This is a genomic window from Amycolatopsis orientalis DSM 43388 (assembly GCF_000411975.1).
Classification (GTDB): domain Bacteria; phylum Actinomycetota; class Actinomycetes; order Mycobacteriales; family Pseudonocardiaceae; genus Amycolatopsis; species Amycolatopsis orientalis_D.
The window spans coordinates 1-56,493 of the sequence record NZ_ASXG01000015.1 but is presented as its reverse complement, the minus strand read 5'-3'; the positions used below and the strand labels follow the sequence as shown (position 1 = coordinate 56,493).

Genomic DNA, 56,493 nt, shown 5'->3' with positions numbered 1-56,493 from the left:
GAACACCACGCCGGGGGTGTCCAGGTTCTCCTCGGCCCACTGGGTGGTGACCAGGACGTCTTCTCGGCTCATGGAGACTGACTCTCTTTCTGGGTTAAGGGTTTTACGAGGACGCCCGTGCCGGGCTGAAACGCTTGATCAGCAGGTACATCTGGCACCCGAGGCAGTAGTTGAACGCCGCGTTGAGGAACGCGGCGAAGAGCGCGAACGCGGTCGCGACCACGCCGAGCGGGGTCACGCCCGCCGCGAATCCGATCGTGCCGACGAGCGCGAACACGAACCCGACCGCCTGTGCGAACCGCAGCGGGGCGGCGTCCTCGCGTTCGCTGGTCGGTCCGAGCCGCGGCGCGACCACGAGCCGGTACAGCACCGAGTACGGCGCGGGCTTGAGCCCGACGAACGCACCGATCGCGAAGACCACGGTCTGCAGGGCGAGCAACGGCCACCACTGCGTGATCAGCACGACGGCGAGCACCACCGTGGTCACGATCGCGGCGAACCTGGGGCCTCGCGGGTCTACGGCCGGTCCGGCGGACATGGGTTCCTCCTGCTCAGTGCGAGGGGAAACGCGTGCGGAAACACGCGGCGAAGACGGGTGCGGCTACGGGACGGCGCGAGACGTGCTTCAGCGCCGACCGGACAAAGGCAGACACAAGCTGCTGCGCACGCGGCAGAAATCGACCGCGCGGCGCTGCGTCAAGAGGGTGATGGGCAGCTCGTCCACAGGGGGGAGGGTACCCAGGCTCGCTCGCTCCCGGAACCATGTTCATTCCTTGGGACGAGGTCCGGATCCTGAGAATCAACCGCCGCCGATCGCGGGCCGGCGGCCCCGGGTCAGTGCGACGCGGCGGTGAGGTGCGGGCGGAGCGCCTCGAGCAGCTCCGGGCCCTTGGGCACGCCGCCCACGCGCAGCAGTTCCCGGCCTTCCGGGTCCAGCGCGAGCGTGGTCGGCGTGCTGAGCACCGACAGCGCCTGCGCGACCTCGGGACGATCGGTGACGTCCAGGTCGACGTGGTGCAGGCCGTCGGTCTTCTCCGCGAGCGACGACAGAATCGCCCGCGTGTGCCGGCACGGGGTGCAGAACGTGGTGGAGATCTGCACCAGGGTGACGGCGGATTCCGGATCAAGGGCCGCGGCGACCGGAGCGGGGAGCGGGCGGCCCTGCACGGCCGGTTTGGCCGCGCGGATCCGGCCGTTGCGAGCGCGCAGGACGAGGCCCGCGGCCGTCGCGACGACCAGCGTCGCCAGCAGCACCCACACTCCGGTCACCGGGATCAGCCTCCGTGGTTGGTGGACAGGTCGGCGAAGTTCACGTCCTGCGCTTCGCCCTTGATGGTCACCGAACCGCTGTCGACGCGGACCGCGGTCGGGGTGACCGACAGCGGCAGCCGGGCCGTGTTGATGCTCGCCCGGAAGTTCGGCAGCAGAGCTTTCTGCACAGCGTCCGGAACGACCGTGGTGCTCTGGTCATTCCCGAACTGCAACCGGTACGGCACGATCGAGATCGACTTCTTCTCGAGCTGGATCAGCGCGAAACAGAAGATCTCCACCTTCTGCCCGGCCACCTGCACGTCGCCGGAGATCCGCACGCCCGCGCTGGTGCCGTCGGCCGGTTCGCCCTCGGCGTTCGTCGGCGTCGGGTCCGGCTGCTTGCCCTGTTCGGTGTCGCCGTACTTCACATATGCCTGGGTCGACTGCTCGATCTTCAGGTTCTGGATCTTGTTCAGCGGCGAGACGCGGGCGAGGTCGGACGCCTTGATCGTCACCGCGCCGGTGAGCTTGCCGATCTTCACCGCCTTGGTGTTGCCGGACGTGAGGTCCGACAGCGGCGCGATGACGTTCTCCAGTTCGGCGCTCACCCGCAGGTCGCGCAGTTCGCTGCCGACCGGCACGCCGTCCGCGGAAACGGTGATGTGACTGTAGTCACCCGAGAGCGCCTGCACGGTGAACGGGAAGCCGTGGATGGTGACCGACGGATCGTCGCTCAGCCCGAGCTGTGCGCGGGCCTTCTGCGAGATCGTGTGCTCGGCGTAGGCCGCCGCTCCGAAATCCGCCCCGACCAGCAGGAGTACCAGCACTCCCAGCACGATGACCCACCGGCGCACGCGCCTGCCGCGGCGGCCGCCGCCGGGGTTGCTGGCCGGTCGGTCGTCCCGGGTCACGGGCCTGCTCGCCATCGCCTCGGTTCTCCTGTTCGGGTGGATTTCGTCGTGGTGCGGGTCACGCCCGGACGGTTCGCCCAGGTGTGATCGATCCAGCACGCGCTAGGTGCCGGGGTGTTCACCCGCTATTCTCACTTAGCACCGACCGACGCCACGTTCGAGGCGACGAATCTGAAGGCGGTGCGGAATCATGAGCTTGGACCTGCTGGTGCTGACGGGGGAACTCGACGCTACCTCCGTACTACCCGCGCTGGACCTGCTGCCGCACACCGTACGCGTACGCGAGCCGGAAGTGACGGCGCTGCTCGACGCGGGCCACCGGGACGTCATCCTGCTCGACGCGCGCAGCGATCTCGCGTCCGCGAAGAGCCTGTGCCGTCTGCTCAAGGGCGCGGAGGACGAAGCGGGCACGCCGGTCATCGCGGTCGTCGGCGAAGGCGGTCTGGTCGCCGTCAACTCGGAATGGCGTACGGACGACATCTTGCTGCCCACCGCGGGTCCCGCGGAGGTCGACGCGCGGCTGCGGCTGGCCACCACTCGCGACGGCGTCGGTCTGCAGGCAGATGCCGAGTTGCGCGTAGGCGACCTCGTCATCGACGAAGCGACGTACACGGCGAAGCTGCGCCGTCGCACGCTCGAACTGACGTACAAGGAGTTCGAGCTCCTCAAGTACCTCGCCCAGCACGCCGGTCGCGTGTTCACCCGCGCGCAGCTGCTGCAGGAAGTGTGGGGTTACGACTTCTTCGGCGGCACGCGCACGGTCGACGTCCACGTACGGCGGCTTCGCGCGAAGCTCGGCCCGGAGCACGAGCAGATGATCGGCACGGTGCGAAACGTCGGCTACAAGTTCGAGCGGCCGGCGAAGGGCGCGAAGCCGGCGGTCGCCGTTCCGGCCGACGCTGTTCCGGCCGACGCTTCGGAGCTGACCTCGCACTGACGTTCGCCGGTAAGGTCGGTTCGTGGCTATCGACCTTGGCGACTGGACGACCGAACCCGACGACGCGGTGCGTGAAGTGCTGCTCGCGGTCAAAGCGACTGACGGACGTCCCGAAGTCGACTCGACCGGGCCGCTGCCGCGTGAATTCGAGGGCGGGCTGCATCTCCTCGCCCGCGTCGACGGCGCGCCGGCCGGATACGTCCACCTTGATCCCGAAGGCGATTCCCACGGCCATCAGGTCGCGGAGCTTTTCGTGCACCCGCAGTTCCGGCGGCGGGGTGTCGGTACCGCGCTCGCGCAGGCGTTGGTCAAGCGCGCCGACGCGGGATTCCGCGTGTGGGCGCACGGCGATCACCCGGGTGCGGCGGCGATCGCGGGGAAACTCGGCCTCGGCCGGCAGCGCGAACTGCTGGTCCTGCACGCCGACGCGGCCGCGGCGGACTGGCCGGAACCGGTGCTGCACAACGGTTTCCGGCTGCGCACCTTCGTTCCGGGCCAGGACGAGGACGCGATGGTCGCGGTCAACGCGCGCGCGTTCGATTGGCATCCGGAACAGGGCGCGCTGACCGTCGCCGAGGTCCGGGCCGAAGAGCGGCAGGCCTGGTTCGACCCGGCCGGCTTCTTCCTCGCGGAGAACGGGAGCGGCGAGGTCGTCGGCTTCCACTGGACGAAGGTGCACGACCCGGTGCCCGGCCGGTTCGACGGAGACCCGGTGGGGGAGGTCTACGTTGTTGGCGTCGATCCCGCTACTCAGGGTAGTGGCCTGGGGAAGGCGCTGACGCTCGCCGGACTGCGCTACCTGCGCTCCCGGGGGCTACCGAGGGTCATCCTGTACGTCGAGGGCGACAACGCCGCGGCCTTGGCTGTGTACAACAAGCTGGGGTTCGAGCGTTTCGAGACCGACGTTCAGTACGGTGCGTGATCACCGTTGGCGCGGCCGGTGACCTGTGTTACTTTCCGCGTACTAGCAGGTCACGACCAGGCCACGGCACCCGTTCGGGGTAGTAGTCCTGCTCACAAACGGTGACTTGTTCACCTCCCGTTCACCCAACCTAGGACGAGCGTCCACCGAGGCTGCCTAGTGTCCGGTTCCGGTGCGGCTCACCCGCCGCCCGCCGATCCCGACCGGATACGAAAAGGCACATCTCCGAGTGGAGGAAATGCAGTGAAGATCATGCGGCCCCTGGGTGCCGTCGGCATCGTGGCGAGCGCCGCGCTCGTCCTCGCCGCTTGTGGCTCCGACCCTTCGGCGTCCAACAGCGGCTCGGGCTCGAACTCCGCCGCTCCCGCCGCCACCGGAACCGCCCAGGTCGACTGCGGCGGCAAGAGCCCCCTGTCCGGTGAGGGTTCGACCGCGCAGAAGAACGCGATCGACATCTTCAACCAGGCCTACGGCAAGAAGTGCGACGGTCAGAAGGTCAACTACAACGCCACCGGTTCCGGTGCCGGCGTGAAGCAGTTCAACGGCAACCAGGTCGACTTCGGCGGCTCGGACTCGCCGATCAAGGACGCCGACCTCGAGGCCGCCACCAAGCGCTGCGGCTCCCCCGCGTGGAACATCCCGCTGGTCGTCGGCCCGATCGCGGTCGGTTACCACCTCTCCGGCGTGGACAACCTGACGCTGACCCCGCAGGTCATCGCCAAGATCTTCAACGGCGGCATCAAGAACTGGAACGACCCGGCGATCAAGGCGATCAAGGGCAACGAGAGCCTGAACCTGCCGGACAAGCCGATCCAGGTCGTCTCCCGCTCCGACGAGTCGGGCACCACCGACAACTTCCAGAAGTACCTCGGCGCGGCCGCCAAGGGCGTCTGGACCCAGGGCGCGGGCAAGAAGTTCAACGGCGGCGTCGGCAACGGTGCGCAGGGCTCGAACGGCGTGGCCACGACGGTCAAGGGCGCCGACGGCGCGATCACCTACGTGGAGGGCGCGTTCGCCAAGGACGGCGTCACCGCCGCCAAGATCGACAGCGGCTCCGGCGGCGTCGCGCTGAGCGCGGAGAACGTGGCCAAGTCGCTCGACTCGGCCAAGTTCCTGAAGCCGGGCAGCAACGACCTCGCGATGGACCTCAACGGCATCTACTCCAGCAACGTGCCGGGCGCCTACCCGCTGCTGCTGACCACGTACGAGATCGTGTGCTCGAAGTACTCGAACCCGGATGTCGCGAAGGCCGTCAAGGCGTTCCTGTCGGTGGCCGCGACCGACGGCCAGAAGCCGCTGTCGGAGAAGGGCTACGTGCCGATCCCGCAGAGCCTGCAGGACAAGGTGCTGACCGCCGTCAAGGCGATTTCCTGAAGGTCTCCTTGAGCTGGTACGAAGGCTGACAGAGACTAGTCGATGAGAGAACCATCCTCGACGCGAACGCCCACCGGGGACCCCGGTGGGCGTTCGTCGTCCGCTCAAGCGTTCCCGGAGGATCCGATTACGGACAAGCCAGCCGCGCCGGCGCCGGAAGCGCCCGCGCGGAAGAAGCCTTCGAAGGTGCGGGCCGGTGACCGCTTCTTCAAGAACTTGACCACTGGGGCCGGGGCGTTCATCGTCGCCCTGATCGCCCTGATCGGGATTTTCCTGGTCGTGCAGGCCATCCCGGCGCTCAAGGCGGACAAGGCCAACTTTCTGTTCAACCACGGCTGGTCGACCGGCGATCCGGCCAACATGTCGTTCGGCATCGCCGACCTCGCCGAGGTCACGGTGGCGACGTCGGTGGTCGCGCTGATCGTCGCGATGCCGGTTTCGCTGGGCATCGCGCTGTTTCTCACCCAGTACGCGCCGCCGAAACTGGCCCGGCCGTTCGCCTACGTCGTGGATCTGCTCGCCGCGGTGCCGTCGATCATTTTCGGCCTGTGGGGCATTCTGGTGTTCGCCCCGGCGATCGAGCCGTTCTCGCAATGGGTGAACACCACCTTCTCGTGGATCCCGATCTTCGCGCCGGGCAACGTCGCGCCGAACGTGCGCGGCACGATTTTCACCGCCGGAATCGTGCTGGCGGTGATGATCCTGCCGATCATCACTTCGCTGTCGCGTGAGGTTTTCGAGCGCACGCCCACCGCGCAGATCGAGGGCGCGCTCGCGCTCGGCGCCACTCGCTGGGAAGTCATCCGCACCACGGTGCTGCCGTTCGGCAAGGCCGGCTACATCGGTGCGTCGATGCTCGGTCTCGGGCGGGCGCTGGGCGAAACCATTGCGCTGGCGGTAATCCTGCTCGTTCCGCAGGGCCGGAACTTCGACTGGAGCCTCTTCGACGGCGGCGCGACGTTCGCCTCGAAGATCGCCCAGAACTACAGCGAGTTCAACAACCCGACCTCGGCGGGCGCCTACATCGCGGCCGGGCTGGTGTTGTTCGTGCTGACCTTCCTGGTCAACTTCGCGGCCCGTTCGATCGTCGGAAAGAAGCTGAGGTGACCATGTCGACGACTCTCGAACGGCCCGCCACGACGCCGGCTTTCCAGCAGGTGAGCGCGGGGCGCAAGGCCAAGAACGCGTTCGCGACGGTGTTGGTCTGGCTGTCCTTCCTGATCGCCGTGATCCCGCTGGTGTGGGTGCTGTACACGGTGATCGCCTACGGCGTGAAGCGGATTCCGTACAGCAACTGGTGGGGCCAGGACTTCGGTTCGGTCCTGAGCGACGAGGTCGGCGGCGGCGTGCTGCACGCGATCATCGGCACCCTGCTGCAGGGCCTGGTGTGCGCGGTCATCTCGGTGCCGATCGGCCTGCTGGTCGCGATCTACCTCGTGGAGTACGGCCGCGGAAAACTGGCCAGGGCCACCACGTTCATGGTGGACATCCTCTCCGGTGTTCCGTCCATTGTGGCCGCTCTGTTCATTTACGCGCTGTGGGTCACCACGCTCGGCCTGCCGCGCAGCGGGTTCGCCGTGTCGCTCGCCTTGGTGCTGCTGATGATCCCGGTGGTCGTCCGCTCGTCCGAGGAGATGCTCCGGATCGTGCCGGACGACCTGCGCGAGGCCTCGTACGCGCTGGGCGTGCCGAAGTGGAAGACGATCATGAAGATCGTGCTTCCGACGGCGTTGTCGGGCATTCTCGGCGGCATCATGATGGCGCTCGCCCGCGTGATGGGCGAAACCGCGCCGCTGCTGGTGCTCGTCGGGTACACGTCCTACGTCAACTGGAACATCTTCAGCGGGGAGCAGGCGTCGCTGCCGTTGGTGATGAACAACGAGCGCGCCACCAACTCGATGGACCCGGGCAGCGTCGGCTTCGACCGGATCTGGGGAGCCGCGCTCACCCTGGTGCTCATCATCGCCGTGATCAACCTGCTCGCCACGGTCCTTTCCCGCATCGTCGCCCCGAAGAAGAAGTGAGTCATGGCCAAGCGAATCGACGTCAAAGACCTGGACATCTACTACGGCAAGTTCCACGCCGTGGACAGCGTCACGCTGAACGTCCCGCCGCGGAACGTGACCGCGTTCATCGGGCCGTCGGGGTGCGGCAAATCGACCGTGCTGCGCACGCTGAACCGGATGCACGAGGTCATCCCCGGCGCCCGGGTCGACGGCCAGGTGCTGCTCGACGGGGAGGACATCTACGCCTCGGCGGTGGACCCGGTGCAGGTGCGGCGCACCATCGGCATGGTGTTCCAGCGGCCGAACCCGTTCCCCACGATGTCCATTAAGGACAATGTGGTGGCCGGGCTCCGGCTCGGCGGGGTGAAAAACCGCAAGCAGCTGGACGAGGTCGCCGAGCGCGCGCTGCGCGGCGCGAACCTGTGGAACGAGGTCAAGGACCGGCTGGGCAAGCCGGGCGGCGGCCTTTCCGGCGGGCAGCAGCAGCGGCTGTGCATCGCGCGGGCGATCGCGGTGCAGCCGGACGTGCTGCTGATGGACGAGCCGTGTTCGGCGCTGGACCCGATCTCGACGCTCGCGATCGAGGACCTGATCGGCGAGCTGAAGAAGGACTACACGATCGTCATCGTGACGCACAACATGCAGCAGGCGGCGCGGGTTTCGGACCAGACCGCGTTCTTCAACCTGGCCGGCGTCGGCCAGCCCGGCCGGCTGATCGAGCTGAACGACACGGAGAAGATCTTCTCCAACCCGGACGAGAAGGCCACCGAGGACTACATCTCGGGCCGCTTCGGCTGATTCCACTGTGGACGGCCGCCCTGGGGTTCTTCGCCGGGGCGGCCGTTCTGCTTTCCGGGCAAGAAAAAACCGCCACCCGCTTGAGCTGCCGGGTGGCGGTTTTTGTCGCGGGTTGGCTCAGATGGTCAGGTCTTCGTCGTCGGTGCCGTAGCCGGGCATCCGGCCGGTGACCACGAAAATCATCCGTTTGGCGACGGACACCGCGTGGTCGGCGTAGCGCTCGTAGAAGCGGCCGAGCAGCGTGACGTCGACCGCGGAGGCGACGCCGTGCGGCCATTCGCGGTCCATCAGCACGGTGAACAGGTGCCGGTGCAGATCGTCGACCTGGTCGTCCTCGGTCTCGAGGTCCTTGGCCGCGGACACGTCCTTGGTCTTGATGACCGTCTCGACCTGACGGGCGAGCTTGACCGCGGCCCGGCCCATCTCGGCGAAGTACGGCTTGACCGCGTCCGGCAGCACCGGGTCGGGGTGGCGGCGGCGGGCGGCCTTGGCGACGTGCAGGGCGAGGTCTCCCATGCGCTCCAGGCTTTCCGCCGCGTGGATGGCGGCGAGCACGGTGCGCAGATCGGTCGCCACCGGGGCCTGCAGCGCGAGCAGCGCGTACGCCTGCTCCTCGCATTCGGCGCGCGCGTCGTCGACCTTCGCGTCGTCGCTGATCACCTGCTCGGCGAGGCCGAGGTCGACCTCCAGCAATGCTTTGGTGGCCCGCTCCATGGCGTCGGCAACCTGGACCGACATCGCGGCCAGGTTTTCGGCGAGCTGATCGAGTTCGACATGGTAGGCCTCACGCATGAGCACACCCTACGTCGTGGGCTGTCCGAATACCGCATCGCTGGGTGAACCGCATGTGAACCCCGCCTAACGAATCCGAAGTGCTCAGCCGTTGCTGGCGTTCGTCCGGGAATCCGCGTTGGCGGGCGGCGCGCTCGCGGCGGTCCCCGCTGGCTGATTGCCCGGCAGCGGGGTGTTGTCGCGCAACGCGTCGAAGAGGCTCTTGGTCTTGTCCTGGAGCAAAACTTCGTTGCCGCGTTTGTTCGGCAAGCCGACGGTGGGCACGGTCAGGAAGTTGATGTTGGCCGGGTTGAGCCCGCGCATCGATTGCGCGAGCGTCATCATTTGCTGCACGCCGAGGTTGTCGCCGAACGTGGCGTGCGCGAAAGCGGTGATGAAACCGGACAGTTTCCCTGGATCCAGCACGACATCCGAAGACATGACCTTCTTGAGCAGCGCGCCGATGAACGCCTGCTGCCGCTTGATCCGGCCGTAGTCGGAGGTCGGGTCGCCCTTGACGTGCCGCGCGCGCACGTAGCTCAGCGCTTGGTCGCCGGAAATGGTCACGTCGCCGGTTTCGGCGAGCACCTTGCCGAGCACCGTGTCATCGATGGGTTTCTCGTTGTGCACAGTCACCCCGTGCACCGCGTCGACCATTTCCTTGAACCCGTTGAAGTCGATGCCGACGAAGTGATTGATCCGCAGGCCGGTGACCTTTTGGATCACTTTCGTCATGCATTGCGGCCCGCCGACCGCGTATGCCGTGTTGAGCTTGGCGATCTTCTGCTCGGGCACGACCTCGTCAGTGGTCTGCGATTTCGCCGGATCCCACCGGTTGCAATCCGGGCGGTCGATTTCCAGGTCCCGCGGGAACGACACGACGACGACCCGCTTCCGGTCCGCGGGAACGTGCGCAACCATCACCGTGTCCGACCGCGCGCCGGGGATATTGGCCGCGTCCCCGACGTTTTCCTCGGACGAGGCACCGTCGCGGGAATCGGAGCCGACCATGAGGAAGTTTTCGTCGTTGGCCTGCGCGTCGGCGTTCTGAATGTCGGAAGAGTTCTCGTCCAACGCGGAAACCTGCGCGAACTTGGCGTCGAACCAGGTAACCGCTCCCCACGCGACGCCCGTGCCGATAAAGATGAGCGCCACGACCACGATCAACGCGATCCGGCCGATCCGGACGTTGCGTGCGATATGCCGCTGCTTCTTCTCCTGCAGCCGGGTCTGCTCCGGCTTTTCGGCGGGTTTCTCTTCTTCGTCTTTGTCGAGCAAAACCACCCGCTGCAACGCGGTCCGGGTCTGCTCGAACAACGCCATCGAACGGGTAGTGAGCCGCTCCAGCCGCTCCCGACGCTTCGCTTCTTCCGCCGCAGCGTCGTCGTGCGCGGCCGAAAACCGAGCGAGACTGTGATCGATCTTGCGACGGTACTGAGTCGCTTCGTCGATCGCCTCCATCTCGTCGGTCATCGTGAGCGGATCCATCTCCGCCCGAACCGCGGCGGCCGGCCGCGCCGGAGTACGCCGAGTCCGCTTGCCCTCGACGGCCGGGCTCAGCTGGGTCCGCTCGGCATCGGAGGCAGGCTTGGCCGCCGGGCTGAGCTGGGTCTGCTCAGGGTCGTCGGCGTTGAGCCCGACCCCCTTGACCGGCGTGAACTGCGTCCGATCCGCCGCGCTCTGGTTTCCGTCGCGGGCCGGAGCCTGCTCGGCTTCCGGAGCGCCTTGCGGGCACCCGTTCGGGCCCGGCCTGCGCCGGGGACGCCCACTGTCCAGCGCGGGGCTGAGCTGGGTGCGCCCGCCGTCGAGCGGAGGGCTGAGCTGGGTACCTTCCGGGTCCTGCCCCGGAAGCTGACTGTCGTCCAGGCCCAGCGCCGGGCTGAGCTGGGTCTGCTCGAGCCCCACCGGCACTGCGCCCGGCGGACGAACCCGCCCGCGTCCTGGCCGCCGAACGTCCTGCTTGCCCCGCACCCGGCCCGGCTCAAGCGCCTGACTCAGCTGCGTCCGCTCGAGCTCATCGTCAGTCGCTGGCCCAGACGCCGCATCCATGCCGCCCGGCCGCCGACCGGCGGGTCCTGCGGCCCGTCGATGGGGCGCGTTCGGACCCGGCACCCGGTGTCCGCCAGACTCCGGTCCCGCTGCGCGTTGCCGGTCGGCGTCTGGTCCTGCCGCGCGCTGTCCGTCGGGATCGAGTCCGCCAGGAGTTGGCAGCACAGGCTCCGGTCCAGCCATCCGCTGCGCTGCCGACTCGGGTCCGGCCATCCGCCGCGCTGCAGACTCGGGCCCCGCTGTCCGCGGTGCCGCTGAGCCAGGCGCTGGTCCGACTTCCGGCGGCTCGGCAATTCGCTCTGCTGCTGCCTCGGGACCGGCCATCCGCCGCGGCGTCGCCTCGGGTCCAGCCATCCGCTGCGCAGCTGCGTTGGGCCCCGCCATCCGCGGCGCTGCCTCGGGCCCGGCGAGCCGCTGTGCCGCGGACTCGGGTCCGGCCATCGGCGGCGTTGCTGCCTCGGCCCCCGGCGTCCGCGGTACTGCCGAACCGGGCGCGGATGGCCCTGGGCCGACTTCCGGCCCAGCCGCCTGCGGACCGGCAATTCGCTGTCCGTCCAATTCCGGACCGGGCAACCGATGCCCACCCGAATCCGGCCCGCCCGCCCGCGGCCCGGCCGTGCGGTGCGCGTCCGGACCAGGCAGCCGACGCCCACCGGAGTCTGGGCCAGGCATCCGCTGCCCAGAACCGTTCTCCGCGCCGAGCGGCCGCCGAGGCCCAGGAGGCTCCGGGGAAACCGGAACCCCGCCGCCCTGCCGAGGCCGAGGCGGAAGCCCGTCCGCGCGCCGACGCCGCGGTCGCATCCCCAGTTCCGAAGCGCCCTGCTCGACGCTCTCCGGCTGCCCACCGTCGTCCGCACGAGCCGGTCCCGGAACGTCGCCGACACCGGCGACCCCCTGGCCACGAAGCCCCCGCGGTTCCCCCGCCTCGCCTGCCAGCCGACCCCGGCGGCCCGGTGCGTCAGCCTCGTCGAGCTGCCCACCGGATCTCATCGCCCGAGCGTCAGCCGGATCCTGCCGACGGCCACCGCCGTGCCCAGCCGACCCCTCGGACAGTCCAGCCTGTTCGCTGATCTCTCCGGCAGTCGCTTCGCCGGGCTCAGCCGAATCCGGCACGACAGGCCGAGCTAGCCCTCGAAGGTCAGCTGGCTGAGTCCGCCGACCCCTCGCCGGCACCCCAGTCTCGCCGAGTCCATCACCCGGCTCGACGCGATAAGTCGCAGCATCTCGCCGCCGCGCACCCGGGACCCGATCATCTCCATTCAGGTCGCCAGGCCGATCCGGGACCGCCCCGCCAAGGAGCGCACGCCCACCCACTCGCGCAGGCCGGTCGACCTCCGCGCCAAGCCGGTTCCCATCCGTATGCGGTCCGCCCGGAAGCCCCGTGTCGTCCGAAGAACCGGTATGCGAGTTGCCGATTCCGTTGCCTAGAACCGGAACGTCGGCTACTGGTCCGCTGGCGCGCCCCTCAGCTGCCTCTCGGCTGTGCCGATTGCTGACCCCGTCGACGCTGGCATTTCCGCGACCGGCCGCCAGGCCAGCGCCCTCTTCCACCGTCTCAGCGTGTCGGTTGCCGCGCCCGTTCGCGCGCCTGCCGGAGCCGGTGTCACCGATGGCTGGCTCACCGTGTCGCCCGCCGTTCGTCCACTCGCCAGCAGGTACATCGTCTTCCGCGGTATCACTGCTGCGCTTGGCCCGCCTACCAGCACCGACGCCTTCTCCGCGCACCTCGCCGGGGCGGCTTCCGACTCCGGTTACCCGTCCACCGGCGGGTACGTCGTCATCTTCCGCAAGCTCGCGGCGACGCTTGGCTCGTCTGCCAGTTGCGCCGGTGTCCACCTCGCCAGGGCGATTGCCGGGCCTGTTCGCTTGGCTTCCGGCTGGTACGCCGTCTTCTGCGGGATCGCTGTGTCGAGCACCAAACCCGTTGACCTGCCTATTCGCGCGGTCACCGGTTGGCGCGGCGTCGTCTCCTGCGGGGCCACCGTGTCGGCCACCGGCCCCGTTCGCGCGTCTCCCGGCCGGTGCGTCGTCTTCCGCGGGTTCGCCGTGTCGGCCGCCAACCCCATTGACCCGCCCGTTCGCGTGCTCACCGGCCAGCGCGGCGTCGTCTTCCGCCGGCTCCCCATGGTGCCCGCCGTTGATCTGCCCATTCGTCAGGCTGCCGTTGAGATCCGAACTGTCACCCGGCCCAGCGTGCCGACTGCCAATCCCATTGGCATGCCCATTCGACCGCCGCCGTCTCGGCGCGACGGACCCAGCGTCCGCCCCGGGAAACCCAGCGCCCGGCTCCGCCCGGCGTCGCCCCGGCTCGGGTCGTTCGGCGTCCGCGCGGCGACGGCCCGGTTCCGCCCGGCGGGTGCCCGGTTCCGCGAGCCGGCTCGCCGGCTCCGCATGCCGCGTCCCGGGGTCGTCGGCGAAGGTGGGGCGTTCCCCGGTGTGCCGCGCGACCACGTCGGACACGCTGATGCCGCCGTGCGTGTCCATCGAACGGCGGCGCCCGCCGCGGGGGCGAGCCGTGCTGTCGGAATGGCGACCGGTGCCGGGGGTGGTGCGCTCGTCGGGCACTCGGTCTCCTCTCGCACGTCAGGCGCCAGGTTGGGGCGGCTTACCTTTGAACACCCGGCGGCTTCGCCGGGTCTCCCAGGACTCGTCGTACCGGGGGAGCTTTTCGTTATCGTACGGATACCCGCCGTTCGTGACGACACCCTCCCGCGAATTTCTTCACCATGAGTCGCCCTAAGGCACACTGAAGCGGACGAACAGGTGAAGATCGGGTTCAGCGAATGGAGTAATCGCCGACGCGCGTTACTCAGAGTGCGTAATTACCCGCGCGGTCTCGCGGTCGTGAAATGCGACCTTGTTGCGTCCCGCCCGCTTCGCGGCGTAAAGGAGATTGTCCGCCCGATGGAGCTGGCGCGGCCCGGATCCGGTGCCGTGCGCGAGGCCGACGCTGATCGTCACCCGCAGGCCCGGCTGGAGTTCTGACCAGGGATGACGCGCAACTCGAAGGCGTGCGGCGTCGGCGACCCGGACGGCGCCCCGGTGATCGATTCCCGGCAGGACGAGAGCGAATTCCTCGCCGCCGTACCGTGCGCAGAACGCATCCGCGGGCAGCCCCTCCTGGAGGAGATCGGCGACCCGGCAGAGGACGCGGTCGCCCAGAAGGTGACCGTACGTATCGTTCACCGACTTGAACCGGTCGAGGTCGACCAGGGCGACGGCCACTGCGGCCGGCAGTTCCGGAAGCCGCTGGTCGAGGTAGCGGCGGTTGTAGCTGGAGGTGAGTGGATCGCGCAGGCTGCCCGCTCGCGCGATGTCGAGCGCGGAGCGCAGGTGCCGGTAGGCCCGCCGCCAATCGCCGCGCGTCGCGAACAGGTCCGCGATGGATTCGTGCAAGGAGAGCAGGTCCGGCGGGGTCTCCCCCGTTCCGAGCTCGTCGTCCGCCGCCACTCTGACCTCCGCCACTCCATCGTTTTCGTCGTAAAGGAGCGGTGGCTTGAGTCATCGGTACGGACGAAGGTGAATTTCGCTCAAGTGGACGACGGTCTTCCGCGGATGTCACTCAGCGCAGTTCTTCGCTCAGAGCGCGGAGAAGGGCTTTTTGTCCTTGAGCTGCGCGAATTGATCACGAGCCCAGTAACTCGCGTCCGACGTCGGATCCGTGATCCACCGTGTGTAATCAGGCCAGGAAATCCATCGCCAGCCGCCGACTTCGTCAGGATTCGGCCGCGGGTCAGTGTCCGTCCAGGCGGCGAACACCGGACAGAACTCGTTCTCCACGATCCCCTGGAAGGGCGGCGTGCGGTAGCGGTACGTGGGCAGCACGCACTCGAGGTCCTCGAGCCCGGACAGCCCGAGTTCGTACGATGCCCGCCGCCGCACGGCGGTCTCCAGCGCTTCGTCGGGAGCCGGGTGACCGCACACGCTGTTGGTCCACACGCCCGGCCATACCTTTTTGTGCAGCGCGCGTTGGGTGATCAGCAGGGCGTTGTCCGAACGGCGCAGGACGTAGCAGGAGAACGCGAGGTGCAGCCGCGTCTCCGCGTGATGACTGGCGAGCTTCGGCCCGGTTTCCCCGGTGGGCACGCCGTCCTCGGTCACGAAGACAACGCGTTCGGTTTCGGCTTCAGTGCTGGTGTCCACTCCGGATACTGAACACCACGCACCTGTCGGCCGATACCGCGAGCCGGGTGGCCGGTTCGCCCGATTCGAGTGTCGGTCCTTCACTTACCGCTCGAATCCCCGGCCCGCCGAACGCCCTGCCGGACGACGCGGGCCAGGCCAGCGGTCACCGGCTTCCGAGATGCTCGACGATCAACGAGGTCAAAGCCTCCGGCGCTTCCTCCGCGACCCAGTGCGACACCTCCTCCAGCATCTCGAACCGGTACGGCCCGGTGCACCAATTCGCCGTGTCGAGCGCGGCGGTAGAACCGAAGGCGACGTCCTCGGTGGACCACACGTACATCGCCGGCACCGAAATCTTGCCGATCTTCCCGCCCGGACGCCCGGCTCGGTACCAGTTCAGCGCGGCAGTCAGCGCACCTGGTTCGGACAGCCGCTGCACGTACTCGTCGATCTTGCTCGGCGGGATGCGCCGGTCGAAGATGTCGCGCAGTGCCTTGGCATTGTCGGCCAGCATGCGGCGCTCGGTCGCGGGCGTCTGCCGCCACTCGGTCATATAGGCCGAGCGCAGGTGCTGGTCCTCGTCGGTCCGCATCGCCTCGGCGAGCGCGCCCGGATGCGGTGTGGACACCACGGTGAGGCTGCGCAGCCGCTCCGGGTGCTCGTCGGCCGTCCACCACGCGACCGCACCGCCCCAGTCGTGACCGACCAGGTCGAACTTGCTCCAGCCCAGCGTGTCGGCCATCGCCACGACGTCGGAAACCAGCGTCGCGATCCCGTATTCGGCTGGCCGCTCCGGCCGTACATCCGGCGAGTAACCGCGCTGATCCGGCGCGACCGCGCGGTAGCCGAGCACGCCGAGCGTGGCTACCTGGTGCTCCCACTCCACCGCGGCCTGGGGAAAGCCGTGCAGCAGCAGTACCGGGCGGCCGTCTTCAGGGCCGGCGGCGATGGCGTCGAAGGATCCCGCGTCGGTCGGGATGGTCAGCTGGTCGATCACGAGACGCACTCTACGGACCGGCACCGACAGTTTTGGCCGGTCTCGCGCCGGCACTGTGATCTGAGCTACTCGGGAACAAATAAGTTGAGTCGGTCGTTAGCAACTTTGCAAGGCTTGGTCAGCGCCCCAGCAGCTGGCCGCAGTTGTCCGAAAGGGGATTCGACAATGCTGATCCGCACCGACCCGTTCGCCCAGTTCGACCGCCTGACCCAGCAGTTCTTCGGTGGTCAGGGCACCGCGCCGCGCTCCGTCCCGATGGACGCCTACCGTGCCGGCGACGAGTACGTCATCCAGTTCGACCTCCCGGGGATCGCCCGCGACTCCATTGACGTGAGCGTGGAGCGCAACGTGCTCACCGTCCGCGCCGAGCGCACGCCGGTCGCGGTCGAGGACGCGCAGGTGGTGGTGTCCGAGCGGCCGCGCGGCAAGTTCTCGCGCCAGCTGTTCCTCGGCGACACGCTCGACACCGCGCGCATCGCCGCGGACTACGTCGACGGCGTCCTGACGCTGCGTATTCCGGTCGCCGAGAAGGCGCAGCCGCGCAAAATCACCGTCGGTGGCGCGCCGCAGGAGATCGACGCCTGAGGCCGTCCGCCCAAGTTGTCCCCAGGTTGTCCACAGTGGGTTGTGGGTAACCTGGGGACAACTGCTATCTGCGCAGGTCATCTGTGGTTTTCACCTCCGTAGTGGAGGTGCGATCGTGCGGTTGAGGACGGAATAACTCCGCGCAGACCGTCATCGAGCCCCACGCACTCTTCGAGTAGAGGTCGGTGAAGCTCGACGTGTGAATACGCGCTACGCCGATGCTGAGGAACCTGCGGAGTGCGACCGCGCCGAAGATCATGCTCACCACCTACATCTGGCCAAGCCCGCAGTGCAGGTTCGGCCGTCTCGCACGCAACGCTGCCGCGGTCCGATCACGCGGGCAGTGCGTGGAACACGACCGTCAAGCAGTGCAAGGCGATCGCGTGATTCATCGGGATGCTCAGACTGTGTTTGTGCGGTGAGCGTCTCGTGGTGACGGGGTCGGCCGCCTGGCTGAGAATTGCGTCGATCGCTTGGCGCGCAAGGTGGTTCGTGTGGACGATGGTTCGGCGACGACCTCGCTATCGCGTTTTCCCTTGCGGCAACGACGTTTCCAGTTGCCGGGTCGCCTTGCCGTGGACCGCAGTCCCGTTGGTTTGCGCAGGTCCTACGTGTCGGCTTCGCGCCGTCGCGGCGAAGCCAGGTGGCGATCAGCCGCCGGAGTGCATGTCTTCGGCCTCGGGGACACAGTCGTCGTCGGGGTCGTCGAGCCAGCCGTGCGGCAGCGTGACCTTGCCCGGGGAGCCCTGCCGCCCGCGCGGCCCGGTGGCGGCGGACGGGAACGGGGCGTCGTGGTCGAGCTGCGCGATCAGGTCGTCCAGCTGGTCCATGCTCGAGACCATCGCGAAGCCGCGGCGCAGCTCGGAGCCGACCGGGAAGCCCATCAGGTACCAGGCCATGTGCTTGCGGATGTCGCGCATGGCTTTGTCGTGGCCGTCGTGCTCGATGAGCAGTTCGGTGTGCCGCCGCAGAACGCGTGCGACCTCGCCGAGGTTCGGTCCCTCGGGAATCTCCCGGCCTTGGAAGGCGGCTTCCAGCTCGCCGAACAGCCACGGCCGACCGAGGCAACCCCGCCCGACGACGACGCCGTCGCAGCCGGTTTCGGCGACCATGCGGAGCGCGTCGTCGGCGCTGAAGATGTCGCCGTTGCCCAGCACCGGGATGCTGGTGACCGCCTCTTTCAGCGCCGCGATCTTCGACCAGTCAGCCTGGCCCGAGTAGCGCTGCGCGGCGGTACGAGCGTGCAAGCTGACGGCGGCCGCGCCCTCGGCTTCGGCAATGCGCCCGGCGTCGAGGAACGTGTGGTGGTCGTCGTCGATCCCGACGCGGAACTTCACGGTGAACGGAACGCCGCCCTCAGCCGCCGCCTTCGCCGACTCGCGCACGATGTCCGCGAACAGCCGCCGCTTGAACGGCAGGGCCGCACCGCCGCCCTTCCGCGTGACCTTCGCGACCGGACACCCGAAGTTGCTGTCGATGTGGTCCGCGAGCCCCTCGCCGACGATGATCCGCACGGCCTCGGCCATCGTCTTCGGGTCGACCCCGTACAGCTGCATGGACCTGGGCTTCTCGTGCTCGCCGAAGGTCATCATGTGCATCGTGCCGGGGTGCCGCTCGACGACCGCGCGGGCGGTGATCATCTCGCACACGTAGATGCCCGCGCCGTACTCCTGGCAGAGCTGCCGGAACGCGACGTTGGTGATTCCCGCCATCGGAGCGAGCACGACGGGAGGATCGACCGGGTAGGGGCCGATCTTCAACGTGGGCGCGCTCAAGGTGGCAGTCACGCTTTCCATTGTCGCCCGTGACGTACGGCACATGCATCCGGGCAGGTCGGCGACCGCGAGACCATCTCGTGTCCAGTCTTGAGTAGTGCTACGGATCCGATCATCGTGCCGTTTCGCCGACTCTGTCCGGTATGACCACGGAAGCTGCAACGCTCCACCGCCTGGCCAGCGAACTGGACGCCCTCGGCCGCCGCCTGACGCACGTAGGTGCCGAACTCCGCGCGGTGCGTCCCGAGCCCGAGTCGGCCACCGGCCAGCCCGACGAGGCATCCGTCGTGGACCCGGCGACGGTCTCCCAGCCGATCCCCGGCCCACCGGGAAGCCTCGCTGAGTCGCCTGCGTCGACCGCGGAGGCGGCGCAGGAGGCCGACCCGCGGGGCGGCGCGCAGTCTGGCAGCGCTGACCACTCGGTCGCACCGGGCTCCGCTGCCGAGGCAATCTCTTCCGCCGCGCCGGATCAGACTGCCGTGCCTGACGAGCCGTCCGCGTCAAGCCGCCCTGTCGTCGCAGGGGAGGTTGCCGCGCCCGGGCAGGTTGCCGTGCCGGGACACCCTGCCGTGCCCGGGCAGGCTGCTGGGCCGGGACACCCTGCCGCACCGGGGCACCCTGCTGAGCAGGCGCATTCGCCCGCCCCGGGCTACCCAACTACGCAAGGCGCGGGTCCGTACCTGTACCCGGCCTACGCGGCCACGCACGGGACAGCGTTCCACCCCCACCCGGGCCACTCCGCGTACAACCCTTACGTAGCTCCGTATTCCGCCCAGCCCATGGCCAGCGCGACCCACCCGTCGACGCCGCAGCCCGGGACTGAACAACCTGCCTCAGCGGACGACGTCGCAGCCGGACAGTCCGCCGCCCAATCGGACCTCGGCCAGCACGCTGCCGATCAGTCCGCCGGGCAGCCCGACCAAGAGCATCCGCACGCATCCGCCCACCAGTCGCCCTTCGCGCAGTCTCCCTACGCACAACGGCCATACGCCCAGCCGCCACATGGACAACCGCCGTACGCCCAGTCTCCCTACGGGCGGCCGCCGTACACCCAGCCGCCCTATACCCCGCCTCCGACGCTTCGGGAGCGACTCGGCCGGGAAGGTGCCGGTTCGCGGTTGCTGGCGTGGATCGGCGGTGCGGTGACCTTGCTCGGGGTTGTCCTGCTGCTGATCCTGGCCATCCAACGCGGCTGGCTCGGTCCGTTGCCACGGGTCGCCGTCGGGGCTGCGTTCGGCGGCATCCTGGTCGGCGCGGGTGCTTGGCTGCATCGCAAACCGGCTGCGCGCACGGGAGCGTTCGCCCTTGTCGCCACTGGGATCGCGACGCTTTACCTCGACACTGTCGCTGCCACCTCCTTGTACGATTTCCTGCCGGTTCCCGCCGGGCTCGCGGTCGGCTTGGCGATCGCGGTGGGCGGACTTGTGCTTGCGGTCAAATGGGATTCCTCTCTTCTGGCGAATGCCGTGGTGGGAGGATGCGGAGCGTGTGCGCCCCTGATCACGTGGGGCTTCACCGATGAACTCGTGACGTTCCTTCTCATGATCCAGATCGCGACCGTCGCTGTCCAGCTTCGACGGTCGTGGTGGCCACTTTCGTTTACTGCAGCCATTCCTCCCTTGACAACGGCACTGATCGGTGTCGGGTTGCGGACATTGCCGGTGTGGGCGGTGATCGCTGTCAGCGTGGTCAGCGCGGCGGCGGCGCTGATCATGTTGCGGCGCAAAGACAATGAGCCCTACTCGCTGGCCGTCCTGGCTGGTTCCCCGCTGCCGATCCTGGTTGCCGCGCTCGTGTCGCAGCGGCCGGAATCTGTGTTTCTGGCGGGTGGAACGGCGGTGGTGCTCATCGCGACCTGGACCATCGTGCGGGGGAATTCCGGTACTGTCGCGGGAATCGCGGGTCTCGTGGCCGCGATGCAGGCGACAGTCACGCAGTTCGATAGCGGAGCTGTCCTGCTTGGCGAAGCGGTAGTGATCGCGTTCGCGGCGAAGTTTACTCGAAACCGGTTCGCGCTAGGTGGTTCTCTCGCCTTCGCGGTGATCGGTGGGGTGTGCACACTCAGTTCGGAGGTGACTCCTGTGCTGCTGGTGCTCCCGCATTGGCATCCCCGCGATGTTCTCCTTGCCGCGCTGGCTTCGGCTGCTCTTCTCCTCGCAGCCTCGATCACGTTGGTGTGGGCGGCAATTCGGCTCAACGTGGTGAAATCGGACAGCCTCGCACCTTGGCTGCCTGCGGGACTGTGTGCGCTCTATGGTGCCGCTGGGCTCGTGCTCGCCGCGTCGATGCTCGTTGCTCCTGGTCGCGTCGGATTCCTGGTTGGCCACACGTTGGTCACGGTTTCGTGGACTGTCGTGGCGTTCGTCCTGCTCTTGCGCGGGATAGAGGTGGTCGCGTTGCGGATCGCCGGACTGGTGCTGGTGGCCGCTGCGGTGGCGAAGCTCGTGCTGTTCGACCTTGCTGCGCTGGACGGGTTGGCGCGGGTGGGCGCGTTCCTCGGCGCTGGGGTGATCCTGCTTGCGGCCGGTGCCCGGTACGCGCGGGTTGTCGCGTCGCGCTGAACTTGCGGGAAGTCCCCCGATCCGGGGAATCGCGATTGCTCTCGGATCGGGGTTTTCCCTTGTGTAGCAGTAGAAATCTGCTTTCGTTGTGGTGGTTCGAGATGGCTCACGAAGGAGGCTGCTCGGGCTGGCGGAGCAGAAATGTCGGTGGCTCGTGGTTACCTGGGAAACCTACCGAGGAGGTATCCGACCATGACCTACACCCACGACCCGAAACTCATTGAACGCGCAGGCGAATCCATCGCCTGGCTCACCACCGTGACTCCAAGCGGCCGCCCCGCGCCGAGGCCGGTCTGGTTCGTGCTCGACGGCGAAGGCATCCTGGTCTTCAGCCGGCCCGGCACGGCCAAACTCCGGCACCTCGCCGCCAACCCGGAGGTGAGTTTCCATCTGAACGGCGACGAGCACGGCGGGAGCATCCACGTCGTCAATGGGCGTGCGCACATCGACGAGGCCAAAGCGTCCGAAGCGCCCGGTTACCTGGCGAAGTACCAACGGCATTACGCCGGAATCGGGTTCGCTGATCCGGCGGCCTTCGACGCCGACTATTCCGTCCGGATCCGGATCGTGCCGGAGAAATCCTGGGGGTTCTGAGGCGGCTCCCGCTCTAGAAGCCGACGTTCAGGCAAGCCAGCCGTCCACCCGCGGTTCCGGCGTGCCCGGGGTTGGTGTGGGTGTGGGTTTCGTGGATCACCACGGACTTCGCCCGCCGCCCGTCGAATGTCCAGTCCACAAAGGAGGTTGCATGACCGATGCCTGACCGGTCGGTGGTGAAGTCGAGCCAGATCTCGTTGCGGGGGTTGGCGTAGGCCGGATCCACCGAGGGCTTCACCGGGTCCGGCACGTGCTGGAAGTGTCCGCCCGCGGCGTCACCTGTGGCGCCGCAGGAGTTGACATGCGCGTGTGCACCGTATTCGTGCTGCGGCAGGAGGCCGCTGATCACCAGCACGGTCGTGGTGCCGACGCGACTGGCGGACAGGGCGGAGACGTGCGCCCTGGCTCCGGCAGGCACGAGATCCGGACGATAAGTGACGGCTTGGCTTCCCGGTGCGTATGCCGCGAAAGTGCCGTGGGCCGCGGTGAAGTGCAGTGGGGAAGCCTTAGTCGGAGAGGCCGCGGCGGAGGCGGCCGGGAGGCTCGTGACGGAGAGACCGGCGGCGAAGGCAACGGAAAGGAACTTAGGGAGGAAACGCATGAAACTTCTCTAACCAGTCGGCGCGGGTCGTGCCATGTTCTCCACTCGAACGTGTGGAGGTCGCCCGGATCTCGGGACGGCCTTCTGCGCGGGCGTGCGGTGCGTGGGTCGCTGGGTGGTGAGTGCGCCGGGATCGGCGAGATTCAGGCACGGGCTGATCCACCTCGGACCTGGCTAGCCGGCGGGCTGGGCAGCGGTCGGGACTGGTGAGCGCAAGGCCAGGCGCGGACAACGGCTGGGTGAGGCAGGTCAGACGCGGATTGGGACTTGGCGATGGTCGAGTCGGACGGCGTCCGGGACTTGGCGATGGTCGAGTCGGACGACGGCCGGGACTTGGCGCTGGCCGAGCCAGAAGTGGGCCGGGGCTTGGCGCTGGCCGAGTCGGACGTGGGCTGGGGCTTGGCGCTGGCCGAGTCGGACGTGGACCTGGGCTGGCGTGGCCAAGTCAGATGCGAACTGGGTCTGGCGTGGTCAAGTCAGATGTGGACCGGCGCTTGGCGTGGGCCACGTCGGACTGGGTCGCGGCTGGTGGCGTGGGCTGGTCGGCCATGGACTGGCCGGGATGTGGGCCTGCGTTGAGCTTGGTCCGGGTCCGAGGCGGGCCTGGCCAGGCCGGGTGCGGGCGCAGGCATCCGTCTGTCTGGACGCGCGGCGTGCGATCAAGCGGCGCGCGATCCGAGCTGGTGCTGATCGTGAAGGTGCTCCGAACTGCTCTCCTGCGGTCCGAGGCGTACTTCGCGGCGCGACGAGTCGGAAGCGTCCGACGCGCTCGCGGCGGATGCGGAGGTCGCTCGGCTGGCCTGGCGAGTTTTCGGGCGTTGACGCGGTGGGTACTTGGCAGCGTGGCAGCGTCGGACTTGCCCGGCGATGCTTCGGCGAGCACCGGTGGAGCCTGACATGCCTGATGACCCGAACAGTGCCATGGGGTTTGACGGCCGTCGTCCGGACGAGCATGGCTCGGCAGGCGCGAATGGACTGGCCGGTGGCCCACCTGCGCAGGCCAGCGGGGCCGAGCACGCCCGGGGAACGGCGGAGTCCGGCGGGCCGGCTGAGGTCGGCGAGTCCGTACGGGACAGTGGCCCGGCGGGCGACTCCGCGGCGGAGGTTGACGACGACGTCGAGCACACCGGCGAGACGCGGAACCAGATGCTGCAGCGGAACGTCGGCGAGCTGTTGCAGGAGTTGCGGGTCGCGCAGGCGGGCGTCCAGATCCTGTTCGGGTTCCTGCTGTCGGTCGTCTTCACCGGCCGGTTCCACGATGCCAGCGGGTTCGAGAAGACGCTGCATCTGCTGGCGGTGCTGCTCACCGTCGCGGCGACGGCGTTGTTGATCGCGCCTGCGGCGTGGCACCGGATGCTGTTCCGGACGGGGCGGCGGGAGCAGATTCTGCGGGTCGGCAACCGGGTCGTGCTCGTTGGCTTTGGGTGCCTTGCTGCGGCGATCACGGTGACGGTCGCGCTGATCGCGAAGGTCTCTTTCGGGCCGGTCGCGATGGGACTCGTCGGCGGGATGGCGATCTTGCTGTTCGGGCTGTTGTGGTTTGCGGTTCCGGGCATGCTCGCCGGCGACCAGAGGCGACGCGAGGGGCACTGAGCGACGTCGCGGCGGACCCCCGTTTGTCCAGTACAGGACAGAAACGGAGCTGTTCATCGAGCCGTCGGCAACTGTTGCCGTAGCGGTCGGGACCGGCCCGTAGCTTCCCGCTCGTGACTGACTCTTCACGGCGGAACTTCCTGCGCGGGGCCGGAATCCTCGGTACCGGTGCGGCGGTGTCCGCGCTTCCTGGTCTGAACGGGATCGCCTCGGCCGATCCCAGTGTCGCTCGGCGGCCGGACGGTGACAGCCCGCGTTTCACGATCGCGGTCATGCCCGACACCCAGTACCTGTTCGACGAGGACCGGGGCGACTCGAGACCGGTGGACGCCTCGCTGTCGTACGTGCTGCGGCAGGCGCACGACGACAACGTTGTCTTCCTCGCGCACCTCGGCGACCTCACGCAGAACGGGCAGGCGCGGGAGTTCGCTGGCATCAGCCGGTCGTTCCAGGCGCTCGACCGGTTCCGGTTCCCGTACAGCACGCTCGCGGGCAACCACGACATCGACGGCTCCACCGACGACCAGCGCGGCCGGACGCCGTACCTCGACGCGTTCGGGCCGCAGCGCCAGCGGAACTCGCCGACGTTCCGCGGCTCTTCGAAGGACGGCTACAACACCTACCACGTGTTCCGGGCCGCCGGTCGGGAGTGGCTGGTGCTCGCGATGGACTGGCGTCCGTCGGCGGGCGGGTTCGCGTGGGCGAAGCAGGTGCTCGCGCAGCACCCGAAGCTGCCCGCCATCCTGACGATCCACGAGCTGGTCAACTCCGACGAGCACGGCAAGGCGTTCCTGTCGGACTTCGGCCAGAAGGTCTGGGACGAGTTCGTCAACGAGAGCGACCAGATCTTCCTGACCCTCAACGGCCACTACTGGCCGCCGAGCCGGCTGGTGAAGCGCAACGCCGCCGGCCACGACGTGCATCTGCACCTCACGAACTACCAAGACCGCTACTACGGCGGCAGCGGCATGATCCGGCTGTACCAGTTCGACGTCGCTCGCGGCGTCATCGACGTCCGCACGTTCTCGCCGTGGCTCGACGGCCGGCGCGACCTCAGCGAACTCGAGCGCATCGAAGCCGAGCGCAGCACCGACGTCGATTACTTCAGCATCGACATCGACTTCGACCAACGGTTCGCCGGTTTCGCGCCCGTCCCGGTGCCGCCGGCCCGTCCGGTGAAGCCGCAGCTCGTGCCGGGCACCGTCGCGTACTGGCGGTTCGAGGGCGGCCGCGCGGGCGCTCCGGTGCCGGACAACGCGCTGATCAAGGACCTCACCGGCCGCGGCAACGACCTGCGCCGCGTGACCGTGCCGGGCAGCGGGCCCGAGTCGTTGGCTTATTCGGCGGACTTCTCGCCCCGTCAGCCGTCGCGGGCGAGCCTTCGGTTCGACGGCGCGCGTAACCCGGACCGTGGCGCATACCTTCAGACCGTCGACAGCGCACCGATGAACAGCCTGACTTTCCAGCGCGGCTACACCGTCGAGGCGTTCATCCGCTTGCCCGCGGACTTCCGCGACGGCACCCACGGCTGGTGCGGCATCTTCGCTCGCCTCGGCAACGGCGGCGCGGCCGGGAAGTCCGGCGACGACCCGAACGAGTCAGCCGCGACGTTCAGCCTCTCGGACGGCGCGGAACTGCAATGGGCTGTGTTCCCGTTGAACCAGAACGGGATCTCCACCAACTGGGGCCACGAACTGCCCTTGGCGAAGTGGTGGCACGTCGCGGTCGTCAACGACGGATGGCGCAGCACGCTGTACGTCGACGGCTGCCCCCTGCTGCGCAACCCCAAGACGCCCGCGATCGGCCTGGCCAACCCGGGCGGCAGCTGGCTGGTCGGCGCGTCGTCGTACCAGGGCAAGGTGGAGCGCAGCTTCTACGGGGAGATCGGCGAGGTCCGCGTCGTCGACCGGCCGCTGGCTCCGCGGGAGTTTCTGCTGGGCGGATAGCGGGTCGATTGACGCCTCGGCAATTCGCGGAAGAGCGCGGTGCGGTGTGGGTGGGCCGGTGGGAGGCCGATACGGAATCCGGCTCGCCATTCCGATCGCGCGGTCGGCAAATTCGGCCTAGTGCGGCCGTTCGGAGGCGTAAGCGAAACGGAAGTATTCGACCAGTCGGTCTAATCAGGAAGGGGGTAATAGTCATCTGGAAGTAGCATCGGAGGGGCGTGAATTGGCTGCTGGCTCGAGCATTTCTCCGGGCAGCGCGATGCCGGTGAGCGGGACTGGGGTCTGCCGTGCCGGATCCGCCCGCGTTTCCGCGCCGGGGACTGGGGCCTGGAACGTCGGGGTGCGGCCGAAGGCGGGACAACCGGGTTGGTGCCGTCAGCGGCGGGGCCGTCGATCAGGCGGTGTGTCGCCAAGCGTCGTTGCTGGAGACGGTGGCTAGAGCGGGCGCCGGTCCGGTGCCCTGGGACCGGTTGGAGATCCCGTGCTGGCCAGCGCCGTTGCTGGGCCAGCAGGGATGGTCGGGTACCGCGCTGGCAGGCCGCCGTTGCCGGAACGGGCGGCTGGAACTCGCCGCCGCACCGGTGTGGGGACTGTGGCCCATGCCGGGACCAGCGGTGATGCTGGAACCAGAGCTTCGAAGCCAGCACCGGACGATGCCCTCCGACGGGTCCAAGCGAGGCCGGGGACGCCAGCCCCGAGCGGTAGCTCGAGGAGTGCGCCGCGGAACGACGCCGGTCCAAGCCACCGGGCAGCCGGGTCCCCCTGGGTGGATCAGCGGGAGCCGACGGCCGCGCCTGCGGAACCGGTTTGGCTCGGCCAGAGGGCCAGCTCGTCCGGGCTGCGAACGGCAGTCCGAGAACTGCGGAAACAGCCGACCTGACCCGGCACCTGCCCGATCCCGGGCGAAGATCCAGCCCGCACCGACCGATCCGGCCTTGCGAACCAGACCGGTCAGACAACCCGTTCGGGTCGCGCCGGAAGACCGCCCACTGCCTCGGGTCCGGAACCCCACCGAGGATCCGACCAGGCCACGGCTCCGTTCCCGTCGCGTCGGAAGCCCGGCCAGCACCTCAGATCAGTCACCTCGCCGAGAACCCGGCCAGTCCGTGCCGCGCCGATGGTCCAGCCAGTGCCACCGACCCGACCGGCCAGACAGCCCGCTTGGGTCGCGCCGGAAGCCGGGCCAGTGTCTCGGGTCGGGAACTCCGCCGAGGATACGACCGGGCCACGGCTCCGTTCGGGTCGCGCTGGAAGCCCGGCCAGCGCCTCACATCAGGCACCTCGCCGACAACCCGGTCAGTGCCAAGGGCCCGGTCGGCCAGACAGCCCGTTCGGGTCGCGCCCGGAGCCCGGCCAGTGCCTCAGACCAGGAACCCCACCGAGCACCCAGCCTGAGCACGCTAGCCGCGAACCAACCCGCGAAACCAGCCCGCGGATCAGGCGGTGAGCCTCCCCCACGAGTAGTCCTGCTTCGCCAGCTTCAGGTACACGAACAGCTCCGTGGAGACGACGCCCGCGATGGGCCGTACCTCGTCGCCGAGTACGGAGAGCAGGTGGTCGTCGTCGCGGCACAGCAGTTCTGCCAGCAGGTCGAAGCGGCCTGAGCAGAGTGCTACTTGGTGCACGTCGGCGACCTTGGCCAGTTGCTGGGCCACTTCGCGGGCGTCGCCGTCCACCGTGATGCCGACCATCGCCCTTCGGGTCAGGTCGACGTGTTCTGGCGAGGTCACGGCGACTATCTGCACCATTTCCTCCCGCAGCAGCCGTTGTACCCGCTGCCGCACCGCGCCCTCCGAAAGGCCCACCGCCTTGGCCAGTGCGGTGAAGGACGCCCTGCCGTCTTCCTGCAACAGCGTGATGAGCGTCCGGTCGGTCGCGTCTAGCGCTCTCGGAGCACGGGGTTCCTCGATTTTCGTACGGTTTTCGTCACCCATGCCGTCCCTCCCTGTGTTTCGGCATGTGATTCGTCAGACGCGCAGCGTATCGGCAGGAGCCGGAGAGCAGGAGACCCTTTCCCGTTTTCTTCTCCGGATGGCGGACATGTGCGCTCCCGCACCACCCCGTTCTGGCTCGGGCACACAGCGGGTACGGTCGCGAACCGCCGATCCCGAGGAGGAATATTCCCATGACCGAAGCCGTCGCCGCGCCCGTGGTGCCGGCCAAGGGGCTCCGTTCGAACGCGCTGGGCATGGTGTCTTCGACGGTGATCGGGATGTCGTCGACCGCCCCGGCTTACTCCATCGCCGCGACGCTCGGGTTCATCGTGCTCGCCGGGACGGGGTTCAAGGCCGCCGCGTTCGTGCTGCTGTCGTTCGTTCCGGTGCTGTTCGTCGCCTTCGCCTTCCGGGAGCTCAACGCGGCCGAACCCGACTGCGGCACCAACTTCACCTGGGCCACCCGCGCGTTCGGCAGCCGGGTCGGCTGGATGACCGGCTGGGTCGTCCTGGTCGAGCAGCTGCTGGTGATGAGCAGTCAGTCCGCGCTGACCGGCCGGTACACGCTGCTGCTGTTCGGTCTGGACGACCTCGCGAACAATCGGGCGGTGACGACCGCGATCGGAGGCGCGTGGCTGCTCGTGCTCTGCTGGCTCTGCTACCGCGGCATCGAGGTGTCCGCGCGGGCGCAGTGGGTCCTCCTCGGCATCGAACTCGCCGTCCTGGTGATCTTTTCCGTCGTCGCACTCACCCGCGTCTACGGCGGCACTGCGGGCCCGCAAGCGAGCACGCCGAGCTGGGACTGGCTGTGGCCGAGCGGGGTAAGCGTCGGGACGGCGGTGTCGGCGGTGCTGCTCGCGGTCTTCATCTACTGGGGCTGGGAGAGTTCGCTCTCGGTCAACGAGGAATCGGCTGATCCGCGGCACGCGCCGGGCCGGGCGGCGATCCTCTCCACGGTGCTGCTGGTGCTCAACTACCTGCTGGTGACGGTCGCGGCGCTGGCCTTCGCGGGCGTCGGCGAGCACGGGATCGGGCTTGCCAACGAAGCGAACGCCGAGGACGTCCTCGCCGGATTGGGCGGCGCGGTGTTCGGGACGTCCGGGTTCGGCAAGGTCATGGGGGTGCTGCTGATCGTGTCGGTGCTGACCAGCGGTGCGGCCACGAGCCAGGCGACGATCATGCCCGCCGCGCGCACCACGTTGTCGATGGCCAGCCACGGCGCGCTGCCCAAGGTGTTCGGCCGCGTACACCCGAAGTACCAGACGCCATCGGTGACGACCTGGGCGTTTGGGTTGGTGTCGCTCGCCTTGTACGTGCTGCTGGCGTTGTGGAGCCGGAACGTGCTCGCGGATTCGGTCGACGCCGTCGGGCTTACGATCGCGATCGAGTTCACGGTGACGGCGCTTGCGTGCGTGTGGGTGTTTCGCCGGACGCTGTTGTCGAGCGTGCGTGACTTCTTGCTTCGCGGCGTACTGCCCTTCGTGGGCGGCGTGTTCTTCCTGGCGGTACTGGTGCTCGCGGCGATCGCGTACGCGAAGCCTGACGCCGGAGAGACCACTGTGTTCGGCATCGGCGGCGTCGCGGTGATCGGGGTCGTGGCGATCCTCGTGGGCTTCCCGTTGATGTTCGCCGTGCAACGCGCGTGCCGTGACTTCTTCGCTGGACGACGTCTGACGCGCGGCGTCGTTGCCCGCGACGGTCAGACCATCGAAAGCTAGCAGCGGCGAAGCAGGTCTTCTTCGGTTTCGCGGCGTACAAGGAGCGTCGCGTGTCCGTCGCGGACGCCGACCAATGGTGGGCGGCCGACGAGGTTGTAGTTCGACGCCAGCGAGTGGTGGTACGCGCCGGTGCACGGTACGGCCAGCAGGTCGCCGACGTGGATGTCGTCGGGCAGGCAGACATCGGCCAGTACGTCGCCAGACTCGCAGTGGCGTCCGACCACCGTCATCGGCGTACGCGCGGCCTTCGTACGGCGGCCGACGAGACGCGCGGTGTAGCGCGCGCCGTACAACGCGGGGCGGGGATTGTCGCTCATGCCGCCGTCGACAGCGACGAACGTGCGTGCGCCGCGCTTTACTGCGCACACTCGGTAAACGGTGATCCCTGCCGGTCCGACGATCGCACGGCCGGGCTCGATGGTCAGGCGGGGCAAGGGGAAGTCCTGTGCCGAGCATTCGTAGGTCAGTGCGACGCGGAGGCGTCGTGCGTATCCGTCGAGGTCGAAGGACGCTTCACGGTCGGCGTACGGCACCGCGTGGCCGCCGCCGAGATCCAAGTCGCGCAACGTGATTCCGTATTGGCTGCGGATTCGGACGAGCACTGCGACCATCCGGCGCGCGGCTTCTTCGTAACGGTCCACACGGGACACTTGCGAGCCGATGTGGCAGTGCAGTCCGGTCAGTTGCAGGCTTGGCTGCGCAAGCACTGCTGCGACGGCACGGTCGACGTTGTCGCGTACGTCGGGGCGTAGCGAGAAGCCGAACTTCTGTCCTTCGGTACCGGTAGTGATCGCAGCGTGCGTGTCGCCGCTGACGCCCGGCGTTACGCGGATGAGGACGCGTTGCGCGCCGTGCGCGAGCGCGCCGAGTTGCTCGACTTCGTCGAGAGAGTCAAGCACGATGCGGCCGACACCGTACTGCAATGCGGCTTTCAGGTCCTCCGGCGTCTTGGCGTTGCCGTGCAACAGAATGCGCTCCGCGGGAAAACCGACTGCGCGCGCGACGGCGATCTCGCCGGCTGAGCACGTGTCGAGCGACAGTCCTTCTTCGGCGACCCAACGCAACACTGCTCGCGTACAGAGCGCCTTGCTCGCGAAGGCGACGTCGGCCTCCGGAAGCGCGCGGCGGTACGCGCGCGCCGTCTCGCGCACCTGTTCCTCGTCGAGGAGGTAGGCGGGCGTACCGAAGCGTGCGGCGAGGTGACTGACCGGTGCGCCGGCGAAGAGCAGCTCACCGCCTTCGCCGAGCTTCGTGCCTTCCGGCCAGAGTCCCGGTTCTAGGTGGTCGGCGGCCTCGCAGCCGAGACTCGGGAGCAGCTCGCTGAGCGTCACGGTTACCTCCGGTCGATGTCGATCGCGGCGAACATCGCCAGCACACTGCGCCGACCCCGGATCGCAACGTCCCGGAAACGAGCCCCTGACGGTCCGGCCGGTCGTGCTGACGCCTTCTTAACGCGCGAGTAACCTCCGCCACACCCCGGCTGAGCTGGGCTTTGCTGAGTTTCCCGGCACCCCGCCGTCGTATCGGACATGGTTGAACAGATGACAGACTTCGCGAGCGAGACCGAGTCGTACCGGCACGAGCTGCGGGTGCACTGCTACCGGATGCTGGGCTCGTTCGACGAGGCGGAAGACCTGGTCCAGGAGACGTTGCTGCGCGCGTGGCGCGGCCGGTCGACCTACGCGGGCCGCGCGAGCCTGCGGGCGTGGCTGTACCGGATCGCGACCAATGCCTGTCTGGACCACCTCGACGCACACCCGCGCGAGTTGCCGACGCTAGATCTGCCGGTCACGCGCGACTCCGACCTCGCGCCGCGCCCCGACGTCGCGGTGCCTTGGCTGCAGCCCGCGCCGGACAGCGCGCTTCAGCCGGACGCTGTCGTCGTCGCGCTCGAGACGGTGGAGTTGGCGTTCCTCGCGGCTATCCAGCACCTTTCCCCACGACAGCGGGCCGCGTTGGTGCTTCGCGACGTACTCGGCTGGTCTGCGCGCGAAACGGCTTCGGTGCTCGGTACGACGCCTGCGTCGGTGAACAGCAACGTGTTGCGAGCGCGAGCAGAGCTGCGGGAGCACTTGCCTACGCGACGTACGGAGTGGGCGTCCGCGTCCGCGAGCGACGAGGAACGCGCTGTCGTAGCGAAATACGTGAAGGCGCTCGTGGAGCACGACGAAGCGGCCTTCGCTGAACTGTTGCGCGAAGACGTGCGTTGCAGCCACGCGCCCGGCGCTGGGGGGCATGTGGGGCCGGAACCAACGTGGTACGCGGGACGAGCCGCAGTGCTCGAAGCCTGGGCACCAGCGTTGCGCGGGGAAGACGCGGTCGAGTTCCGCATTGTCGAGACGCGCGCAAACGGTCTTCCCGCGCTCGCCACGTACGCGCGCACAGTTGGAGAGTTTCGGGCCTTCGGCTTAGTGACTCTTCGAGTGGACGGTGGCCGCGTCGCTGAGGTGACCACCTTCGGGTCCGAAGTGTTCCCGGTGTTCGGCCTCCCGGCAGCGCCTGCCTGATGCGTTAGGAAAGCCCCCACGAGGACAGGATTTCGAACAGCTGGTCCCGTTCGGCGGCGGTCAGCAGCCTGCTCGGCGGCCGCACGTCGGGCCGGCACAGGCCGAGTTGCGAAAGCGCGTCCTTGACCACGCTGACGTTGTTCGCGTTGCCGTGGGCGGCGCGCATCTCCTCGAACGGGCGGATGCGGTCCCAGATCTCCATCGCTCCGGCGAAGTCGTGGTTACGCAGGCGGCGGAACAGGTCGAGCGAGATCTGCGGCGCGACGTTCACCAGGCCGGAGGTGAAGCCCGTCGCGCCGACCGCGAAGTACCCAGGAGCGGACAGTTCCGCGAGACCCGCGATCCACACGAAGCGCTCGTACCCCGCGTCGCGTGCGACAGTGCGGAAGCGCACCGGGTCGGGCACCGCGTACTTCACGCCGAGCACGTTCGGCGCGGCGTCGGCGAGCTGCGCCAGGTCTGAACCCTCGATGGCGGGGTTGCGCACGTACAGGACAACCCCGAGTTCGGGCACTTCGTTCGCGATAGCGCGGTGGTACTCGATCCAGCCCTCGCGCGATACGTACGGGTGCACGGGCTGATGGATCATCACCATGTCCGCTCCGGAAGCGCGCGCGTGCTTCGCGGCCTTCACGGCGGTAGCGACGTCATGGCCGACGCCAGCGAGGACGCTCGCTTCACGCGCGGCCTTGGTAGCGAGTTCGAGACAGTGCCGCGTTTCTTGCTCGTCGAGTGCGTAGAACTCGCCGGTGTTGCCGTTCGGCGTGACGACCTCGACGCCGCTCAGCACGAGCCGTTCGACTAACCGCTCGTACGTATCAGCCGCCACGTCACCGTCTGCGGTGAAGGGGGTCACCGGGATCGCCACCACGCCGGCGAGCCGCTGTCGCTGTTTCTCGAACGCCACGAGCAGATCCGATCTGATATATGATGTCTCGACCAGTGCAGCCTAACACGAAGGAAACCAGGACGATCGTCCCGATCTTTGGGATATCCGTCCTGAACTGCGCCGGAAAGCAGCTCGACCTGGCAAAAAGACTGGGTACCGTTGGCGAATGCCCGACGCGCTGTTCGCCCATCCCCGCCTCGCGGCCGTCTACGACGTGTTCGACGGCGACCGGGCAGATTTGCCCGCGTACGTCCGGATCGCCGACGAACTGGCCGCCCGCCGGGTGCTGGACATCGGCTGCGGCACCGGCTGCCTGGCGGTCTTGCTCGCCGAGACCGGACGCACCGTCATCGGGGTCGACCCGGCGGAGGCGTCGCTCGACCTCGCGCGGGCGAAGGACCCCAGAGTGGAGTGGCGGCACGGAGACGCGACGACCCTGCCCCCGCTGGACGCGGATCTAGCGGTGATGACCGGAAACGTCGCGCAGGTCTTCCTGACCGACGAGGACTGGGCGGCGACGCTCCGCGGAATCCGGACCGCGCTGCGGCCCGGCGGGCATCTGGTGTTCGAGACCCGCCGGCCGGACTACCGCGCGTGGGAGACGTGGAACGCGCCGCCGCGTACTCGCGAAGTGCCGGGGATCGGCGAGGTGGAGGAACGGTTCGAGGTCACCGAAGTCCGGTTGCCGCTCGTCTCGTTCCGCGTCACCTACACGTTCCTGGCCGACGGCAGCGTTGTCCCCTCGGACTCGACGCTGAGGTTCCGCGGCCAGGACGAGGTGGCGGCAAGCCTGCGCGAGCAGGGCTATCGGGTCCTGGACGTCCGGCAAGCCCCGGACCGGCCGGATCGCGAGTTCGTCTTTCTCGCGCGAGCCGAGTGAGCCGGCGCGCCCTCGCGCGAGGGCGCGCCGAACCTCAGCGCAGGGCGTCCAGCGCGAACGCCGCGTACATGGCGACCCCGGCGGCCATCGCCGGTTCGTGGAACTTCACCCGGTTCGAGTGGTTGTCCTCGGTGGTCGCCGGATCCGCTCCCGGCTCGCGGGCGCCGATGAACGCGAACGCGCCCGGAACTCGTTGCAGGACATAGGAGAAGTCCTCCGCGCCCATCACCGGCGTGGCCAACTCCTCGACGTTGCCCGCGCCCAGCACCTCCGCGCCCAGCGACAACACCTCGGCCGCCACCGCCGGATCGTTGACCGTCGTCGGATAACCCGGGTCCACTCCGGCCGAGACCCGGCAGCCGTGGGCCGCTCCGACCGCCTCGCACACCTTCGGCAGTTCCTCACGGACGAAGGACCGCGTCGACTCCGACAGCGTGCGAATGGTCCCCTCGAGCACCGCGGTCTCGGGGATGATGTTCGTCGTCGTCCCGGCCTGGATACGGGTCACCGAGACCACCGCCGGGTCGAAGACGCTGATCCGCCGCGTGACCATCGTCTGGAGCGCACTGACCATCGCCGCCGCGGCGGGAACCGGGTCGATGGCGTCCTGCGGAGCGGAACCGTGGCCGCCGCGGCCGGTGACCTCGACGCTGAACGTGTCGGCCGACGCCATCATCGGCCCGCCGCGCACCTGCAGCACGCCGCTCGGGCTGTTGGCGATCGTGTGCAGGCCGAAGGCCCGCGTGACGCGCGTGCCCGCCGCGTCCAGCACTCCCTCGTGGATCATGTGCCGCGCGCCGTGCATGCCCTCTTCGCCGGGCTGGAACATGAACACGACCGAGCCCGCCAGGTCGTCGACGCGCTCGGACAGCAGACGCGCCGCGGAGGCGAGCATCGCGACGTGCGTGTCGTGCCCGCAGGCGTGCATCGAGCCGTCGATCTCGGACGAGAACTCCAGGCCGGTGTCCTCGGTCAGCGGCAGCGCGTCCATGTCCGCCCGCAGCAGCACGGCCGGGCCGGGACGGGCCCCGCGCAGCACGCCGGTGAGCGACGTCGTGGAACGGCCGTCGGTGAGTTCGATCGGCAGGTCGGCCAGCGCGGCGCGGATCGCCGCCTGGGTGCGCGGCAGCTGCAAGCCCTGTTCGGGGTGCCGGTGCAGAGCGCGGCGAAGCTCGACAGTGCGGTCCTGCAGCTGCCTCGCGGCCTCGAGGAGCCCGGCGTGCCGATTGCCGGGCAGGGTGGGGAGGTCGGTGGGTCCGGTCATGGCTCGATAGTGGCACCTCGCACGCTTCGGGCGCACCGTGCGTGCGTTCGTCCGCGAGGCGGAATACGGTGTGCGCATGGCGGTGCAAGAGCCGGTCACGGGCTTCGCGATAGCTGTGGTCCGAGAAGACGGTCGGTGGCGATGCAGTGCGCTCGATTCCTCGGCGCTCACAGAGCTGGACGCGGCGATCACCGAGCTGGGCAAGCTCCGGTCGACCGGGGCGGCATTCGGCCTGCTGGCCGTCGACGACGAGTTCTTCGTGATCGTCCGGCCGAGCCCGAGGGGACCGTCGCTGCTGCTGTCGGACGCGGCCGCGGCGCTCGACTACGACATCGCGGCCGACGTCCTCGACGTGCTGCGCGTCGACCCACCAGACGAGGACGACGACGCCGTCTGGCCCGAAGGCGACCTCGAAATCCTGGCCGACCTCGGCCTGCCCGGCGGCGAACTGGAGGTGATCGTCGGCGAGGTCGACCTCTACCCGGACGAACAACTCCAGATGATCGCCCAGCGGTGCGGTTTCGAGGCCGAGTTCTCGAAACTGCTGGACCAGCTCTGAGACGGCCGGACGACACCGAGGCCGTGCGGGCCGCGCTCGACGCGGCCCGCGCCCCCGGTGCCGACGTGCCCATCGGCGCGGTCGTCTTCGACCCCGACGGGCACCCGCTGGCTGCGGCCCGCAACGCGCGCGTCGAGCTGGCCGACCCCACCGCGCACGCGGAGATCCTCGCGCTGCGCGCGGCGGCCCGAGAGTTCGGCGACGGCTGGCGGCTCGAGGGCTGCACCCTCGCGGTCACGCTGGAACCCTGCACGATGTGCGCCGGCGCGCTCGTGCTCGCCCGCGTGGCGCGGCTGGTGTTCGGCGCCTGGGAGCCCAAGACGGGCGCGGTGTCGTCGCTCTGGGACGTCGTGCGCGACCGCCGCCTCAACCACCGGCCGGAAGTCCACGGCGGAGTGCTCGAAAGCGACTGCGCGGCCCTGCTCGAGACGTACTTCGCCGACCGACGGCTCGAGGCCGAGTAACCCCCGCCGAACCCCGCCGAGGGGGTCCGGTATTGTTCTCGGCGGTGGCGTGTCCGAGCGGCCGAAGGAGCACGACTCGAAATCGTGTGACGGTTAATCCCGTCCGTGGGTTCAAATCCCACCGCCACCGCGTGCGAGTGGGCGAGCCATGCCGACGGAAAGCGTCGGCCTGGCTCGCCCGCCGTGTTTCTGGGGGTGCAACCCCCAGGCCCCGCCCGGAGGGGCTTCGCCCCCCGGACCCCCAAGCGGTGGGCGCGTTGAGTGGTTAGGGGCGCGGTGGGGATGGGGTACAGGTGTGGTCGGCGTCGGGTGTTGACGTTCAGTTCGCAATGCCGAGTTGGGGCGTTCCGGGCCGGGGGTGCCTCAAGTCACGGTGAACCCGGCTTGCGGTGGCGACAAAGCCGACCTCTGCACCTTTTGCTACCGCTCGTCCGACCGGGAGAAAGTGCGGAGGCTGGTCGAGGACAGCAAAGCGGCGAGCCGAAGTAGCGTAGGGCTATGAGCGAAGAGCTTCCGCCGGTCGGCAGGACCGCGGTCGGGGTGGCCGCGCTTCGGGCGCTGGAGAGTGGACGGCCGGACCGGTTGTTCGAGGATCCGTACGCGGGCGCGTTCTTCCACGCGGGGCGTGCGCTCTTCGAAGGCCAGGAGCGGAATCATCAGCTCGGGATGGTGTTCGCGCAGCAGGTCGCGATCCGCACGCGATTCTTCGACGACTTCGTTTCCGGCGGGACCCAGACGGTGCTTCTCGCGGCTGGGCTTGACGCGCGGGCGTACCGGCTCGGCTGGCCCGATGGGGCGCGGATGTTCGAAGTCGACCTGCCGGATGTGCTCGCGTTCAAGGAAACCGTGCTGGCTGAGCAGGGAGCGCGGGCGAGGTGCGAGCGCACGACGGTCCCGGTGGATCTGCGGGACGACTGGGGCGCTGCCTTGAAAAACGCGGGCTTCGATCCAACACAGCCGACCGTCTGGCTCGCCGAGGGACTGCTCGTCTACCTCAGCCGCGACGAGGCGGAGCGGTTGCTCACGGCTGTCACGGAGTTGTCCGCGCCGGGCAGCCGGGTTTCGTTCGAACACCGGCCGGACGGCGAGCGGGACGGATTGCTGGAGCGGGCACGCGAAGTCGGCGGCGAGGTCACGGCGCTGTGGCGCGGCGGTCTCGGCGGAGACGCTCCGGAGTGGCTTGCCGAGCACGGCTGGCGGCCGGAAACCGTTACGGTGGCGGAACTTGCCGTCCGATACGGACGCGAGCCGGTGGAGCACACGCGGGGCGGATTCGTGACCGCGACTCGCTAATTCTCTTCCTGCAACACCGGAGTGCCGAACGCGTCGAGGAAAGTCGTTGCCTCTCCTATGGTTGCGACGCCTCGCTCGACCGCTTCCGCGATGGTTCCGCACGACTCCCGCACGGCTGGCTCCGCGGAGCGGTCGCCCGCGAGCAGCGCGACGGCCGCCGGGGTCACGCTTTCCGCGATGAGCATGACCTGTGCGGCGGTCTGATCCGCCAGCCGGTCAAGCAAATCCGCCAGGTCCAAGCCGACCGACGCGGTGCGTGCGGCGGCTTCGGCGGCCTGCCGGTATTGCGCGTCCAGCTCGTCCGCGCTGCTGCGGAATCGCGCGGCCGGTTCGCCGCCCCATTTGCGTTCCGCGCTGTGCGCCCCGCGTTCGAACTCCAGCCGTGCCATCACCAACACGTCGCGTCCGCTGGAGAGCGTGCGCGCCGATTCGCGGATCGCCTGCGGGGAACAGTCGATCTGGCGCAGCGCGGTGATCGGGTCCGGTGCGTTGACCGCGGCGGCCGCGGCACTCAAAGAAGCCAGCCCGGCGGCCGCGTTTTCCAGCGCCGGGTGGAGGAACGGCATCAACTCAGCAGCGCCGTCGCGATCGTCGGGCGCTGGTGGTGGCCGCGGGCGGCCATCCGGAGCTGGCCGGCGAGGTCGGACGTCGCGTCGCCGAGCATGCGCGCGTCGACGTCCCGCGCGGCGAGCGCGGCCTCCCACCGGGCGGCGATTTCCCGTGCGGGCGCGGAAATCCCCCACGGCGTCGATTCGAGACGGGCTTCGGAGAACCGGCCCGCCGCACGGTCCGCGTCGGCAGCCGCTCGATCGAGCGCGTCCGCGGCGGCGTTGAGCCGCTCGCTCGTCGAACCTGCCATCGGGACCTCCGCTTCCGAAAGAGCGCGCACCGCGGCCCGCGACTCTCTGAGGAGATCTAACCCCATCGAGGCCGCCCGGGTCACTCGGCCGGGCGTGCGACGATTCCACATCGTGGGGATCCTTGACCAGCGGCTCCGGTCCCGGCCAAGATTGGAGTCATGCCAGAGAACCGGGTAGTGCCGCAAGCCGGCCGTGCCCCGGCGCGGTCGGACGGTGAGGGCGTCGCCGCTCTCCTGAGGCGTCGCGGTCGTCTCGGCTCCCCTCCCGCGTAGGCGATTTTCCGCTAGCAGAGCCGAATTCACCTATTCTTCCGGGAGTACCCCTATGTCGGTAGACCTGCCTGCCCGCCTGCGCTCGTCCGTCACGCCGGACGCCGGAATCCTCGAAGGCCCGCGCGTGCTGCGCCGCCTTCCGGACGGCGTCGAAGAGCGCCCCTATGAGCTTTTCACCCTTCGCCCGCTCGGACGAGTGATCGGCGCGGAAATCTCCGGAGTGGACCTTGGCGCGCCGGTCTCGCCTCGGCTGCGCGCCGAACTGAATCGCGCGCTGCTGGAGTGGAAGGTGCTGTTCTTCCGCGACCAGCACATCACGTCGCAGCAGCAGCGCGCGTTCGCCGCGAACTGGGGCGAGCTGGAGACCAACCCGTTCATCCCGCAGGGAGATTCCGATCAGGTCGTGCGGTTCACCCGCACCGCCGGGATGCCCGGGTACGAAAACATCTGGCACACCGACGTCACCTGGCGGCCGAATCCGGCACTCGGTTCGGTGCTGCGGCTGGTCGAGGTCCCGCCGGTCGGCGGCGACACGATGTGGGCCGACATGGCCGCCGCCTACGACAACCTGCCCGCCGACGTCCGCGAGCGGATCGACGGCCTCACCGCGGTGCACGACTTCATCCCCGGATTCGACCGGTTCACCGACCCGGACCTGCTCGCCCAATGGCAGGACGCGTACCCGCCGGTCGAGCACCCGGTGGTGCGGACCCATCCGGAGACCGGACGGCGCACGTTGTTCGTGAACCAGGCGTTCACCACGCACATCGTCGGCCTCGACCGCGCCGAAAGCGACCGGTTGCTGCGGTATTTGTTCCTGCAGGCGCACACGCCGGAGTTCCAGGTGCGGTTCCGCTGGGAGCGGGATTCGGTGGCGTTCTGGGACAACCGCGCGACCCAGCACTACGCGGTGAACGACTACCACCCGCACGTCCGGATCGCCGAGCGCGTCGCGATCGTCGGGGACCGGCCGTACTGATCACCGGCCGCCCCGGGGGATTCCGGTGAGGACGGTGTCGACTAGCCGTTCGAGATAGGCGTCGTCGGCGGATTTCGCCCGGATCAAGGTGTGGAACCAGAGGTTCCCGCCGAGCAGATCCATGATCATCTCCGCATCCGCGGCCTCGGCGAGTTCGCCTCGGTCGTGCGCACGGTCGAAGACGGCCTGCTCACGGCCGAGGCGGTCGGCGAAGAACCGTCCGGCCGCCTCGGCGGTGGCTGGCCGGTCCGGCAGCGCGGAGACGACGGTCGTGATCACGCGCCGGTTCGCCGGATCGGACAGCAGACGGTAGATCTGCTTCGCCAGTTCGAGGAGATCGCCGCGCAGAGAACCGGTGTCGGGCATCGCGAAGGTCAGCTCCGGGGCCTGCACGAGGGCGTCGGCGAGCACCTCGTCCTTGGTCGCCCACGTCCGGTAGATCGTCGTTTTGTGCACCCCGGCCCGTGCGGCGACCGCTTCGATCGTCAGCGCGTCGTACCCGCGTTCGGCCAGCAGCTCGAGGGTCGCGGAGAAGATGGCGTCCGCCTTGCGCGGGCGGGATGCGGTCCGGTCCATGGGCTCACCCTAACCCGTTTGCAACGGTGCGTTGCATTTGGGCGCGCCCGCGTGGTACACCTTCAAACGCAACGGAGCGTTGCATTGCGGGGTGAAGGGGGAGACATGAGCGACGTCTTGCCGGTGGTTTTCGCGCACGGCCTGCGGTTGTCCGGGGCGTGCTGGCAGCAGCAGAAACGCCTGGCCCGCGGCCGGATCGCCGTGCCGGACCTGCCTGGGCACGGGACGCGGCGCGGGGAAAGATTCACTCTGGACAGCGCGGTCGATGCGGTCGCCGAGGCCATCGACGAGGTGGGCGGCCGCGCGGTCTTGTTCGGGCATTCCCTCGGCGGCTATGTCTCGATCGCGACCGCGGCTCGCCATCCGGAGCGGGTGGTTTCCCTGGTGGGAGCCGGATGTTCGCTCGTGCCCAGCGCGGTGCTGCGCGGCGGATTCCGGTTCGCGCGACGCGGCCTGGCGACGACCGCGGACGACGGTGCTTCCTTCAGTGCGTGGCTGCTCCGCCGGGTCGTTCCCGCGGAAATTGCCGAGCCGGTCCTCGCGGCGGGAATCGCTTCCGAAGTCATCCCCGACGTGATGGAGGCGGCTGCCCGGATGGATCCGCTCGCCGACCTCGCGCGGTACCCGGGCCGGGTACTGCTGCTCAACGGCCGCCACGACCACTTCCGTCTCGGCGAACGGCGATTTCTGGCCGCCTGCCAGGACGGAACGTTGCAGATCGTGCCGGGAGCCGGGCATTACCTGCCGCTCACCCACGGCGAGACGTGTGCGCGGGTGGTCGACGGCGTGGCGACCGCTCTCGTCGGCGGTTAATGCTCACGAGTGGCGAGGCGGGCCGCCTTCCTCCCCCTCCCGCGCTCCCCCGCGCGGTCAAGGCGGCGCCTCGCCACTCGCGAGGCTTCCCCGGGGCAAATCCTCGGAGCCGCGGTCGCGGGCGAAGCGGAAGGCCCGCGCCCGCGGCTGTTTTCCTCCGGTGGTGGCACCCGCGCACTCGACGACGGTCAACCCCCACGTGACCGTGTCGCCTCCCCCGCGAGGTGCTACCCGTGAGCGCCGGGGCGACCCGAAAGTGGTCTGGGCCACAGTTTCCGTGCTCATCGGTAAGGTACTCCCGCCCGGTACCAGTCGACCCCGGGCTTGAGCTGCATTTAAGGCAGATGCGCCGTCCGGGTGACGGCGGGATCGGCGGGCTAGCCGCGAAGCCCTTCGACGGTCGCGAAGCCGTCACTGACCGTCACGCTCGTCCCGCGGCGCGCGGACGAGTCGACAAACCGCTGCAGCGCTTCGTCGGCCTCGGCTCCGGTCAACGGTACGCATTCGTTGTCTTCGCCGCGGCGAATCGGCACTAATTCGACCCGTATCTGCTCGCCGACGACGCACCCGGCGAGCAGGCCGTCGCGGTGCCGGTCGCGCATGGCGGGCCAGTCGAAGACGAGATTGCCCAGGCTGTAGAGGATCGGCCGGCCGCGATACACCTCGACCGGCTGCACGGTGTGCGGCCCGTGCCCGACGACCAGGTCGGCGCCGGCGTCGATGATCGCGTGCGCGTAGGTCACCTGGTATTCGGTCAGCTCTTCGCCGGGCAGGCCCCAATGCATCGACACCACGACGTGGTCGGCCTCGGTGCGGGCGCGGCGGATGTCGGCGAGCAGCAGTTCCAGGTCGCGGCGGACCGGCGTGGTGTGCACGATCGGCGGCCGGCCCGGGACGTCCAGGACGCGCGGATCCGGTTGGTACGACGTGTAAGCGCCCGCCACGGCGACGCCTGGCGAGTCTTCCGTCGCTTCCTGCCCGACGGGCCAGCACAGCGACGTGTAGGCGAGGAACGCGATCCGGCCGCCAGGGCGTTCGAGTATGGCCGGTGCGTGCGCTTCGGCGAGGTTCGCGCCCGCGCCGCAATGCGCGATCCCGGCGCGGTCCAGCACGGCGAGGCTCGCCATCGCCGCGGCCGGCGGGTAGGTGACGTTGTTGGCCACCGACACCACGTCGATCTCGGCGGCGGTCAGCGCGGCGACCATCTCCGGCGGCGAGTGCCGCCAGTTCGGCTTGTGCGGGATGTCCATGCCGGTCGAGCCGGACAGCGGTCCCTCGAGATTCACGAACCGCACGTCAGCGCCGGTGAGCAGCGAGCTCAGCGGGTGGAACGCCGTTTCCGGGTTCGCCCGGCCCTGCAGGTTGACGTCTCCGCCGAGTACGAGCGTGATCATTGCGTCAACCCGTCCAAAGGAGGAAATCCCTCCAGCTCGTTACGAATCGTTGCTCTTTCGTCTTCCTCTGCTTCGCTTGTTCGGGGGACGATGCCTCGACCGTTGACATGCAGAGGGGACTCAGGGTGACCATATCCCGTCGTCCCGCCGGGGGCCGCAGCGCCGGTGGGGCAAGACTGACCAGAGGCGCGATGGTGGCCTCGGCCGCTGCTCTCGCGTTGGGCGGACTGGCCGCGCCCGCTTCGGCGGCGCCGAGCGCGGACGCCCTGATCGCCGAGGTCTACGGCGGTGGCGGCAATTCCGGCGCCACGCTGACCAACGACTTCATCGAGCTGGCCAACCACGGCGGCGCGCCGGTCGCGCTCGACGGGTACAGCGTCCAGTACCTGCCTGCTTCGGCGAGCGCATCGAGCAAGTGGCAGGTCACGCCGCTCGCCGGGGCGGTCGCGCCGAAGGGCCGCTACCTCGTCGCGGAGGGGAAGGGGAACGGCGGCACGGTCGCGCTGCCGACGCCCGACGCGACTGGCGGCATCGCGATGTCCGCGACTGCCGGCACCGTCGCGCTCGTGTCCGACAGCGCGCCGCTGACCTGCAAGACCGCCGCCGACTGCCTGGCCGACAGCCGTGTCAAGGACCTCGTCGGTTTCGGCGATGCCGTTGTCCGCGAAGGAACCCCGGCCGCCGCGGCATCCAACACGACATCCGTCGCGCGGGCGGCGACGCTCGCCGACACCGACAACAACAGCGCGGACTTCACCGTCGGCGACCCGACGCCCACCAACACCAAGGGCGAGACCCCCGGCACCCAGCCGGGCGAACCCGGGGTGCCGGCGAAGATCCACGACATCCAGGGCACCACGCGGATTTCGCCGTTCAAGGACAAGCAGGTCGAGGACGTCACCGGCATCGTCACCGCGGTGCGGAGCTTCGGCTCGGCGCGCGGGTTCTGGATCACCGACCCGCATCCGGACAGCGACCCGCGCACCAGCGAGGGCCTGTTCGTGTTCACCGGATCGACCGCCCCGGACGTGGCGGTCGGCGACGCGATCACCGCGAAGGGCAAGGTCAAGGAGTACTACCCGGACGCGCCCGCGACCTCGAACTACCAGTCGCTGACCGAGCTGACCAGTGCACAGTGGACGGTCGACTCGCAGGGGAATCCGCTGCCCGCGCCGACGGTGCTGACACCGGACCAGGTGCCGGACGTGCTGGCCCCCAACGCGGGCGGCAACATCGAGCCGCTGCCGCTGGAGCCGGCGAAGTACGCGCTGGACTTCTGGGAGTCGCACGAAAGCGAGACCGTCCAGGTTTCCGACGCGCGCGTGGTCGGCCCGAGCAACAAGTACGGCGAGCTGTACGTGACCACGAAACCGCAGCAGAACCAGACTCCGCGCGGCGGCACTGTTTACCTCGGCTACGACAAGATCAACACTGGCGTGCTGAAGGTCCAGTCGATCATCCCGTCCGCGCAGCAGGCGGCTCCGAAGGTCAACACCGGAGACGTGCTTACCGGGGTCACCTCCGGTCCGGTCGAGTACAGCAACTACGGCGGGTACACGCTGTTCGCGTCCAAGCTGGGCGCGGCCAAGGACAACAAGCTGCAGAAGGAAACCACGCGCAAGCAGCGTCCGGGCGAGCTTTCGGTGGCGACCTACAACGTCGAGAACCTCGCACCGTCCGATTCGGACACCAAGTACGCGCAGCTCGCGCACGGCATCGTCGACAACCTCGCGACGCCGGACATCGTCACCCTGGAAGAAATCCAGGACAACAGCGGGGCGACCGACGACGGCACGGTCGACGCCGACGCGACTCTGAAGAAGTTCACCGACGCGGTCGTGGCCGCGGGCGGCCCGCAGTACCAGTGGCGGCAGATCAACCCGGTGAACGACGAGGACGGCGGACAGCCGGGCGGCAACATCCGCGTCGGCTTCCTGTTCAACCCGGCCCGGGTGTCCTTTGTGGATCGTCCGGGTGGCGGCCCGACCTCTTCGGTGGGCGTGGTTTCCGAGCACGGCAAGGCACACCTGACGCAGTCGCCGGGCCGGGTCGACCCGGGCAACGAGGCGTGGGAGGACAGCCGCAAGCCGCTGGCCGGGGAGTTCGTGTTCCGCGGCCGCACCGTTTTCGTGCTGGCCAACCACTTCAACTCGAAGGGCGGCGACCAGCCGACGCACGGCCGTTACCAGCCGCCGACGCGCAGCTCCGAGGTGCAGCGGCAGAAGCAGGCGACCGTGCTGCAGGGCTTTGTGGCGCAGCTGCTCAACGCGGACCCGCGGGCGAACGTCGTGGTGGCCGGCGACCTGAACGACTACCAGTTCTCGCCCGCGCTGGCGAAGCTGACGGCGGGCGGGTTGCTGAAGGACCTGATCTCGACGCTGCCGCCGGCCGAGCGCTACAGCTACGTGTTCGAGGGGCAGTCGCAGGTGCTCGACCACATCCTGGCCTCGGCCGCTCCGCGCGGCGTGGACTACGACGTGGTGCATGTCAACGCCGAGTTCGCGGACCAGGCGAGCGACCACGACCCGCAGGTGGTGCGGTTCCGTCCGTCGGCGGGGAATCCGTTCGCGGACTTCGCCAACGACCTGCTCGACCAGTTCGACCGGTTGCTGCAGCGCACGGCGTAGCTGATTGTCCGTGAGGGGAACCGCCGGGTTCCCCTCACGGCTTTTCGCCTTCGATCAGGTCGAGATCGCGCACGCAGAAGCCGTGGTGCTCGAAGGTCTCGTTGAGCACCGTGCCAAGACATCGCCGCACGGAGCGGCCGCGGGCGTACGGCGGCCAGACATCGTCTTCGGGCACCGGCGCTGGCGCTGCGAGCTCTGCCGCGGTGACTTCGTCGAGCCAAGCCTCCAGTTCGGCGGTCTGCGCGGCGCGCACTCGCACGATCTCGTCGAGAGACGGGTCGAGCGAGAGGTCCAGCCCGTGCGCTTCCCGGTAGGGCTCGACGTCCGGTCCGATGCCCATCGGCGTGAACAGCTCCGTCGAGCCAAGACAGCAGCGACGGAACCACGAGTCGTGGACGAAGACCAGATGGCGCAACGTCTGCGCGGCTGACCACTCGTCGTTCACCCTGCGGCTCTCGATGCCGGGGGCGCGGCGGATTCGTTCGATCGTGGCGGCCCAGCCGGCGTGCAGCTGCCGTGCTGCTTCGCGCAGGTCGGCGAGGTCATCGGAGCGGATCAGCACCCGCACCGGATACCGCCGGTCCAGCTCCGCCTCGACGTACTCGGTCACCTCGACCCCGTTCACCACGAGGTTGGTGACGAGCCCGTCGATCACGGCGTCTTGCATGACGACGCCGATCAGGCGCGCCCCGGTCAGATCGCACTCGCGGAACTCCGCGCCGTGCAGGTCCTCGTCGACATATCTTGGCATGCTTCGCATGCTAGGACCGACCACCGACAAAACTGGCTCGCCGGCGAAAACCAGGTCAGCGTTTAGCCCGCCACCCCAGCCCCAGCACCGCCTGGACCAGCTCCTGGTAACTCGGCTTGACTTCTTCCAGATACCGTTCCAAATACTGCGGACGCGCGGTGGTGACCGGCTGCGGATCGTCCAGCACCTCGACGAAACTCAGCCGGGACACGTTGTGCAGCGCCATCTTCCACCAGCGGTTCGCGCGTTCGCGGGTCTTCTCCTCCTGATCGCGCGCGGCGGCGACCGCGGCGTGCGCGTCCGCCAGCAGCCGTTCGATTTCTTCCGCTCGGGCCAGTTCCCACGCGCGCAGGTTGTCCGCCGAACCGCGGGCCCGGCCGACGATTTCCTTGTACCGCATGGCGGGGCTGGGGGTTCCCTCGGTCACGGCATGCCTCCCGCGGTCGGCTCGGTTTCCGGGCGCTGGAACGGAATGATGACTTCCGGCGCCCCGTGCGTGGTGCGGTCGAAGAACAAGGCCCGGCCTGGCCGCGGCGACCAGTGCACGACCTGGCCCGCGGCGAACGGCGACAGTTCGTTGCCCTGGACGTCCAGGGCGGCCCAGGTGCCGATGTCGTCCGTGCCGCCGAAGCCGAGGGTGTCCTTGAGCCGCGCGACGCTGCGCCACCATCCGATGAGGTGCACGCCGTGGGACGGACCGTTTTTCAGCAGCGTCCGCAGATGGTCGAGGCCGCTCTTCAGCTGCCCGACGGCTTTGGCTTCCAACGACGGCAGCGCCGCGTCCACCCCGTACAGCAGGAGAATGCGCGGCATCGTCGTGTCGAGCGATTCGACGATGGTCTCCAGTTCGGCGGACAGGTTGTCGGTCAGCGTCGCGAGATGTCCATCGGCGACTAGCCGGTCCTTGAGATCCAGGACGGCGGACGAACTCGCTTCGATCGGGCAATGCAGCAGGAACTCGACCTCGCCTTCCTTCATCTGCTTGGAAAGCGAACGCGCAGCGGAGTCCATAATGGACAGCGCCTCCGCGGTCGCGCCGCCGAGCACCGCGACGTTCCGGCCGGGTACGCGAGGCAACTCCACCCCGCAGGCGGCCTCGGTGACGTCGATCGACTGGCCAAGGATCGCTCGCGGCTGAGGGCTCGGCTTGAGTTCCAGATAGGCCGGGAACTGTTCCAGGATTGGCGAATGCGCACCGTCGAACAGGCGGGGCCGGGTGAATCGGCCGGCGTAGAGTTCCCAGAGTTTCTGCTGCAGGTTAACGAATACGTTGCGCGTGCTCGCGTCCGGGACATGCGCGAGCTGGTTGCCGTGCGCGACCCCGGAATCGTGGTTGATCACCGCGTGCCACTTCGGTGCGGAGACGGCCGCGTTGTTCGTCTCCGCGAGCACCCGCCGCGCCTTCGGCATCGCGATCCGCAGCGTGCACTGTTCGAACACCGCGGGCTTGCCCCAGAACGCCTCGATCCCCGCGACGTCCTGGCTGGCCAGCACCAGGTGAATGCCTTGGGATCGACCCCGGCGCGCGATGTCTTCCAGCAATTGCGTGGCCTGCGCGGTCACCTGGTCGCGTCCGGCGAACAGGTACTGGAATTCGTCGATCACCGCGACGATCCGCGGCCAGTGCCCGCCCGGATCCTGTTCCCGCAGGTCGGCCAGGTTCGTGACCTCGTGTTCCTTGGCCGCGGCGGAACGGCGGCGCAATTCGTCGGCGAGGAAACGCAGCAGCGCCAACCCGAATTCGCGGTCGGTGTTGACGTTGACCCCGACCAGTTTCGCGTGCGGCAGCCAGCTGGAGTCCTTGCGCCCGGGCGCGAGACCGGCGAACGAGACGCCTTCCTTGAAGTCCAGCAGATACAACGCCAGCTCGTCGGGCGAGTAACGCGCGGCGAGACTGCCCAGCAACGCGTACAGGAAATTCGTTTTCCCCGAACCGCTCGGTCCGCCGATGAGCGCGTGCGGGCTCGCGTCGCCGATCACCACTTCGACGGCTTCGCCCTCGTGGAACCCGATCGGCGCGCGCAGCTCGCGCGCGGAACTCTCCTGGCCGATCTCGGCGGGCATCAGGTCGGCGAACGACCGCGGGCCGCCCTGTTTGGCGATCAGCGCTTCGGCGATCCGGTTCGCCGCGCGGATGACCTGCCCGGACGGCAGCGGCGGATCCAGGTCCACCACCAGGTCGCTGCCGGTCATGCTGCTGACCGCGCGGCGTTCGTCCAGCAGGCTGAGCGTTTCGATCGACGCGCTCACCGCGGTGGGCACGTCCACCAGGATCAGGCAGATCCCGGCCGCGAGCGCGCCGCTGGCCACGCGTTTGAGGTCGCGCGCGCGTTCCGCGTCGAGGGTTTCTCCGTTGCCGTACAGCACCGCGATCCGATACGGCTCCAGGCGCTGCCCGGTGGCTTTTCGCAGTTCCCGCAACGAGGTGTGGCCCGCCTGCATGCCGGTGGCGTGGATCCGGCGGATGTGCCCGGCGAGTTCGTCGAGCAGATCCTCCAGCCGCGTCGGGTCGTACAGCGACAGCGCGCTCGTGCGGCTGAGCGGGTACAGGTCCGGCAGGATCGCGGTGAGCTGCCCGACGTCCCACAGGTGGATTTTCACCGCGCCGGGCTCGAACGCCGACAGCACGCGCATCAGCAGGCCCTGCACGATCCCGTCCACCACCGGCCGCGTTTTCGGCGCGGACGTGATGGCCAGGTGCGATTCGTCCAGCAACGGCACGGCGACGTCGAACGTGCGCGAGATGTCGCGGCCGGCCGCGGTGGCCGAGCCGACCCGCCACAGCCCGGGCGCGGTGACGCCGGGATTCGTGCCGACGCGGCCGAGCCATTCGCTCGGCGGCCGTCCGGCCGGGCCCGGCGCGTGCGCGGCGACGAGGTCGCGCAGCTCGCCGGGCCCGGCGCTCCAGTCGGTGTAGAAGGCGGCGCGGGTGCCGCCGAGCGCGGCGAACACCTCGTGCGCCGCCGGATGCCGGGCCCACTCCGTCTGCTGGGCCGGATCGGCGTGGTCCATGCCGACCCGGACGATCTCCTGTTCCAGCGTCAGCCGCGCCACCTCGGCCTCGGCCATTTCGCGCGCGCCGGCCGCGGCCCCGAGCACGAGCCCGATCTGGTGCCGGACCCGGTCGAGGGCGGTTTGCACACGATTGCGTTGCTCGGCTGCCTTGCTGGCCATCTCATCCCTACAGGCGTGACTGGTATCCGCCCACTAAATCGTCGGCGGCGGCTAAACGGGTGAGGAGATGCTCGAGCGCCTCGTCGGCCTGCGCCAATTGCCCGGGCAGCCACGGATCTGCCTTGGCCTGCGCGTCGACGAGTGCGCGCCGGGCGTCGCCGAGCAGAGTCCTCGCCCGCTCGGCGTGCGCCCGTCCGTCGCCGACCCCCGCTCGCGCGGCGGTGAGCAACTGGTGGATTTCGGCGAGCCCGGACATCGGCGTTAAAGCCGCGCCGAGTAGGAATCGGCCGACGAGATGCCGGCCTGGATGGTGCTCTGCATCCCGGTGATTCCCTGCAGCGCCTCGGCGAGCAGGCCGTGCGCCTGGTTCACCTCGTGCTGGCTGCTGCCCTGGGTGGCTTGGGACAGCGACAGCTGTGCTTCTTCGAGCGCCTGCGCTGCCTGCTGCAGCGCGGCGATGCTCGCGGACGCCTTCTCGTTCGCGAGCGCGATACCAGCGCGGATCTCTTCCACTCCGGCCATGGGGGCGGGCTCCTCGGTACGTCAGGGGCTGGAACGACCACGTACAAACTTAGCGTGATCAAGTGTTTTCGGTAAGTAAGTGGGAACGGGAGAATCGACAAAGCCCCGGACGCGATCGGCAGTCCGGGGCCTGTCGGGCGACTGGCCAGTGGTGCGCACGCGGGGCCCGAAACCCGCGTTCCAGCCTGGTGACCTGCGGGTTCTCGTGGCGCGTGCGACGGCCGACGCCCAGGTCAAAACGGTATTCGTGACACCGGGGAACCTCTCCGGACGGCTGCGATGAAGTCTGCGGCGAAGCCTAGCGGGTAGGGCCGTTCGGCCGATCCCAGCCCCTGCCGCCGGTCGCGGGCAGCGACCGCCCGCCGCCCGGTTCAGCGAGCGCCGGCCGGATTCGGGTCGTCGCCGAGGTACGTGCCGTAGCCCTCGACGACGAGCGGGCCGTCGAAGACCAGGACCTCGTTGACCAGCCCGCCCTTCTGGTTGCGGTAGTTGATGACGAGCGCGTCCAGCCCGGCGTAGACGCCGAGGACCTCGAAGCGGAGATCGGGAATCCGGCGCAGCCCCTCGGCCCAGTACGCGCGCAGCGCCTCCTTGCCGCGGATCACCCCGTCGCCGCCGATCACCTGGACCGCGACCGGGGACCGGAAGGTCACGTCGTCGGCGAAGTGGGTCATCAGGGCGTCGAGGTCGTGGGCGTTCCAGGCCTTGGCCCAGTGGTCGGCGAATTCTTGAGCTGCGCGGTGGTCCATGCCTGGATTGTGCCAGCGGATTATCGTTGCCAGCCAAGGGATTTGCCGCGGAACGCCGAAGGTCCCGGCCTCTGAGAAGCCGGGACCTTCGGATTACCGCTGCGGAGGATACAGGATTCGAACCTGCGAGGGCGTGAACCCAACACGCTTTCCAAGTCTGCTCGTGGGTGTTCACTGGGGGCCCCGGATTGCGGAGGTGCAGGTCAGCGCGCCGTCCGCCGGTCGGGGGACCTGGGTGAACCGGGGCGAATGAGACTAGAAATGAGACTAGGCCCAAAGCCGAGGTTGGCTCCTGTTGGTGTTGTCAGGTCAGTCCGGTGAGGGTGAGGTTGAGTGCGTCGGTGAGGTTGGTGCGGTCGCCGGGGCACATGACGGCTTCTTGACCGCCGCTGCCGTCGGTGCTGGTGAAGGCGAGGACGCGTCCGGTTCGGGCGAGGTCGTAGACGGTGAGCGGCGTGCTGCGGGTGCGGTCGCTGCCCTTGCGTGTGGCTGCGTAGAGCTTGTGTACGCCGATGCGTTCGGTGCGGGTGAGGTGGCGGATCTGGTCGGCGTGCCCGGAGGCTTCCGAGAGCGGGTCCGCGTCGCGGCCGTCGAGGTAGGCCATGGGCACGCGGAGGCGGCCGATCCTGGCCGGGCCGTAGTCGGGCAGGGTTGCGGCCAGGCTGGCTGCCAGCTCGTGGGGCGGGATCGGGTCGAGCTGGATCGAGCGGTGGTCGGTGATCAGCCGGACGGCGTTGCGGCCTGCGGAGGCGACGAGCACGGCGCCGTTGTCGCCAGGGCGGTTGGGGAACGCGGACCAGGAGTACAGCTCCCTTTCCGGTGCTGCGAGCAGTTCCAGCGTGGCCCGGAACGGCGCGGTCAGCCGCCCGTCCGGTGTCGCCAGCCGCACGCTCTCGAACCGGGACAGCGTGCGCTGCTCCAGTTCGCGCGAGAAGTCCGCGGTCGCGTAGGTGGTGTCCGGGTCGATCACCGCTGGGAGCGTGCCCTCGCCGAGATGGTTCCACGCGACGAAGAACGCCGGGCGCGGGATGCGCACCGGTCTGTCGAGGATCGTCATCGTGGTGTCTCAGCCGCCGATGGTCGGGGGCGTGGGCGGGAGCCCGGTGCGCGGGTCGCGCAACCGTCCGTCCTCGTCGTCGGTGATGTCGAACGCGGAATCGTCCTCCAGCCCGTAGCGGCGCTGGTGCTCCTTGTCCTCCTCGCCCTTGCCCTTGCCGCCTCCGGCACCCATGCCGCCCATGCCTGCCGACCCCTTGGCCCCGGCCGCGCCCCGGGCTGCCGCAGCGTTGGCACCACCACGTCCCGCCGCCTGTTCGCCCGCACCAGACCCAGTCCCGGAGCCCGCGCCGATGCCCGCGGAACCGCCTGCCCGGCCGCCCAGGCTCCCGCCCGAACCGCCTCCCGGAGAGCCGCCGCCTGGGCCGAACCCGCCGGTCGGACCGAACCCGCCGACCAGCCCCGGCGACCACGAATTCCCGCCACCAGGCCCGCCACCGACCGGAACCGACGGCGAGGGACCCCAACCTGGCCCCACTGTCCGGCCCGGGTCCGGCGGCGTCCACCCGGCCGTGGTCGTGCCGTCGCCTGTCCCGGGTCCGGTCCCAACCGGATGGTTCGGCGGCTGGTAGGTCGGTGGGTGGCTGCTCGAACCGGGAGAGACCGCGGTACCGCCGGGATAGCTCGGCGTGAACGCGCTCGACGGGCCGCCGCCCGTGCTCGCAGGACCGAATCCGGACCGGGAGTGGCCGTTGGGTCCGTGCCCGTCGTCCGGGCCGCCCGTCTTGTCCGTGCCGGGCTGGGAGAGGGTCACGTCACCGTCGAACCCGCTGAGCTGGCCGTAGTCGGTCTTGAGGCTTTGCCCNNGCTTTGCCCGCTGGTCTGGGCGTGCTGGGTGTACCCGTGGTACTTGTCGAGGTTGTCCTGGGCTGTCTTGTTGTACTGGTTGATCTGGTCCTCGGTGTCGGTGTTCCACCAGGTCGCCTCGTCCCAGAGGTTCTTGTGCGGCGGAGCACCCGGCATCGGCTGCAAGCTCTGCTTCATCGCGTCGAACCCGTGCGCGAGATCGGTCAGGTTCTGCCCGTTGCCGGTGTAAGTCTGCGCGGCGGCCGTGGTCGCGTCGGCGAACGGCTTGATCCGCGCCTGCGCGGCATCGGCACCGCCGCCAGTCCACGCCGCTTCGAGACCGGCGCTCAACTGCTGCACCCAGGCACCAGCCTGGTCATGTTTGCCCGCCAAACCAGTGGCCCGCTGGGCACCCTGGTGCCAGCTTTGCGCGCCCTGGCTGGCCAGGACCTTCGCCACCAGCTCCGGTGCCGGGACCGCCTGGTCGCCGAGGTTGCCGTGGTAGAGGTCGTCGAACCAGTGGCCCACGTCGCTGGCCCGGTCCCCGACCCAATCCGCAGCGTCTTCCAGCGCCCCGCCCACCGCTTTGGCCGCGTCGCCGAGGACTTCGAAAAACCCCATCACGCACCCGCCTTGCGCTTCAGGTTCGAAACCACCGTGTCCGCTACCCGTGCCGACAAATCGCAAGGATCGACCTTGCCCATCTTGGACTCGCCGGGAGTCAATCCCACGTCGACCGTCAGCTCGTCCGAGATGCCCACGCTCACCTGGCATAAACCATTCCGGATGCTGGTCTCGGCGTCGTCTGTCGAAAACGCGATCGCGGGGAACCCCTGAATCGGGGGAAGGACCCGCCACACCTTGGCTCGCGGTTTCGAGTTCTGATACAGCCCGCTGAGCCCGTGGCGCGGCTGCGTCGCGTAGAAGACCGACAACCCGGCGCCGGAGTCGATGTTGGCCCACCTGCACTTGGGGCCGATGCCAGCGAGAGTGTCCGGCTTGCCTTGCGGCACCATGCCGAAGATCTCATCGAGCTGGCCCGAGGTGAGCGCTTCCTGACAGGGCTGCCCGGACAGCACCGACTCGGGCAACGGGTGCTCCACCTTCGGGGCCCCGCTGTGCGGCAGACCCGCCGCAGCCGACGACGACGACGCTGCTGGCGGAGCAGTCGCCGGAGGAGCCGCCGAGCCGCCGGAACAGCCCGCAGCAACCAGCGCGACCGTAGCCGCTCCGAAGACAGTCATGAGCATGCGGCGCGTCATCCTGCGTACCCCCCGCCCTGCTTGCCCGCGTTCTTTACGTCGTCCGTGGCCTGCTCATCCGACGACTCGATGATCCCCAACGCTTGCTCCAGGCGCTTCACCAGCTCATTGGCGTAGGCGAATTCCTGCTTGACCTGGTCCTCGCCCGTGACGAACGCGCCTTTCGGTTCGCCCTCGTTGACCAAGAGCTTGTTGTAGTTGTTGCTGGTCGGCTCGTCGGCCGGAGACGTCAACTGGGTCAGATCATTTGCGTCTTGGCGCATGTCGGCGAAGTGTTCGCGGACGGTTTTGGCCAGTTTGAGCATGGCCTGTGCGTCGTCGCGGCTCATGGTGAATCCCTGGCCGCTCGGCGCGCCGCCCCCGCCCGACGAACCGCCCATCGCGGCGCCGGCCGCGTCCCCGGCGCTGAACGCGTCGCCGATGTTGAAGTACAGCCCGTCGAGCCATCCCGGCTGCTGTGCAGGTTGAGACACTGCGGTTACCCCTCCGATGACCTACGCCCGCCTTGTGGGCAGTTGTCCCGCCTGTGGACACTTGCCTACAGGCACCGTAGCGGACCGGTCACGCTCGGGTGGTCACTTCGCTGGAAAGGGTTCCGTCACTCCGTGCCGTGTTCCCGGGGCAGCAGCTCACTATGACGTCGAGTCATCGCCTCGTACTCGACCCAGGCTCGGGAATTGTCCGGCCCGCCAGCTGCCATCATCTCGTCGTAGGCGAGGGCCTGCGCGGCCATCACATCGGCCACCTGCCCCATCGTCTGCCGCATGCGGACCGCATCGGCACGCATGTCGGCCGGGTACGGTGCGCCGCACTTGGCCATCATGTCGAACAGGCCGATCAACCTGGCTTGCGAGTCGACGGCCTGCCGCGCCCACAGCGAGTGCTGGCGGTAGTAGTCGCCGTACCCCAGTTCCGCGCCGTCTCCGGAATCGCTTGGTCGGTCCATTCCTCCACGCTAGCGTTCTCCGGTCAGCTCTGACGACGGTTCGTGGCGTTGGGCGGCACCTCGCCCGCGAGGAACGCACGCACTTGCTCGACCGCCACTTCGTAGCACAGCGCGTTCGTTCCGGGGACGGTGCGCGCCGAGTGGGGGCTGATGATGACCCCGTGGCAGCTCCACAGCGGGTGGTCGGCTGGCAGGGGCTCCGGTTCCGTGACGTCGAGCGCAGCGCGGAGCCGCCCCGACTGGACTTCCGACACAAGGGCATCCGTGTCCACGATCTTGCCGCGCCCCGCGTTGACGAGGAGAGCCCCATCATCCATCGCGGCCAGGAAGCTCTTGTCGACCAGGTTCAACGTGCTGTCATTGAGCGGTGCCGTGATTACCACGATCTGATGGCCGCCGATCAGGTCCGGAAGCTCGGCGACGCCGTGCACCCCCGGGCGTGACTTGCTTGCCACCAGCGTCGGACGTGCCCCGAACGCCTCGAATAGCTTCGCCGCGGCGTTGCCGATGGCACCTGCGCCGATGACCAGGACCCTCTTGCCTCGAAGTGTGTCCGCGTCGAATCGACGGTGCGCCCAAACGTGTTCGTCCTGAAAGCGTACGAGAGCGGGCCATTGCCTGTACTGGGCGAGCGCCGCGGAGATGATCCACTCGGACACGGGTGCGGCATGCCCGCCCCGGGCACTTGCCAGCGTGACCCTCGCAGGTACGGCCGCTTCCCACTCGTCGGTCCCCGCCGACAGAAGTTGCACCATCTTCAAGCGCGGCATTTGCGCCATGAGTGGCATTGGCCGGGGTGTGCCCCGATACGGCGGCACGAATATGTCGGCCAGTCGTTGGTTGTCGTCCAGCTCCGTGGCAGTGGGGTCGTACGGCACGACCTCGACAGATTCGAGTTGGCCGAACAACTGGTGCCCGACCAGGTCATCGGTTTCGACACTGACGAGAACTTTAGTCATCGGTTATCTTGGCTTTCTGATAGAACTTGCGAAATCAGGTTGGCTGCTTGTTCTTGAAGAGGGCTGCTGGACGCCGAGTTGTCGATTACGACGTGCGGCACGGGTGGCCGTAAATCCAAGTTGATTCCGGATATGTACTCGTCCCAGTTTGCAAGCTTGTGCGCGTCGCGAGCCGCCCCTCGGTGACGCACGTACGTGTGCATGGTCTCCGCGTCGCAGAAAACCCAGACAAACGTCGGTGTCGCACCCATGCTTTGGCATGTTGCCTGCATCCTACTAACCCACGCGGAATCTGAGAACTCACGAATAAACGGCGCAGTGACAATGGCACTGTTTCCGCATTGCACGTTCTCGGTCATTGCACTAGAAAGTGCCTCATATTCGCGGGGGCGGATCTTATCGACGTATACCGTCGATTCCCGGTCATTCGGCGACTCGCCCAGCAGCTCTAGGGCGGCCTCGACCACTGGCCGGGTGAGGGTGTCCTTGTCCAGCATCGGCCAGCCGGTGCCACGGGCGATAACGCGCCCGAGTTCCGTCTTGCCGCTGCCCGCATAGCCGCCGACAAAGATCACGCGTGGCGACGTCGGCTTCGGGAGCGCCGCCGACGTTACATGCGGCGCGTGGACCACCCTGCCAGCGCGAGGCTTGCTCACCACAAGACCTTCCTTGATCAGGGCATCCATCGCCTCATTGATGGTGAACGGGCTCACGTTCCACTCCGCCGCAAGCTCACGTGTCGACGGGAGCTGCTGACCATCGCGGAGACGCCCAGCTTCGATGTCGTTGCGGATGTTGCGGGCTACCTGCTGGTGCAACGGTTCCGAACGCTGCACTCCCGAGCGTGGCCGTGACATGTCTGGCGGCTCCCTAATGGCAGTGAACGGCAGATCATCTGATTTGCCGACGCGGCAGACAATACCATCTGTTTGGTTGCGTTGTCGCTGGTCAAGATCACATTGGTGCTCCATTCGGGTGAAACCAGTTGGTTGGCCTGCATATCAACTGTTAGCTTCGTGGTGTTCCACAGCACACCAACCGAGAGGGACCCACGATGAGGACCGCACGAGCCATCACCCGCGAAGCTCAGGCCGTCGTTGACGGGTTGGGTGAGGGTGTTTCCGCAATTGAGGGCTACTGCCCTGACGGCTTGGACGAGTCGGCTATCGACGCGCTGATCGCGTCGGTCGATGCGGAGCTGGCCGCCACCGAGGACGCCGCGGCCGTCCGGGTGCAGCACTCGTTCACCGACGTCCGCCGGGCGCACCGGATCCGTCGCCGGGTCGAGGGCGTGACGTTGCGGACGGTGCCGGGCCGGTTCGAGGCCGCCGCCGGTGAGCCGATGGGGGAGGCCGCGTAATGGCCGACCTGCGCTCGTTGACCAGCTCATTTGACCCCGGCGCGGCGGCTCACTCCGCCAAGAACGCGCCTGCCGCGCCGGGTCTCGCCAACCAGCCTTCTGA

52 protein-coding genes, 1 tRNA gene and 1 pseudogene (1 of these 54 only partly in view) are annotated in these 56,493 nt (G+C 68.7%); 22 read left to right on the top strand and 32 right to left on the bottom strand.

Annotation, left to right across the window (positions count from 1 at the left end; all coding sequences use genetic code 11):
• The 4 genes from L942_RS01745 to L942_RS01730 form a co-directional block, all read right to left on the bottom strand.
• Window positions 1–72, bottom strand: partial view of a sulfurtransferase gene (locus tag L942_RS01745; RefSeq protein ID WP_037353957.1) — the 5' end (the start) only. Its footprint begins 765 nt before the window's first position; the window shows 72 of its 837 coding nt (coding positions 1–72); the start codon lies at window positions 70–72; its stop codon lies beyond the left edge, outside the window.
• A 31-nt stretch (window positions 73–103) separates the two neighbouring features.
• Complete coding sequence (locus tag L942_RS01740) at window positions 104–538, bottom strand: DUF4395 domain-containing protein (protein ID WP_037353955.1); 435 nt, start codon at window positions 536–538, stop codon at window positions 104–106.
• 296 nt (window positions 539–834) lie between these two features.
• The gene (locus L942_RS01735) at window positions 835–1,269 is read right to left on the bottom strand and encodes a TlpA family protein disulfide reductase (protein ID WP_037353954.1); all 435 of its coding nucleotides are present in this window, start codon (window positions 1,267–1,269) and stop codon (window positions 835–837) included.
• A 5-nt stretch (window positions 1,270–1,274) separates the two neighbouring features.
• Window positions 1,275–2,177, bottom strand: coding sequence for an LmeA family phospholipid-binding protein (locus L942_RS01730; protein WP_158684402.1), 903 nt, complete (start codon window positions 2,175–2,177; stop codon window positions 1,275–1,277).
• Between the two features lie 175 nt (window positions 2,178–2,352).
• Between L942_RS01730 and L942_RS01725 the strand changes: the two genes are divergently transcribed.
• The 6 genes from L942_RS01725 to pstB all read left to right on the top strand — a co-directional run bounded on the left by L942_RS01725 (window position 2,353) and on the right by pstB (window position 8,199).
• Window positions 2,353–3,099, top strand: coding sequence for a winged helix-turn-helix transcriptional regulator (locus L942_RS01725; protein WP_037353952.1), 747 nt, complete (start codon window positions 2,353–2,355; stop codon window positions 3,097–3,099).
• Window positions 3,100–3,127: 28 nt separating this feature from the next.
• Window positions 3,128–4,021: a mycothiol synthase gene (mshD, locus tag L942_RS01720; protein WP_440201290.1), complete on the top strand. Its 894-nt coding sequence runs from the start codon at window positions 3,128–3,130 to the stop codon at window positions 4,019–4,021.
• A 243-nt stretch (window positions 4,022–4,264) separates the two neighbouring features.
• Complete coding sequence (gene pstS, locus L942_RS01715; protein WP_037353946.1) at window positions 4,265–5,395, top strand: phosphate ABC transporter substrate-binding protein PstS; 1,131 nt, start codon at window positions 4,265–4,267, stop codon at window positions 5,393–5,395.
• A 186-nt stretch (window positions 5,396–5,581) separates the two neighbouring features.
• Entirely contained in the window at window positions 5,582–6,502 is a 921-nt protein-coding gene (gene pstC, locus L942_RS01710; protein ID WP_037353944.1) for a phosphate ABC transporter permease subunit PstC, read from the top strand.
• Between the two features lie 2 nt (window positions 6,503–6,504).
• A complete protein-coding gene (gene pstA, locus L942_RS01705; protein WP_037353942.1) occupies window positions 6,505–7,419 on the top strand; it encodes a phosphate ABC transporter permease PstA in 915 nt (304 codons plus the stop codon).
• A gap of 3 nt (window positions 7,420–7,422) precedes the next feature.
• Window positions 7,423–8,199 (top strand): phosphate ABC transporter ATP-binding protein PstB, encoded by a 777-nt coding sequence (gene pstB, locus L942_RS01700; RefSeq protein ID WP_037353939.1) that lies wholly within the window; start codon window positions 7,423–7,425, stop codon window positions 8,197–8,199.
• 117 nt (window positions 8,200–8,316) lie between these two features.
• Here pstB and phoU read toward each other — a convergent pair whose 3' ends face one another.
• The 5 genes from phoU to L942_RS01665 all read right to left on the bottom strand — a co-directional run bounded on the left by phoU (window position 8,317) and on the right by L942_RS01665 (window position 16,141).
• Window positions 8,317–8,991: a phosphate signaling complex protein PhoU gene (phoU, locus tag L942_RS01695; protein ID WP_037353937.1), complete on the bottom strand. Its 675-nt coding sequence runs from the start codon at window positions 8,989–8,991 to the stop codon at window positions 8,317–8,319.
• 84 nt (window positions 8,992–9,075) lie between these two features.
• Complete coding sequence (locus L942_RS01690; RefSeq protein WP_037354370.1) at window positions 9,076–10,458, bottom strand: LCP family glycopolymer transferase; 1,383 nt, start codon at window positions 10,456–10,458, stop codon at window positions 9,076–9,078.
• A 3,366-nt stretch (window positions 10,459–13,824) separates the two neighbouring features.
• The gene (locus L942_RS01675) at window positions 13,825–14,484 is read right to left on the bottom strand and encodes a GGDEF domain-containing protein (RefSeq protein WP_162472734.1); all 660 of its coding nucleotides are present in this window, start codon (window positions 14,482–14,484) and stop codon (window positions 13,825–13,827) included.
• A 114-nt stretch (window positions 14,485–14,598) separates the two neighbouring features.
• Window positions 14,599–15,162 carry an isopentenyl-diphosphate Delta-isomerase gene (gene idi / locus L942_RS01670; RefSeq protein ID WP_037353931.1) on the bottom strand — a complete coding sequence of 188 codons (564 nt, stop codon included), beginning with the start codon at window positions 15,160–15,162 and terminating at the stop codon, window positions 14,599–14,601.
• A gap of 145 nt (window positions 15,163–15,307) precedes the next feature.
• A complete protein-coding gene (locus L942_RS01665; RefSeq protein ID WP_037354366.1) occupies window positions 15,308–16,141 on the bottom strand; it encodes an alpha/beta fold hydrolase in 834 nt (277 codons plus the stop codon).
• Window positions 16,142–16,306: 165 nt separating this feature from the next.
• Here L942_RS01665 and L942_RS01660 point away from each other — a divergent pair, with 165 nt between their 5' ends.
• On the top strand, window positions 16,307–16,726 hold the full coding sequence (locus L942_RS01660; protein ID WP_037353927.1) for an Hsp20/alpha crystallin family protein: 420 nt from the start codon (window positions 16,307–16,309) through the stop codon (window positions 16,724–16,726).
• 650 nt (window positions 16,727–17,376) lie between these two features.
• Here L942_RS01660 and dusB read toward each other — a convergent pair.
• Window positions 17,377–18,522 (bottom strand): tRNA dihydrouridine synthase DusB, encoded by a 1,146-nt coding sequence (dusB, locus tag L942_RS01650; RefSeq protein ID WP_037353922.1) that lies wholly within the window; start codon window positions 18,520–18,522, stop codon window positions 17,377–17,379.
• Window positions 18,523–19,619: 1,097 nt separating this feature from the next.
• Here dusB and L942_RS01645 point away from each other — a divergent pair.
• A complete protein-coding gene (locus L942_RS01645; protein ID WP_235078864.1) occupies window positions 19,620–21,062 on the top strand; it encodes a DUF2339 domain-containing protein in 1,443 nt (480 codons plus the stop codon).
• A 192-nt stretch (window positions 21,063–21,254) separates the two neighbouring features.
• Window positions 21,255–21,656 (top strand): TIGR03667 family PPOX class F420-dependent oxidoreductase, encoded by a 402-nt coding sequence (locus tag L942_RS01640; RefSeq protein WP_037353920.1) that lies wholly within the window; start codon window positions 21,255–21,257, stop codon window positions 21,654–21,656.
• A 13-nt stretch (window positions 21,657–21,669) separates the two neighbouring features.
• On the opposite strand, the gene L942_RS01635 is transcribed toward L942_RS01640, so the two are convergent.
• Complete coding sequence (locus L942_RS01635; RefSeq protein WP_037353919.1) at window positions 21,670–22,257, bottom strand: superoxide dismutase; 588 nt, start codon at window positions 22,255–22,257, stop codon at window positions 21,670–21,672.
• A 1,119-nt stretch (window positions 22,258–23,376) separates the two neighbouring features.
• Between L942_RS01635 and L942_RS01625 the strand changes: the two are divergent.
• Window positions 23,377–23,850 (top strand): annotated as a pseudogene (locus tag L942_RS01625) (DUF6328 family protein); the annotation flags it as partial.
• Window positions 23,851–23,963: 113 nt separating this feature from the next.
• The gene (locus L942_RS01620) at window positions 23,964–25,796 is read left to right on the top strand and encodes a LamG-like jellyroll fold domain-containing protein (protein WP_037353916.1); all 1,833 of its coding nucleotides are present in this window, start codon (window positions 23,964–23,966) and stop codon (window positions 25,794–25,796) included.
• 1,436 nt (window positions 25,797–27,232) lie between these two features.
• Here the strand turns inward: L942_RS01620 and L942_RS01615 are convergent.
• Window positions 27,233–27,730 carry an Lrp/AsnC family transcriptional regulator gene (locus L942_RS01615; RefSeq protein ID WP_037353915.1) on the bottom strand — a complete coding sequence of 166 codons (498 nt, stop codon included), beginning with the start codon at window positions 27,728–27,730 and terminating at the stop codon, window positions 27,233–27,235.
• A 191-nt stretch (window positions 27,731–27,921) separates the two neighbouring features.
• Between L942_RS01615 and L942_RS01610 the strand changes: the two genes are divergently transcribed.
• Window positions 27,922–29,448: an APC family permease gene (locus L942_RS01610; RefSeq protein WP_037353913.1), complete on the top strand. Its 1,527-nt coding sequence runs from the start codon at window positions 27,922–27,924 to the stop codon at window positions 29,446–29,448.
• Here the strand turns inward: L942_RS01610 and lysA are convergent.
• Window positions 29,445–30,779: a diaminopimelate decarboxylase gene (gene lysA, locus L942_RS01605; RefSeq protein WP_037353910.1), complete on the bottom strand. Its 1,335-nt coding sequence runs from the start codon at window positions 30,777–30,779 to the stop codon at window positions 29,445–29,447. The genes L942_RS01610 and lysA overlap by 4 nt on opposite strands.
• Window positions 30,780–30,989: 210 nt before the next feature.
• Here lysA and L942_RS01600 point away from each other — a divergent pair, with 210 nt between their 5' ends.
• On the top strand, window positions 30,990–31,955 hold the full coding sequence (locus L942_RS01600; protein ID WP_235078848.1) for an RNA polymerase subunit sigma-70: 966 nt from the start codon (window positions 30,990–30,992) through the stop codon (window positions 31,953–31,955).
• Between the two features lie 4 nt (window positions 31,956–31,959).
• Here the strand turns inward: L942_RS01600 and L942_RS01595 are convergent, their stop codons facing one another.
• On the bottom strand, window positions 31,960–32,862 hold the full coding sequence (locus L942_RS01595) for a dihydrodipicolinate synthase family protein (protein ID WP_037353904.1): 903 nt from the start codon (window positions 32,860–32,862) through the stop codon (window positions 31,960–31,962).
• Between the two features lie 148 nt (window positions 32,863–33,010).
• Here L942_RS01595 and L942_RS01590 point away from each other — a divergent pair, with 148 nt between their 5' ends.
• Window positions 33,011–33,724 carry a class I SAM-dependent DNA methyltransferase gene (locus L942_RS01590; RefSeq protein WP_037353902.1) on the top strand — a complete coding sequence of 238 codons (714 nt, stop codon included), beginning with the start codon at window positions 33,011–33,013 and terminating at the stop codon, window positions 33,722–33,724.
• A gap of 34 nt (window positions 33,725–33,758) precedes the next feature.
• Here L942_RS01590 and L942_RS01585 read toward each other — a convergent pair whose 3' ends face one another.
• Window positions 33,759–34,988, bottom strand: coding sequence for a M20 metallopeptidase family protein (locus L942_RS01585; RefSeq protein WP_037353900.1), 1,230 nt, complete (start codon window positions 34,986–34,988; stop codon window positions 33,759–33,761).
• Between the two features lie 76 nt (window positions 34,989–35,064).
• Between L942_RS01585 and L942_RS01580 the strand changes: the two genes are divergently transcribed.
• From L942_RS01580 to L942_RS01565, 4 genes are all read left to right on the top strand, one after another.
• Window positions 35,065–35,547, top strand: a complete 483-nt coding sequence (locus tag L942_RS01580; RefSeq protein WP_037354362.1) for a tRNA adenosine deaminase-associated protein — start codon at window positions 35,065–35,067, stop codon at window positions 35,545–35,547.
• Between the two features lie 23 nt (window positions 35,548–35,570).
• Window positions 35,571–36,011: a nucleoside deaminase gene (locus L942_RS01575; RefSeq protein ID WP_037353898.1), complete on the top strand. Its 441-nt coding sequence runs from the start codon at window positions 35,571–35,573 to the stop codon at window positions 36,009–36,011.
• 43 nt (window positions 36,012–36,054) lie between these two features.
• Window positions 36,055–36,141: transfer RNA gene (locus L942_RS01570), tRNA-Ser, on the top strand.
• Between the two features lie 368 nt (window positions 36,142–36,509).
• A complete protein-coding gene (locus L942_RS01565; protein WP_037353895.1) occupies window positions 36,510–37,304 on the top strand; it encodes an SAM-dependent methyltransferase in 795 nt (264 codons plus the stop codon).
• Here L942_RS01565 and L942_RS01560 read toward each other — a convergent pair.
• Entirely contained in the window at window positions 37,301–37,870 is a 570-nt protein-coding gene (locus tag L942_RS01560; protein WP_037353892.1) for a hypothetical protein, read from the bottom strand. The two genes, L942_RS01565 and L942_RS01560, sit on opposite strands and share 4 nt — an antisense overlap.
• On the bottom strand, window positions 37,870–38,163 hold the full coding sequence (locus tag L942_RS01555; RefSeq protein ID WP_200862671.1) for a hypothetical protein: 294 nt from the start codon (window positions 38,161–38,163) through the stop codon (window positions 37,870–37,872). Before L942_RS01555 ends, L942_RS01560 begins: the two co-directional genes overlap by 1 nt.
• A gap of 325 nt (window positions 38,164–38,488) precedes the next feature.
• Here L942_RS01555 and L942_RS01550 point away from each other — a divergent pair, with 325 nt between their 5' ends.
• Window positions 38,489–39,415 (top strand): TauD/TfdA dioxygenase family protein, encoded by a 927-nt coding sequence (locus L942_RS01550; RefSeq protein WP_037353887.1) that lies wholly within the window; start codon window positions 38,489–38,491, stop codon window positions 39,413–39,415.
• On the opposite strand, the gene L942_RS01545 is transcribed toward L942_RS01550, so the two are convergent.
• The gene (locus L942_RS01545) at window positions 39,416–39,991 is read right to left on the bottom strand and encodes a TetR/AcrR family transcriptional regulator (protein ID WP_037353884.1); all 576 of its coding nucleotides are present in this window, start codon (window positions 39,989–39,991) and stop codon (window positions 39,416–39,418) included. It lies immediately after the preceding gene.
• 105 nt (window positions 39,992–40,096) lie between these two features.
• Between L942_RS01545 and L942_RS01540 the strand changes: the two genes are divergently transcribed.
• A complete protein-coding gene (locus tag L942_RS01540) occupies window positions 40,097–40,804 on the top strand; it encodes an alpha/beta fold hydrolase (RefSeq protein WP_037353883.1) in 708 nt (235 codons plus the stop codon).
• A gap of 377 nt (window positions 40,805–41,181) precedes the next feature.
• On the opposite strand, the gene L942_RS01535 is transcribed toward L942_RS01540, so the two are convergent.
• Window positions 41,182–42,198, bottom strand: coding sequence for a CapA family protein (locus L942_RS01535; RefSeq protein WP_037353882.1), 1,017 nt, complete (start codon window positions 42,196–42,198; stop codon window positions 41,182–41,184).
• Window positions 42,199–42,389: 191 nt separating this feature from the next.
• Here L942_RS01535 and L942_RS01530 point away from each other — a divergent pair, with 191 nt between their 5' ends.
• Window positions 42,390–44,825, top strand: coding sequence for an endonuclease/exonuclease/phosphatase family protein (locus L942_RS01530; RefSeq protein ID WP_037353880.1), 2,436 nt, complete (start codon window positions 42,390–42,392; stop codon window positions 44,823–44,825).
• A 34-nt stretch (window positions 44,826–44,859) separates the two neighbouring features.
• Here L942_RS01530 and L942_RS01525 read toward each other — a convergent pair whose 3' ends face one another.
• The 13 genes from L942_RS01525 to L942_RS42645 all read right to left on the bottom strand — a co-directional run bounded on the left by L942_RS01525 (window position 44,860) and on the right by L942_RS42645 (window position 55,887).
• A complete protein-coding gene (locus L942_RS01525) occupies window positions 44,860–45,576 on the bottom strand; it encodes a DinB family protein (protein WP_037354361.1) in 717 nt (238 codons plus the stop codon).
• A gap of 55 nt (window positions 45,577–45,631) precedes the next feature.
• Window positions 45,632–45,976 carry a hypothetical protein gene (locus tag L942_RS01520; RefSeq protein WP_440201289.1) on the bottom strand — a complete coding sequence of 115 codons (345 nt, stop codon included), beginning with the start codon at window positions 45,974–45,976 and terminating at the stop codon, window positions 45,632–45,634.
• 23 nt (window positions 45,977–45,999) lie between these two features.
• Complete coding sequence (locus L942_RS01515; RefSeq protein ID WP_037353874.1) at window positions 46,000–48,750, bottom strand: FtsK/SpoIIIE domain-containing protein; 2,751 nt, start codon at window positions 48,748–48,750, stop codon at window positions 46,000–46,002.
• 7 nt (window positions 48,751–48,757) lie between these two features.
• Window positions 48,758–49,006: a hypothetical protein gene (locus L942_RS01510; RefSeq protein ID WP_009084637.1), complete on the bottom strand. Its 249-nt coding sequence runs from the start codon at window positions 49,004–49,006 to the stop codon at window positions 48,758–48,760.
• A 5-nt stretch (window positions 49,007–49,011) separates the two neighbouring features.
• Window positions 49,012–49,272, bottom strand: a complete 261-nt coding sequence (locus tag L942_RS01505) for a hypothetical protein (protein ID WP_009084635.1) — start codon at window positions 49,270–49,272, stop codon at window positions 49,012–49,014.
• A gap of 371 nt (window positions 49,273–49,643) precedes the next feature.
• The gene (locus L942_RS01500) at window positions 49,644–50,021 is read right to left on the bottom strand and encodes a nuclear transport factor 2 family protein (RefSeq protein WP_037353870.1); all 378 of its coding nucleotides are present in this window, start codon (window positions 50,019–50,021) and stop codon (window positions 49,644–49,646) included.
• A 304-nt stretch (window positions 50,022–50,325) separates the two neighbouring features.
• Entirely contained in the window at window positions 50,326–51,078 is a 753-nt protein-coding gene (locus L942_RS01495; RefSeq protein WP_037353868.1) for an ESX secretion-associated protein EspG, read from the bottom strand.
• Between the two features lie 9 nt (window positions 51,079–51,087).
• The gene (locus tag L942_RS44095) at window positions 51,088–51,261 is read right to left on the bottom strand and encodes a hypothetical protein (RefSeq protein WP_158684401.1); all 174 of its coding nucleotides are present in this window, start codon (window positions 51,259–51,261) and stop codon (window positions 51,088–51,090) included.
• A 1,222-nt stretch (window positions 51,262–52,483) separates the two neighbouring features.
• Entirely contained in the window at window positions 52,484–53,107 is a 624-nt protein-coding gene (locus L942_RS01485; protein ID WP_235078861.1) for a DUF3558 domain-containing protein, read from the bottom strand.
• Window positions 53,108–53,121: 14 nt separating this feature from the next.
• A complete protein-coding gene (locus L942_RS41835) occupies window positions 53,122–53,598 on the bottom strand; it encodes a hypothetical protein (protein ID WP_051165657.1) in 477 nt (158 codons plus the stop codon).
• Window positions 53,599–53,723: 125 nt separating this feature from the next.
• Complete coding sequence (locus L942_RS01475; RefSeq protein ID WP_037353865.1) at window positions 53,724–54,071, bottom strand: hypothetical protein; 348 nt, start codon at window positions 54,069–54,071, stop codon at window positions 53,724–53,726.
• A 23-nt stretch (window positions 54,072–54,094) separates the two neighbouring features.
• Entirely contained in the window at window positions 54,095–55,030 is a 936-nt protein-coding gene (locus tag L942_RS01470) for an NAD(P)-dependent oxidoreductase (RefSeq protein ID WP_037353863.1), read from the bottom strand.
• Window positions 55,027–55,887, bottom strand: a complete 861-nt coding sequence (locus L942_RS42645) for a GntR family transcriptional regulator (protein WP_081654900.1) — start codon at window positions 55,885–55,887, stop codon at window positions 55,027–55,029. Before L942_RS42645 ends, L942_RS01470 begins: the two co-directional genes overlap by 4 nt.
• Window positions 55,888–56,180: 293 nt before the next feature.
• Between L942_RS42645 and L942_RS01465 the strand changes: the two genes are divergently transcribed.
• Complete coding sequence (locus L942_RS01465) at window positions 56,181–56,390, top strand: hypothetical protein (protein WP_158684400.1); 210 nt, start codon at window positions 56,181–56,183, stop codon at window positions 56,388–56,390.
• Window positions 56,391–56,493 lie beyond the last annotated feature (103 nt).

Bases quoted from the DNA above. Each gene is read 5' to 3' on its own strand.
- L942_RS01740 (WP_037353955.1), bottom strand. From the start codon at position 538: ATGTCCGCCGGACCGGCCGTAGACCCGCGAGGCCCCAGGTTCGCCGCG.
- L942_RS01730 (WP_158684402.1), bottom strand. From the start codon at position 2,177: ATGGCGAGCAGGCCCGTGACCCGGGACGACCGACCGGCCAGCAACCCC.
- L942_RS01725 (WP_037353952.1), top strand. From the start codon at position 2,353: ATGAGCTTGGACCTGCTGGTGCTGACGGGGGAACTCGACGCTACCTCC.
- pstA (WP_037353942.1), top strand. From the start codon at position 6,505: ATGTCGACGACTCTCGAACGGCCCGCCACGACGCCGGCTTTCCAGCAG.
- pstB (WP_037353939.1), top strand. From the start codon at position 7,423: ATGGCCAAGCGAATCGACGTCAAAGACCTGGACATCTACTACGGCAAG.
- phoU (WP_037353937.1), bottom strand. From the start codon at position 8,991: ATGCGTGAGGCCTACCATGTCGAACTCGATCAGCTCGCCGAAAACCTG.
- L942_RS01690 (WP_037354370.1), bottom strand. From the start codon at position 10,458: ATGGATCCGCTCACGATGACCGACGAGATGGAGGCGATCGACGAAGCG.
- L942_RS01660 (WP_037353927.1), top strand. From the start codon at position 16,307: ATGCTGATCCGCACCGACCCGTTCGCCCAGTTCGACCGCCTGACCCAG.
- dusB (WP_037353922.1), bottom strand. From the start codon at position 18,522: ATGGAAAGCGTGACTGCCACCTTGAGCGCGCCCACGTTGAAGATCGGC.
- L942_RS01640 (WP_037353920.1), top strand. From the start codon at position 21,255: ATGACCTACACCCACGACCCGAAACTCATTGAACGCGCAGGCGAATCC.
- L942_RS01635 (WP_037353919.1), bottom strand. From the start codon at position 22,257: ATGCGTTTCCTCCCTAAGTTCCTTTCCGTTGCCTTCGCCGCCGGTCTC.
- L942_RS01615 (WP_037353915.1), bottom strand. From the start codon at position 27,730: ATGGGTGACGAAAACCGTACGAAAATCGAGGAACCCCGTGCTCCGAGA.
- L942_RS01610 (WP_037353913.1), top strand. From the start codon at position 27,922: ATGACCGAAGCCGTCGCCGCGCCCGTGGTGCCGGCCAAGGGGCTCCGT.
- L942_RS01600 (WP_235078848.1), top strand. From the start codon at position 30,990: ATGACAGACTTCGCGAGCGAGACCGAGTCGTACCGGCACGAGCTGCGG.
- L942_RS01590 (WP_037353902.1), top strand. From the start codon at position 33,011: ATGCCCGACGCGCTGTTCGCCCATCCCCGCCTCGCGGCCGTCTACGAC.
- L942_RS01585 (WP_037353900.1), bottom strand. From the start codon at position 34,988: ATGACCGGACCCACCGACCTCCCCACCCTGCCCGGCAATCGGCACGCC.
- L942_RS01580 (WP_037354362.1), top strand. From the start codon at position 35,065: ATGGCGGTGCAAGAGCCGGTCACGGGCTTCGCGATAGCTGTGGTCCGA.
- L942_RS01565 (WP_037353895.1), top strand. From the start codon at position 36,510: ATGAGCGAAGAGCTTCCGCCGGTCGGCAGGACCGCGGTCGGGGTGGCC.
- L942_RS01560 (WP_037353892.1), bottom strand. From the start codon at position 37,870: ATGCCGTTCCTCCACCCGGCGCTGGAAAACGCGGCCGCCGGGCTGGCT.
- L942_RS01555 (WP_200862671.1), bottom strand. From the start codon at position 38,163: ATGGCAGGTTCGACGAGCGAGCGGCTCAACGCCGCCGCGGACGCGCTC.
- L942_RS01550 (WP_037353887.1), top strand. From the start codon at position 38,489: ATGTCGGTAGACCTGCCTGCCCGCCTGCGCTCGTCCGTCACGCCGGAC.
- L942_RS01545 (WP_037353884.1), bottom strand. From the start codon at position 39,991: ATGGACCGGACCGCATCCCGCCCGCGCAAGGCGGACGCCATCTTCTCC.
- L942_RS01540 (WP_037353883.1), top strand. From the start codon at position 40,097: ATGAGCGACGTCTTGCCGGTGGTTTTCGCGCACGGCCTGCGGTTGTCC.
- L942_RS01535 (WP_037353882.1), bottom strand. From the start codon at position 42,198: ATGATCACGCTCGTACTCGGCGGAGACGTCAACCTGCAGGGCCGGGCG.
- L942_RS01530 (WP_037353880.1), top strand. From the start codon at position 42,390: ATGGTGGCCTCGGCCGCTGCTCTCGCGTTGGGCGGACTGGCCGCGCCC.
- L942_RS01525 (WP_037354361.1), bottom strand. From the start codon at position 45,576: ATGCCAAGATATGTCGACGAGGACCTGCACGGCGCGGAGTTCCGCGAG.
- L942_RS01520 (WP_440201289.1), bottom strand. From the start codon at position 45,976: ATGCGGTACAAGGAAATCGTCGGCCGGGCCCGCGGTTCGGCGGACAAC.
- L942_RS01515 (WP_037353874.1), bottom strand. From the start codon at position 48,750: ATGGCCAGCAAGGCAGCCGAGCAACGCAATCGTGTGCAAACCGCCCTC.
- L942_RS01510 (WP_009084637.1), bottom strand. From the start codon at position 49,006: ATGTCCGGGCTCGCCGAAATCCACCAGTTGCTCACCGCCGCGCGAGCG.
- L942_RS01505 (WP_009084635.1), bottom strand. From the start codon at position 49,272: ATGGCCGGAGTGGAAGAGATCCGCGCTGGTATCGCGCTCGCGAACGAG.
- L942_RS01500 (WP_037353870.1), bottom strand. From the start codon at position 50,021: ATGGACCACCGCGCAGCTCAAGAATTCGCCGACCACTGGGCCAAGGCC.
- L942_RS01495 (WP_037353868.1), bottom strand. From the start codon at position 51,078: ATGACGATCCTCGACAGACCGGTGCGCATCCCGCGCCCGGCGTTCTTC.
- L942_RS44095 (WP_158684401.1), bottom strand. From the start codon at position 51,261: ATGGGCGGCATGGGTGCCGGAGGCGGCAAGGGCAAGGGCGAGGAGGAC.
- L942_RS01485 (WP_235078861.1), bottom strand. From the start codon at position 53,107: ATGACTGTCTTCGGAGCGGCTACGGTCGCGCTGGTTGCTGCGGGCTGT.
- L942_RS01475 (WP_037353865.1), bottom strand. From the start codon at position 54,071: ATGGACCGACCAAGCGATTCCGGAGACGGCGCGGAACTGGGGTACGGC.
- L942_RS01470 (WP_037353863.1), bottom strand. From the start codon at position 55,030: ATGACTAAAGTTCTCGTCAGTGTCGAAACCGATGACCTGGTCGGGCAC.
- L942_RS42645 (WP_081654900.1), bottom strand. From the start codon at position 55,887: ATGTCACGGCCACGCTCGGGAGTGCAGCGTTCGGAACCGTTGCACCAG.